This is a genomic window from Burkholderia puraquae, from assembly GCF_002099195.1.
GTDB classification, from domain to species: Bacteria; Pseudomonadota; Gammaproteobacteria; order Burkholderiales; family Burkholderiaceae; genus Burkholderia; species Burkholderia puraquae.
This window is the reverse complement of record NZ_NBYX01000034.1, coordinates 1-56,889: the sequence shown is the minus strand read 5'-3', so window position 1 is coordinate 56,889 and position 56,889 is coordinate 1. Positions and strand designations below refer to the sequence as shown.

Annotated in this window: 51 protein-coding genes (1 of these 51 only partly in view); 17 read left to right on the top strand and 34 right to left on the bottom strand. The window is 66.9% G+C overall.

Features of this window, described 5'->3' with window-relative positions:
* Positions 1-149, top strand: partial view of a glycoside hydrolase family 3 protein gene (locus tag B7G54_RS35550; RefSeq protein WP_106409070.1) — the end only. 1,867 nt of this gene lie to the left of the window's left edge; only the last 149 of its 2,016 coding nucleotides appear in the window; its start codon lies beyond the left edge, outside the window; it ends in the stop codon at positions 147-149.
* A 254-nt stretch (positions 150-403) separates the two neighbouring features.
* Here B7G54_RS35550 and B7G54_RS35545 read toward each other — a convergent pair whose 3' ends face one another.
* The 5 genes from B7G54_RS35545 to B7G54_RS38870 form a co-directional block, all read right to left on the bottom strand.
* Positions 404-1,519 carry a Rieske 2Fe-2S domain-containing protein gene (locus tag B7G54_RS35545; RefSeq protein ID WP_085043356.1) on the bottom strand — a complete coding sequence of 372 codons (1,116 nt, stop codon included), beginning with the start codon at positions 1,517-1,519 and terminating at the stop codon, positions 404-406.
* Positions 1,520-1,542: 23 nt separating this feature from the next.
* Entirely contained in the window at positions 1,543-3,243 is a 1,701-nt protein-coding gene (locus B7G54_RS35540; RefSeq protein ID WP_085043355.1) for an NAD(P)/FAD-dependent oxidoreductase, read from the bottom strand.
* Between the two features lie 44 nt (positions 3,244-3,287).
* Positions 3,288-4,373, bottom strand: a complete 1,086-nt coding sequence (locus B7G54_RS35535) for a monodechloroaminopyrrolnitrin synthase PrnB family protein (RefSeq protein WP_085043354.1) — start codon at positions 4,371-4,373, stop codon at positions 3,288-3,290.
* Complete coding sequence (locus B7G54_RS35530; RefSeq protein WP_085043353.1) at positions 4,373-5,989, bottom strand: tryptophan halogenase family protein; 1,617 nt, start codon at positions 5,987-5,989, stop codon at positions 4,373-4,375. Before B7G54_RS35530 ends, B7G54_RS35535 begins: the two co-directional genes overlap by 1 nt.
* 530 nt (positions 5,990-6,519) lie before the next feature.
* Positions 6,520-6,807 carry a hypothetical protein gene (locus B7G54_RS38870; RefSeq protein WP_133059258.1) on the bottom strand — a complete coding sequence of 96 codons (288 nt, stop codon included), beginning with the start codon at positions 6,805-6,807 and terminating at the stop codon, positions 6,520-6,522.
* A 32-nt stretch (positions 6,808-6,839) separates the two neighbouring features.
* Between B7G54_RS38870 and B7G54_RS35525 the strand changes: the two genes are divergently transcribed.
* The gene (locus B7G54_RS35525; RefSeq protein ID WP_085043352.1) at positions 6,840-7,442 is read left to right on the top strand and encodes a LysE family translocator; all 603 of its coding nucleotides are present in this window, start codon (positions 6,840-6,842) and stop codon (positions 7,440-7,442) included.
* Here the strand turns inward: B7G54_RS35525 and B7G54_RS39910 are convergent.
* Together B7G54_RS39910 and B7G54_RS35515 are read right to left on the bottom strand one after the other, a co-directional pair.
* Entirely contained in the window at positions 7,432-7,929 is a 498-nt protein-coding gene (locus B7G54_RS39910) for a cupin domain-containing protein (protein ID WP_244289479.1), read from the bottom strand. The two genes, B7G54_RS35525 and B7G54_RS39910, sit on opposite strands and share 11 nt — an antisense overlap.
* Positions 7,907-8,671, bottom strand: coding sequence for an SDR family NAD(P)-dependent oxidoreductase (locus B7G54_RS35515; RefSeq protein ID WP_085043350.1), 765 nt, complete (start codon positions 8,669-8,671; stop codon positions 7,907-7,909). The genes B7G54_RS39910 and B7G54_RS35515 overlap by 23 nt, the downstream gene beginning before the upstream one ends.
* Before the next feature lie 155 nt (positions 8,672-8,826).
* Here B7G54_RS35515 and B7G54_RS35510 point away from each other — a divergent pair, with 155 nt between their 5' ends.
* A complete protein-coding gene (locus tag B7G54_RS35510; protein ID WP_085043349.1) occupies positions 8,827-9,744 on the top strand; it encodes a LysR family transcriptional regulator in 918 nt (305 codons plus the stop codon).
* Between the two features lie 544 nt (positions 9,745-10,288).
* Here B7G54_RS35510 and arsN2 read toward each other — a convergent pair.
* From arsN2 to B7G54_RS35485, 5 genes are all read right to left on the bottom strand, one after another.
* Positions 10,289-10,717: an arsenic resistance N-acetyltransferase ArsN2 gene (gene arsN2, locus B7G54_RS35505; RefSeq protein ID WP_085043348.1), complete on the bottom strand. Its 429-nt coding sequence runs from the start codon at positions 10,715-10,717 to the stop codon at positions 10,289-10,291.
* Between the two features lie 468 nt (positions 10,718-11,185).
* Complete coding sequence (locus B7G54_RS35500) at positions 11,186-12,376, bottom strand: M20 aminoacylase family protein (protein WP_085043347.1); 1,191 nt, start codon at positions 12,374-12,376, stop codon at positions 11,186-11,188.
* A 79-nt stretch (positions 12,377-12,455) separates the two neighbouring features.
* Entirely contained in the window at positions 12,456-13,790 is a 1,335-nt protein-coding gene (locus B7G54_RS35495; protein ID WP_085043346.1) for a DUF3100 domain-containing protein, read from the bottom strand.
* Positions 13,791-13,838: 48 nt separating this feature from the next.
* Positions 13,839-15,356, bottom strand: a complete 1,518-nt coding sequence (locus B7G54_RS35490; protein WP_085043345.1) for an aldehyde dehydrogenase family protein — start codon at positions 15,354-15,356, stop codon at positions 13,839-13,841.
* A gap of 54 nt (positions 15,357-15,410) precedes the next feature.
* Complete coding sequence (locus B7G54_RS35485) at positions 15,411-16,298, bottom strand: NAD(P)-dependent oxidoreductase (protein WP_279628101.1); 888 nt, start codon at positions 16,296-16,298, stop codon at positions 15,411-15,413.
* 128 nt (positions 16,299-16,426) lie between these two features.
* Between B7G54_RS35485 and B7G54_RS35480 the strand changes: the two genes are divergently transcribed.
* Positions 16,427-17,335, top strand: a complete 909-nt coding sequence (locus B7G54_RS35480; RefSeq protein ID WP_085043343.1) for a LysR family transcriptional regulator — start codon at positions 16,427-16,429, stop codon at positions 17,333-17,335.
* Positions 17,336-17,744: 409 nt separating this feature from the next.
* Here B7G54_RS35480 and B7G54_RS35475 read toward each other — a convergent pair whose 3' ends face one another.
* From B7G54_RS35475 to B7G54_RS35465, 3 genes are read right to left on the bottom strand one after another with little or no spacing between them, the layout of a single operon-like run.
* Positions 17,745-18,716 (bottom strand): PDR/VanB family oxidoreductase, encoded by a 972-nt coding sequence (locus B7G54_RS35475; protein WP_006750736.1) that lies wholly within the window; start codon positions 18,714-18,716, stop codon positions 17,745-17,747.
* Positions 18,717-18,738: 22 nt separating this feature from the next.
* Complete coding sequence (locus tag B7G54_RS35470; protein WP_085043342.1) at positions 18,739-20,136, bottom strand: SLC13 family permease; 1,398 nt, start codon at positions 20,134-20,136, stop codon at positions 18,739-18,741.
* Positions 20,133-21,359, bottom strand: coding sequence for an aromatic ring-hydroxylating dioxygenase subunit alpha (locus tag B7G54_RS35465; RefSeq protein WP_085043341.1), 1,227 nt, complete (start codon positions 21,357-21,359; stop codon positions 20,133-20,135). The genes B7G54_RS35470 and B7G54_RS35465 overlap by 4 nt, the downstream gene beginning before the upstream one ends.
* A gap of 274 nt (positions 21,360-21,633) precedes the next feature.
* On the opposite strand from B7G54_RS35465, the gene B7G54_RS35460 reads away from it, so the two are divergent.
* Entirely contained in the window at positions 21,634-22,194 is a 561-nt protein-coding gene (locus tag B7G54_RS35460; protein ID WP_085043340.1) for an SLOG cluster 4 domain-containing protein, read from the top strand.
* Between the two features lie 57 nt (positions 22,195-22,251).
* On the opposite strand, the gene B7G54_RS35455 is transcribed toward B7G54_RS35460, so the two are convergent.
* The 6 genes from B7G54_RS35455 to B7G54_RS35430 form a co-directional block, all read right to left on the bottom strand.
* Positions 22,252-23,568 (bottom strand): Zn-dependent hydrolase, encoded by a 1,317-nt coding sequence (locus B7G54_RS35455; protein ID WP_085043361.1) that lies wholly within the window; start codon positions 23,566-23,568, stop codon positions 22,252-22,254.
* Positions 23,568-24,545: a dihydroorotate dehydrogenase gene (locus B7G54_RS35450; protein WP_085043339.1), complete on the bottom strand. Its 978-nt coding sequence runs from the start codon at positions 24,543-24,545 to the stop codon at positions 23,568-23,570. Before B7G54_RS35450 ends, B7G54_RS35455 begins: the two co-directional genes overlap by 1 nt.
* A complete protein-coding gene (locus B7G54_RS35445) occupies positions 24,538-25,404 on the bottom strand; it encodes a dihydroorotate dehydrogenase electron transfer subunit (protein WP_085043338.1) in 867 nt (288 codons plus the stop codon). Before B7G54_RS35445 ends, B7G54_RS35450 begins: the two co-directional genes overlap by 8 nt.
* A 39-nt stretch (positions 25,405-25,443) precedes the next feature.
* Positions 25,444-26,691: an MFS transporter gene (locus B7G54_RS35440; protein ID WP_085043337.1), complete on the bottom strand. Its 1,248-nt coding sequence runs from the start codon at positions 26,689-26,691 to the stop codon at positions 25,444-25,446.
* A gap of 151 nt (positions 26,692-26,842) precedes the next feature.
* Positions 26,843-27,166 (bottom strand): hypothetical protein, encoded by a 324-nt coding sequence (locus B7G54_RS35435; protein WP_085043336.1) that lies wholly within the window; start codon positions 27,164-27,166, stop codon positions 26,843-26,845.
* A 104-nt stretch (positions 27,167-27,270) separates the two neighbouring features.
* A complete protein-coding gene (locus B7G54_RS35430) occupies positions 27,271-28,344 on the bottom strand; it encodes a porin (protein ID WP_085043335.1) in 1,074 nt (357 codons plus the stop codon).
* A 332-nt stretch (positions 28,345-28,676) separates the two neighbouring features.
* On the opposite strand from B7G54_RS35430, the gene B7G54_RS35425 reads away from it, so the two are divergent.
* From B7G54_RS35425 to B7G54_RS35405, 5 genes are all read left to right on the top strand, one after another.
* Complete coding sequence (locus B7G54_RS35425; protein ID WP_085043334.1) at positions 28,677-29,591, top strand: helix-turn-helix domain-containing protein; 915 nt, start codon at positions 28,677-28,679, stop codon at positions 29,589-29,591.
* 368 nt (positions 29,592-29,959) lie between these two features.
* Positions 29,960-30,490 carry a peptide-methionine (R)-S-oxide reductase MsrB gene (gene msrB / locus B7G54_RS35420; protein WP_085043333.1) on the top strand — a complete coding sequence of 177 codons (531 nt, stop codon included), beginning with the start codon at positions 29,960-29,962 and terminating at the stop codon, positions 30,488-30,490.
* 35 nt (positions 30,491-30,525) lie between these two features.
* Positions 30,526-32,388: a cytochrome c biogenesis protein DipZ gene (locus tag B7G54_RS35415; RefSeq protein WP_085043332.1), complete on the top strand. Its 1,863-nt coding sequence runs from the start codon at positions 30,526-30,528 to the stop codon at positions 32,386-32,388.
* Between the two features lie 75 nt (positions 32,389-32,463).
* Entirely contained in the window at positions 32,464-33,207 is a 744-nt protein-coding gene (gene msrA, locus B7G54_RS35410; protein WP_425266536.1) for a peptide-methionine (S)-S-oxide reductase MsrA, read from the top strand.
* Positions 33,208-33,447: 240 nt separating this feature from the next.
* Entirely contained in the window at positions 33,448-34,563 is a 1,116-nt protein-coding gene (locus B7G54_RS35405) for an aromatic ring-hydroxylating oxygenase subunit alpha (RefSeq protein WP_085043330.1), read from the top strand.
* Between the two features lie 28 nt (positions 34,564-34,591).
* Here B7G54_RS35405 and B7G54_RS35400 read toward each other — a convergent pair whose 3' ends face one another.
* The 8 genes from B7G54_RS35400 to B7G54_RS35365 all read right to left on the bottom strand — a co-directional run bounded on the left by B7G54_RS35400 (position 34,592) and on the right by B7G54_RS35365 (position 45,338).
* Positions 34,592-34,981, bottom strand: a complete 390-nt coding sequence (locus B7G54_RS35400) for a cytidine deaminase (RefSeq protein ID WP_085043329.1) — start codon at positions 34,979-34,981, stop codon at positions 34,592-34,594.
* A gap of 110 nt (positions 34,982-35,091) precedes the next feature.
* Complete coding sequence (gene deoA / locus B7G54_RS35395; RefSeq protein WP_085043360.1) at positions 35,092-36,408, bottom strand: thymidine phosphorylase; 1,317 nt, start codon at positions 36,406-36,408, stop codon at positions 35,092-35,094.
* A gap of 38 nt (positions 36,409-36,446) precedes the next feature.
* Entirely contained in the window at positions 36,447-37,721 is a 1,275-nt protein-coding gene (locus B7G54_RS35390; RefSeq protein WP_085043328.1) for a NupC/NupG family nucleoside CNT transporter, read from the bottom strand.
* Positions 37,722-38,069: 348 nt separating this feature from the next.
* Complete coding sequence (gene hydA / locus B7G54_RS35385) at positions 38,070-39,527, bottom strand: dihydropyrimidinase (protein ID WP_085043327.1); 1,458 nt, start codon at positions 39,525-39,527, stop codon at positions 38,070-38,072.
* 61 nt (positions 39,528-39,588) lie between these two features.
* Positions 39,589-41,097, bottom strand: coding sequence for an NCS1 family nucleobase:cation symporter-1 (locus tag B7G54_RS35380; protein WP_085043359.1), 1,509 nt, complete (start codon positions 41,095-41,097; stop codon positions 39,589-39,591).
* A 102-nt stretch (positions 41,098-41,199) separates the two neighbouring features.
* A complete protein-coding gene (gene preA, locus B7G54_RS35375) occupies positions 41,200-42,519 on the bottom strand; it encodes an NAD-dependent dihydropyrimidine dehydrogenase subunit PreA (RefSeq protein WP_085043358.1) in 1,320 nt (439 codons plus the stop codon).
* A gap of 64 nt (positions 42,520-42,583) precedes the next feature.
* Complete coding sequence (locus B7G54_RS35370; protein ID WP_085043326.1) at positions 42,584-43,921, bottom strand: NAD(P)-dependent oxidoreductase; 1,338 nt, start codon at positions 43,919-43,921, stop codon at positions 42,584-42,586.
* Positions 43,922-44,057: 136 nt separating this feature from the next.
* On the bottom strand, positions 44,058-45,338 hold the full coding sequence (locus B7G54_RS35365) for a Zn-dependent hydrolase (RefSeq protein ID WP_085043325.1): 1,281 nt from the start codon (positions 45,336-45,338) through the stop codon (positions 44,058-44,060).
* A 356-nt stretch (positions 45,339-45,694) separates the two neighbouring features.
* On the opposite strand from B7G54_RS35365, the gene B7G54_RS35360 reads away from it, so the two are divergent.
* Positions 45,695-46,387 carry a TetR/AcrR family transcriptional regulator gene (locus tag B7G54_RS35360; RefSeq protein ID WP_085043324.1) on the top strand — a complete coding sequence of 231 codons (693 nt, stop codon included), beginning with the start codon at positions 45,695-45,697 and terminating at the stop codon, positions 46,385-46,387.
* Positions 46,388-46,495: 108 nt separating this feature from the next.
* Here the strand turns inward: B7G54_RS35360 and B7G54_RS35355 are convergent, their stop codons facing one another.
* From B7G54_RS35355 to B7G54_RS35345, 3 genes are read right to left on the bottom strand one after another with little or no spacing between them, the layout of a single operon-like run.
* Entirely contained in the window at positions 46,496-47,686 is a 1,191-nt protein-coding gene (locus tag B7G54_RS35355; RefSeq protein WP_085043323.1) for an acetyl-CoA C-acyltransferase, read from the bottom strand.
* An 18-nt stretch (positions 47,687-47,704) separates the two neighbouring features.
* Complete coding sequence (locus B7G54_RS35350; RefSeq protein ID WP_085043322.1) at positions 47,705-48,472, bottom strand: 3-hydroxyacyl-CoA dehydrogenase; 768 nt, start codon at positions 48,470-48,472, stop codon at positions 47,705-47,707.
* Positions 48,473-48,494: 22 nt separating this feature from the next.
* Positions 48,495-50,162 (bottom strand): acyl-CoA synthetase, encoded by a 1,668-nt coding sequence (locus B7G54_RS35345; RefSeq protein WP_085043321.1) that lies wholly within the window; start codon positions 50,160-50,162, stop codon positions 48,495-48,497.
* A 144-nt stretch (positions 50,163-50,306) separates the two neighbouring features.
* Between B7G54_RS35345 and B7G54_RS35335 the strand changes: the two genes are divergently transcribed.
* A complete protein-coding gene (locus tag B7G54_RS35335) occupies positions 50,307-51,326 on the top strand; it encodes an AraC family transcriptional regulator (RefSeq protein WP_085043320.1) in 1,020 nt (339 codons plus the stop codon).
* 66 nt (positions 51,327-51,392) lie between these two features.
* Positions 51,393-52,094 carry a hypothetical protein gene (locus tag B7G54_RS39440; RefSeq protein WP_175130530.1) on the top strand — a complete coding sequence of 234 codons (702 nt, stop codon included), beginning with the start codon at positions 51,393-51,395 and terminating at the stop codon, positions 52,092-52,094.
* Here B7G54_RS39440 and B7G54_RS35325 read toward each other — a convergent pair.
* Together B7G54_RS35325 and B7G54_RS35320 are read right to left on the bottom strand one after the other, a co-directional pair.
* Positions 52,010-53,401, bottom strand: a complete 1,392-nt coding sequence (locus B7G54_RS35325; protein WP_085043319.1) for an aspartate aminotransferase family protein — start codon at positions 53,399-53,401, stop codon at positions 52,010-52,012. The genes B7G54_RS39440 and B7G54_RS35325 overlap by 85 nt on opposite strands.
* Before the next feature lie 80 nt (positions 53,402-53,481).
* The gene (locus B7G54_RS35320; protein ID WP_085043318.1) at positions 53,482-54,987 is read right to left on the bottom strand and encodes an aldehyde dehydrogenase; all 1,506 of its coding nucleotides are present in this window, start codon (positions 54,985-54,987) and stop codon (positions 53,482-53,484) included.
* A gap of 383 nt (positions 54,988-55,370) precedes the next feature.
* On the opposite strand from B7G54_RS35320, the gene B7G54_RS35315 reads away from it, so the two are divergent.
* The 4 genes from B7G54_RS35315 to B7G54_RS35300 form a co-directional block, all read left to right on the top strand.
* Positions 55,371-55,970 carry a hypothetical protein gene (locus B7G54_RS35315; RefSeq protein WP_085043317.1) on the top strand — a complete coding sequence of 200 codons (600 nt, stop codon included), beginning with the start codon at positions 55,371-55,373 and terminating at the stop codon, positions 55,968-55,970.
* Positions 55,971-56,059: 89 nt separating this feature from the next.
* Positions 56,060-56,431: a nuclear transport factor 2 family protein gene (locus B7G54_RS35310; RefSeq protein WP_085043316.1), complete on the top strand. Its 372-nt coding sequence runs from the start codon at positions 56,060-56,062 to the stop codon at positions 56,429-56,431.
* A 109-nt stretch (positions 56,432-56,540) separates the two neighbouring features.
* On the top strand, positions 56,541-56,690 hold the full coding sequence (locus B7G54_RS35305) for a hypothetical protein (protein WP_425266534.1): 150 nt from the start codon (positions 56,541-56,543) through the stop codon (positions 56,688-56,690).
* Between the two features lie 48 nt (positions 56,691-56,738).
* A partial coding sequence (locus tag B7G54_RS35300) for a transposase (protein WP_133059229.1) occupies positions 56,739-56,889 on the top strand: 151 nt, incomplete at its 3' end.

Sequence of the window (56,889 nt, the reverse complement as noted above, 5' to 3'; positions counted from 1 at the left end):
TCGACGTGCTGACAGGGAAGGGGCAACCGCAAGGGAAGCTGCCGTTCGAGTTGCCGTCGTCGATGGCGGAAGTCGCGGCACAGCGGGAAGACGTGCCGCACGACACCGCGCATCCGTTGTATCCGTTCGGATATGGCCTGACGTATTGACGCGTTGCCGATGCCGGCTCGCTGATCGCAGCCGGCATCGGCACGGTGTTCCCGTGCTCGTCCGCATTGCCGCACCTGGCTTTCGATCGTTCGCTCGTCGTCGCGCGCGTGACGCGCGCGCAAGCATGACGCCGGCAACGGCCCGACAACCTGTTGCACGATGGCGGCATCGCGTCCGGCGATGCAGACGACCGCCCGTTCAGCGTCAATGTTCGCGAGCGCCGGACGGAACGACGCCGCCGGGACCGGCTCGGCTAGGGCCGCCGACTCACGGATTGCCGCTCACTTGCGGCGACGCGGTCGACCCAGCTCCGATAGAACGCGCGGTACTTGAGCACGAGCTTGTCGTACTTGCTGTACGCGCCGCCGCCGTCCGGCTTCATCCCGTTCCAGATTTTGACGTCATACCCCGCGGCCTGCCTGGTCTGGAGCCCGAACAGCACGAAGTCGGTCGCGCGGCGCAGGGCGCCGCCCACCTTCTTGATCGAGATGAGCATGTGCATCACGTTCTTGCCGTCGCTCACCGGCGTCACACACTGGAGCAGCTTGTATTTGACGTCTCCGTCCAGGGCGACGGTCATGACGCACCCGCCGGGGTAGCCGTCGAAGTGCAGGTTCATCTGCGACATGTCCATGCCGAGCGCGCGCGACAGCATGCCGAGGGGCCCGAAGTACCGGTTCACGGTGAAGTCGATCCCGGCACCGAACCACGCACCCGCCCGGGCCAGCGGCTCGACCTCCGGCCACGGGCGCCAATCGTCGAACAGCTTGAGCTCGAAGGCCGAGATCGGGAGCGCGTGCACGGGCGTCGCGTGCTGCGCGTCGTAGAAGTTCTCGACGATCCGCAAGACCGCCGTCGTCGTCTCGAACGCGAAGTGCAGGTGCATGAAGTCGCCGTTGTCGACGTCGGCCGCGGCGATGTCGGGCAGCGGGTGCAACGGCTGCGGCGAGCCGTACCAGACCCACACGTAGCCGTATCGCTCGGCGGTGACCAACGTCGGCTGGCGCGCCCCGCGCGGGACGGGCTCCAGCCGGCTCACCGCCTGGCTGTGGCCGGGGATGTGAACACACTGGCCCTGCTCGTCGTACCGCCAGTGGTGAAACGGGCACTGGATGCACCCGTCCTTGATCTGCCCGTCGGCCAGGTTCGCGCCGAGGTGCGCGCAGTGGCGGTCCATCACCACGGCCCGCCCCGTCGTGCCGCGCCACGCCACGCACGGACGGCCGAAGAGCGTCAACTCCGCCGGCTTGTCCTTGAGGTCGTCCGAGCGCATCGCGACGTACCAGCTCGCCGCCACGCGCGTGGTCGCGTCGTACGCCGCCTGCGGAGGCTCCTTGACGCTCGCTTGATCGAATTGAATGTCGTCCATCGTCTTGTGTCGTCGTCGGCCGACTACTTCAGCGCCAGGCCGATGCGGGTCGTGATGTACGCCCTGAGCAGCGCGAACATCGGGTTGTAGTCGAAGTACTTTTTCACCTCTGCCGGTGCGCTGGTTTGCGTCCAGTACATCAGCTTCATCGCCGGCAGCAGGCTGTACTTCGAGTTGTTGAGCTGCGGTTTTTCCCCCGTGATGCAGTACCCGAAGCCGAACATCGGCTTGGCGAAGTCTCGTTCGTCGATGAGGGCGTGAATCCGCGCCGCGGCCTCCCCGGCCGGCTTGCGCCCGGCGCTCACGGCCTCGACCTCGGCTTTGGCGTCGTTGAACAACTGGTAGTACTCCTCCATGTCGGCGCACAGGTACCCGAGGTACGGCGGGTCGTTGTCGAGGTGATCGAGGTCGCCCTCGTCGCGCGACGCGCGGAACCTCGCGTGGGCTTGCACGAGCCGGAACTGCCCGAGAATCGTGCCGACCGCCCATAGCCTGTGGAATGCGTCCCACAGCCGGAAGTCCTTGAATGCCGTGTAGCAGCAGCTGACGAAGTCGTCGTTGTGGTCCAGAAGCTTCTGCTGCAGGCGCTCGATGTACTCGAAGCGCTCGGGGGAGAAGTCGTCGTCGCGCAGCGCCTTGATGAGGCGCGCCGCGAGCGCGTGGATGGTCACCGCGGTGTTCTCGAGCCCCCGGGAGAAGAGCGGATCGATGAACCCGTTCGCGTGCAGCATCAGGCAGTAGCGGTCGCCAACGCACGCGCTCGACGAGAACTGCAGGCGGTCGGTCTTGACCCAGTCGCGCACCGGCACGGCGTCCCGGAACTGCGCGCCGATGCTCGGGAACCGCGCGAGGAACTCGTCGAATTCCTGCTGCGCGGAGATGTCCGTTTTCGGGTAGATACGCGGGTCGAGCTGCAGGCCGACGCTCACCAGGTTGTTGGTCGACCGCGGGTGGTTGTTGAACGGAATCACCCAGAGCCAGCCGCCCTCGAACATGTGGTGCAAGGTCCCCTCGTGCCAGCGCCAGCGCTGCCCCTTGACCTTGAAGATGTCGTCGAACGGCTTCACCCCGAGCATGTGCGTGTAGAGGCTGCGCGAGTGCGTCTTGAAGCGACACGGCTCTTCGCGGAGCCCGAACTTGGTCGCGAGCGGCGCGCGGGGGCCTCCGCAGTCGATCATGTAGCGGCCGGTGAACCGATCGCCCTGGGCGGTGGTCACCGCGACGCCGTCCTTGTCGGCGTGGTATTCGGTCACGCTCGTCCGCTGGCGGACCGTGCAGCCGTATTTGATGGCGGCTTGCAACAGGTAGGCGTCGACGTCCTGCCGGTAATAATGGCTTTCCGGCCCCCACGGCAGCTCGGGAATGACGCACTGCGTGAACTCCTTCGGGTCGTGCTCCTGGCCGGGCTTGTGGAACACGAAGCCGAAGTTGCGCTTGATGCCCGTGCTCGACGCGACGTAACGCTGCGTCGCATAGAACGACGTGATGTGGTCGAGCTCCGGAATGCCGTAACGATCGGCGATGATGCGGTTCATGAGAGACGTCTCGGGGATCGACGATTCGCCGATCGTGAACCGCGGGTGCGACGACTCCTCGATGATCAGCACGCGAAACCGTTGTTTGGCCAGGATGGCCCCCATCTGGGTGCCGGACATGCCCGAGCCGAGGATGATCACGTCGAAGTGGTTGCTATCGCGCCCGTTCGCGGGGCTCTGCTGAGTCATGGGGGCTAGCTCTCCTGGTGAGATGGAACACGTGGTTGTGCGCGTCAGGATTCGTCGAGCGCGGCGCGGAGGCGGGACCGCGCGGCGCGCGTGAGCGTGAGTAGATCGCCGAGCATGCTGGGCGCATACCCCCCGCTGCCGATTGTCGGGCCGCTTCGCCCGACTTCGTACGCCCGCTCCGCCAATTTGAGGTGCGGCGCCCGGAAACGCAGCAGGATCTCGAAGACCCGGTCGAGGGCCGCCAACCCGGCCCCGACGGGCTCGCCCCGCGCGCGGGCCGCTTGCGCCTCGCCGAGCGCGCGGTCGACGAGCGCCGGCTCCCCGGCGAACCGGGCGTAGACCGCCCGGAACGCGGGAAGCACGTAGGGCAGGTACGTCTCCTTGAATTCTCGATACGCCTGGTGGTCCGATTGCGAGCCCCACAGGACGTGCTCCAGCACGAAGAGGGGCATTTCCACGGCACCGGGGCCGAGGTAGCTCTGGCCCCCGACTCGAATCGGTTCGTAGAAGGGGCGGAGTTCGTCGTAGAAGACCTGCAGCGAAATGAAGCGGTAGGCGTAAACGATCGATTCGACCATTTTCTGCAGATAGGCCGCCAGCTCGTCGCACCCTTGCGCGAACGCGGGCGACTGCAGGGGCACGTCGGACAGCTCGACGGTCAGCGCGATGGCCGCCTCGAGGGCCGCCATCGAGATGCGCACGCTCTCGAGCAGGTGCGCTTCGTCGGGGAGCCCTGTGTAGCTCCGCTGCGCGTCGGCCGCCGCGGGGTTCCAGACCGTCACATGCAGGAGCGTTTCGCGCGGCGGCAGGCCGGTCGCACGCGCCAGGTCGAGCAGCACCGGCTCGAGCCCGGGCACCACGTCCGTGGGCTCGTGTCCGTGCCGCTTGAGCGAGCCCAGGAAGAACCCGATGTCCCGCATCGCGGCGGCGGCCTCGACGAAGCCCCAGCCGGAGGGCACGCCGCGCGCCGGGAGAAACTCGCGCAACAGGCCGACGATGCCGGGCACATCCTTTTCACGGTTCAGGCCCGGCAGTTGCAGAACGAGCGAGCGGGCCTGCAGCGGATCGCAGGCCGCCACTGCAGCGTGCGTGGCCGCGAATGCACATTCCCGGCCCAGGGTGCGCTCCACTACAGGATCTCCGGCACCGCGAGCGTCTGCCCGGGCTGGCTGCGAGACAGCCCCGCGTCGCCCTCGCGCAGCGATCGCAGGTAATCGTAGTTCGTCGGCAGGCTCGTTCGCAGACGCTCGGCCTCGCGCCGGATGCGGGCGAACATCGCCTCGGCCTTGTCGATCGACTCCGGCCGGTGCTGCAAGAGCGGCAGCGACCGTTCGGGCAGCATGCCCAAGCCGGCAAAGACGCAGTAGTAGTTTCCGTTCAACCAGAAGTTCTTGAATTCGTAGTCGAAGGTTTCGTAGTACGTAGAATCGTCGAATGACGTGGTGGTCAGCGGCAGCCCCGCCTTGTAACGTTCAACCTTGTCCTTGATGGCGTCCGAGAGCCGCAGGTCGTGCCGGTTCGCGCGCCAGAACGGCGTGTCTTCGCGCGACGTCGTGAAATAGTGCGCCTGGACGAAATCTCGGCAGTCGTCGAACATGTAGACGATCTCGGCGTTGAATGCGTCGGACAAGCGCGGATCGAACGAGGTGTCGGGGAAATGCTTCACGAGCTGGTAAAGCGCCGCGTAGATGAAGTAGATCCCGGTCGATTCCAGGGGCTCCAAAAAGCACGACGACAACCCGATAGCGACGCAGTTGTTGACCCACGCCCGCCCGTTGCGCCCGACCCGGAACTTGATCTGGTTGAGCGGCTGCTTGTCCGAGAGGCCCCAGAGGTCGAGGAAGTCGGCGGTGGCCTGGTCGCGCGAGGTGAACTTGCTCGAGAAGACGTAGCCGCTGCCGAACCGGCCCAGCATCGGAATCTTCCAGGTCCACCCCGAGTTCATGGCGATCGCGGAGGTGTACGGCTCGATCCCCTCGCGCGCGTCGTCGTGGGGCACGGCGCTGGCGACCGCGCTATCGCACAGCAGGTAGTCGGACATGTCAATGAAGGGCTCTTTCAGGGCCTGGTTGATCAAGAGCCCCCGCATGCCGGAGCAGTCGATGAACAGGTCCGCCTCCAGCGTCCGCCCCTCCTTGGTGGACAGGCTGGAGATGTAGCCGCGCTCGTCCAGGTGAACCTGCACGACCTCGTCGACCACGCGGTTCACCCCGCGCTCGACGGCCCAGCGCTTCAAGAAATCGGCCACCAGGTGCGCATCGAAGTGCCACGCGTGAGGCATCTGGCGGGTGCCGTCGGGCAGGCACGGCGCCAGCTTGCCGTCGAGCGCCGCGGGCTGCGGGTAGCAGGCGTACGCCATCGGCTCCTGGAAGCCCTGTTCGCGCTTGCGCAGCCAGTAATGGGTAAGCGGCACGCCGTCGCAGTTCGGCACGCTGCCGAACAAATGGTAGAAGTAATCGTCGCGCGAGCGGTCGGGAGACTTCCTCCAGTTCACGAACTTGATGGCGGCCTTGAACGCGCCGTTCACCTGGGGCATCCATTCCCGCTCCGGTATCCCGAGGAAGTCGAAGAACACCTTCTGCAAATTCGGGATGGTCGCCTCGCCCACGCCGATCCGGGGGATCGCCTCGGACTCGATGAGCGTAATGTTCGCCTGCTGCTGGAGTGCCCGGACGAGGTACGAGGCGGACATCCAGCCCGCGGTGCCGCCGCCCACGATGACGATATTCCTGATCGGATTGCTCATGACACGCTTCCCATAGGATTTAAAACCCGAATGGACTTCTACGAGGGTGCTCAATTGATCCGGGCCCAGAATAGACCGGCGATTACTTAAATTAAACTGATATATTTGACAGGATTTTTATTTATTTATCGCCAGATTTCATTACACCATCCCAACACGGAACACCATGCGCGCCGAAAATGAATAATTTCACGTTGAAGTTTATATTCGTGCGCAATTTGATGGTTAGTGCATGATTATTAAATGATCCCTATCCGGCACTACTGCCAGATGTTTCAATTGGATTTCAGTCGGCACTGTCGCGTTGCCGAACGTGACCGCGTAAAAATGCACGATGAAGAAATCGAAATCAACCTATTACGGTAATTTCGACCGGGAACTTTCAAGTTTCCAAATCAATTGCAATTACTATTGCAGGTTCGCTGGTCTAAATTGGGGGCCGGAGAAGCCACATCCTGATCTCGTATGTCACGATGACGATCCGGCCGGGACCGACTTCGTCGTTGGCATCGTCCAACGCGATCGCGAAGTCAAAGACGGAAGTTTTTCTTTTGTGCCCTCGCCGCCGCGCTGTCGGATATGGCGATCATCGGGCTGGTGGCACTCGGTTGGGGTTGGCAATCAAGCGGGCTGGAAGCGGCGTGGCCCCAGGATCCCGGCTGGCCGGCTCGTCGCTCGAGGACACAAACAGATCGAGCTCGATCGCCATCTTTCCCGTCGTCGAAAAATAAAGTTATCGTGCGTGCATCGAAATTCCGATAACTAATGATAGATTCACGCTTCGCCACTCGCAGCCATACCGCAATCGGTAATTTCACGAAGCAAATCGTTAGAAAGACGAGGTTAGTCCATGTTGACATTGAGTCCCATGCTAAAAATGTCGTTCTACGTCGCACTTGTGCTGCTGGTACCCGGGCCGACAAACACGCTGCTGCTTTCCGCCGGGCTCAAGCTGAATCTGCGTGGTGCGTGCAGGCTGGTCGCGGCGGAAGCGTCAGGCTATGTGATAGCAATCGCGGTATGGGGATTTTTTCTCTGGTCTTTGGCGGCGCACTATCCATGGATTGTCAACTGCGTAAAGTTGATCAGTTCCGTGTTCATATTCTATCTTGCGGTGAATATGTGGTTCAAAGGCGCCGACTTTGGTGCCACTGACGCGGCGCCACTGGGGTTCCGGGCGCTTTTCCTTGCGACCTTGATGAATCCGAAGGCCTTGTTATTTTCAAGCGCAATTTTCCCGGAGTCGGCATTCAGATCGCTCGGGATTTTCTTGTTGTCGACGGGCGTATTTCTGATCACCCTGATTCCGATCGGACTGATATGGTCCCGGTCGGGGCGGCTTCTGCTCATGAATCGTGCGGAGGGTCGACTGGCTTCTATCGTGTTACGGTGCTCCTCGCTTGTGTTGCTCATGTTCGCAGCAACGCTGGCCAGTTCCGTGCTCAATCGATGAGGCGGTCATAGTGAGACTGACCCTGAACCGGAATCAGTCTCGATCGGAAGTGGAGATTTCCGGCTTGGTTGAGTTGTCGGGCGAAGCGGACGCCTGATCCCGGCAACACGTGATGCACCGTCGTGCCTTGGCGTAACGTCCCGATGCGCGCGCGTGCGTCGGCGCGGATGGACAGTGCGCTCGCGCACACGTCATCGGGATCGCCGCTCGCCAGCGTGACGAAGCGGCCTTCGCGACCTTCACGCAAACAGATTCGCGTCGTCCAGCGCGGCGTGCCGCCCGGCGTACGCGGATGCAGCCAGATCTGGAATGGTCGCGCAGATTCGTTCTCCTCATTGCGCTCGGCATGATGGATAGCGGCGCCCGCGCGCACCGCCTTCATGATGTGTCCGGGTTCAAACGCGCGCACGCGCCGGGCGCTGGCTGGATCGTCGAAGATCGCATCCGTGCGCCCGGCGCCACGCTTAGATCTGCTGCTGACCGCCATCGACGAACAACTCGACGCCGTTCACGAAGCTTGCGTCGTCCGAGGCGAGGAACAGCGCGGCACTCGCGATTTCGCCGGGCTCACCGAGGCGCCCCATCGGGATCTGGGCAGCCAGGTAGTCGGCAAGGCCCTGACGCTGCGCGGCATCGTCACCGGCGAGGTCGAGCAGGCCGGGCGTGCGGGTTGCCCCGGGGCTGATCGTGTTCACGCGGATGCGGCGGTCCTTCAGATCGAGAATCCAGCTGCGTGCGAATGCGCGCACCGCGGCCTTCGAAGCCGAATACACGCTGAAGGAGGCCGTGCCGGCGCTGCCTGCCGTCGATCCGGCGAGGATCACCGATGCACCTTCAGCGAGCAGCGGCAACGCTTTTTGCACCGTGAACAGCACGCCCTTCACGTTGCGGTCGAATGTGTCGTCGTAGTGTGCTTCGGTGATGCCGCCAAGCGGCAGCATCGAACCGCCACCGGCGTTCGCGAACAGCACGTCGAGCCGACCCTGTTCTTCCTTGATCTGTGCATACAACGCGTCGAGTTCACCGAGCTTCGTGGAATCGACGCGTACGCCGGTCGCGCTGCCGCCAGCTTCCTGGATGCCCTTCACGGCGGAATCGAGTTCAGCCTGACGGCGACCGGTGAGATAGACGTGCGCGCCTTCTGCCGCGAAGCGTTGGGCGGTGGCAAGGCCGATGCCGCTGGTTGCGCCGGTAACGAGTGCGATCTTGCTGTCGAGTTTGCGTGCCATTTTGCTTCTCCTTCCGTTCGATAAGTGGGTGACTGCGTTCGGTGTTGCGTGTTGCGTGTTCCGTGTTGCGATGTGAGGAGAATATCGACGCCCAGATCATTTCGAAATAGAATTGATTGCAATCCAACATTGCATAAATGAAAAGATGAGGGGCAATGGCAAAGCTGCCTGATTTCGAAGGACTCGCGATGTTCGCGAAGGTCGCCGAGGAAGGATCGTTCGCGGCGGCGGCGCGTGCGATGGGGGTGTCCGTCGCAACAGTCTCTCGCGGCGTCGCCCGCCTGGAAGACCGGCTGGGTGCGCGACTTTTCAATCGCACGTCGCGCCAGCTCTCGCTGACCGAATTCGGCCGGACCATTTGCGAGGCAGCCGGAGAGATCTATCGCCGGGCCGAGGAGGTGGAATGTGCCGCGCGCGAGATGTCGTTGCAGCCGCGCGGACTGGTGCGTCTCGCCGTGCCGATGTCGTTCGGGCTGCGTTGGGTTGCCCCGCTGTTACCCGGCTTCTTTCGCGCGTACCCCGAGGTGTCGATCGACTTGCATCTTTCCGATGCGTCGGTCGATCTGGTCGCCGACGGTTTTGACGCCGCGCTGCGCATCGCCGCGCTGCCGGATTCGTCGCTCGTCGCGCGACGGCTGTGCTCGGTCACTCAATTCGTGGTGGCGTCGCCGGCGTATCTGAAGCGCGAAGGACGGCCCGCGCATCCGCGCGAACTGGCGGATCGGTCGTGCCTTTCATATGCGTATCGTGCACGCGGCGATGTGTGGCGCTTCACAAACGGAGCGGGTGAGGAGGAACCGGTCATGCCGACCGGACCACTGCGTGTGACGAATGCCGATGCGCTGCTGCCCACGCTGCTCGATGGTCTCGCGATTGCCGAGCTGCCCGAATTCATCGCCGGCGAATATCTGGCCGATGGCCGCCTCGAAGCGCTCCTTACCGACTGGTCGTTGACGAAGGGCGGCCTTTACTTCGTCACACCGTCAGCGCGCGCCCGTCCCGCCAAGGTGGCTGCGCTGTCCGATTACTTTGCGGAACACCTATCCGATCCGTCGTGGCGGTGGCCAACCTGACGCGCTGACGCCACTGAAACCGCCGCCTCGACGGTCAACCCGTTTGATGCGGACGTAGGCGAGTCGGCGACATTGATTCGAGGGGACCGTCAATAAAGTCGCCAACTCGCGGGCCGGAAGCCTTGATCCACGAGGATTCTGGAGTGACGGAATTACTTTGCTCTACGGCAATCGCGTCCGGCTCCGGGATTTGCATTGCCGGAACAATCTTGCGTAACGTCCAATCTGGCTACCGCTCGCGGTTCAACGGCAAGGCGAGCGTGTTGCGCGGCGTCCATGAAAGTGATGCCGCCATTGCCCGACGGCGGGTTAGCCAGGCTGCCACCAGCCGAGGCCGGCGAGATACTTGTTTTATCACTACACAGTCGGTTCGTTCGATATCTACGCTTGCGCGAATCATCGTCGAACTGGCGATCCGGGGACCAGCGCGGTTTTGCAATCCGTGGCGTTGGAGCAATTCACGCGTTACCCGGCCCCGGTTACTTGCGGGTGCCAACGACGCCTCTCGATCACTTGGCACAGGTTGAGGTGCTTGTCCCAGCGCCTACAGAACTCGCACCATCGAAACGGCCGACCCGGGACATACGCCTTGGAATTGGCTAGACGCCAACACCAGGGGCGGTACTTGGTCACGCGCGACGCGTATGAAACCGTGACGGGTGAAATAGTGCTCTGCAGTCGTGGTGAGGAGCACCAGCGACCGGATTTGTATCGAGCGACACGTGGCGACTAACCGCGACACGATACGCTGCCCCAAACCAAAATCGCGGGCATGTTCCGCCACCGCAATGGACCGCAAAAGCGCAGCGTCCCCGTAGCGCTCAATGCCGCCGCATCCGCACATCGTCGAACCTTCCATCGCAACCACAAAATCCTGCAAATGATCGCTCACACCGACGACGGGCAGACCACATCGATGCAGCAGGGCTTCAATCGACGCCAGGTCGTTGACAGTGGCGGGACGAATCTCCATGTGCGACTCCTTGGATTGGGCAACGGGCACTGAGGGCCTTGCAAGCGCACTCGCGACCCGCTCTCACCTCGGGCAGCCAAGACGCTCTGCCCACGAGCGGGCGCGGTTCATCGGCCCCGGCGACGATACCCGTCGGCCAACGTGGGGAACGGTGGAGTCGCTGGAGATCGACACAATTCTAGTTGAAACATGGCCACAACTTTAGTTGTGTGAGCGGCGGTTGGCCTAGCCAGTTTGCCTGTCCCGAGCGCCTTGGCAACGACCGCCGGCGCAGCGCGCAGTTGATCGTCGTGCCATCCGATTAGTACGACGACGAATTCGTCCGTCTCTAGTCTCCACTTCCCCCGAGTCTTGCCCTGCCCATACCGCTTCCCGGCAAGCGACTGAAAGCACTTAACCCACGAGCGCCGCCGATACCGAGATCACCCCGGCGGCGCTCGCTAGTCCCGAAAATTCAGCACCGCCTCCCTACCGCCCCAAAACCCGCTCCACCAACTTCACGAAATAGCTCGCCCCCACCGGCAGCAACGCATCGTTGAAGTCGTAACTGGCGTTATGCAGCAGGCAAGGCCCGCCGCCATGCCCATGCACGCGATGATCGCCCACCCCGTTCCCGAGAAACGCATAACAACCCGGCTTCTCGCGCAGCATGAACGAGAAATCCTCCGCCGCCATGGTCGGATCGACGGCGGCGTTCACATGCGCGTCGCCCACCAGCTCGCGCATCACCGCCACCGCCACCGCGGTCTGCTCGGCGTCGTTCACGGTAGCCGGATACTGGCGCTGGAAATCCACCTCGCTCTCGCAATCGAAGGCCATGGCCGTCGCGGCCACCACGGCACGCATGCGCGTCTCGATCAGGTCGAGCGTCGCATCGGAGAAAGTCCGCACGGTGCCGCCGAGCCACGCATCGGTCGGCACCACGTTCATCGCCTCGCCCGCATGCACCTGCGTGACCGACAGCACCGCGCCGTCGATCGGATTTCGGTTGCGCGTGACGATCCCCTGCAGAGCGCTCAGCACCTGCCCCGCCGCGAACACCGGATCGCGGCCCAGGTGCGGCATGGCCGCGTGGCAGCCGGCACCGCGCAAGTTGATCCGGAACAGGCTGGTCGAGGCCATCAGCGGCCCCGGCCGCACCGCGAAATCGCCGGCCGCGATGCCGGGCCAGTTGTGCAGCCCGAACACGGCATCCACCGGGAAACGCTCGAACAGGCCGTCCTCGATCATCGCGCGCGCGCCGCCGCCCGACTCCTCGGCCGGCTGGAAGAACAGCTGCACGGTGCCGTCGAACTCGCCATGCCGCGCCAGATGGCGCGCGGCTCCCAGCAGCATGGCGGTGTGCCCGTCGTGGCCGCACGCATGCATCGCGCCGGGCACCGTCGAACGATGCGCGAAGGTGTTGGCCTCCTGCACGGGCAGCGCATCCATGTCGGCGCGCAGGCCGATCGCACGCGCGCTGCCGCCGCGCTTCAAGGTGCCGACCACGCCGGTGCGGCCGACGCCGCGCGTGACGGCATAACCCCATTGCTCGAGCCGCTCGGCGACGAGTTCGGCGGTGCGGAACACGTCGTAGCCCACCTCGGGATGGGCATGGATATCGCGGCGTAGCGCCGTCAGTTCGTCGGCGTGCGCGACGATGGAATCGATCAGTTTCATGCGGATGAAAGCGCTTTTGTCGGTCGTCGCGGCGCGGCGGCGGGCCAGCCCATGCCGCCCGCCGCCGTGCCGCGAGGCATCAGATATGGAACAGCTGCGCCACCAGGGTCGCGCCGATGAAGGTACCGGCATTGGCCACGAAGGACACCAGCACGATGCGCCAGCCGAGCCGGCGGAAGGCCGGAATGTCCTTGGCGATCGACAGCCCCGCGAACACCAGCATCGGCGTGGTCACCCCGAGGAAATCGTTGTGCGAGCTGAGCGCGGCGATCTGCGAAGCCCATGGGCACCACGGCGAGGTCAGGAACATCGCCACCACCGATACCCAGCAGACCGCCGGAATCCGCCGCCCCGTCACGCGCGCCAGCGCATCGCCGACGATCGTCGCGCATACCATGATCGCGATTCCCGGCAGTCCCGCCAGCGGTGTGGTGCCGTGGGCGATCCAGTCGCACACCAGCGCCATCGCGGCCGTCACGATCCAGGCCAGCAGCTTGCCGCCGTAGCCGAGCGCCGGCGCCTCGGTCCGCACGTCGCCCAGCGACGGGCTGGCCGCCTCGGGCTGCGCCGATGCCTTGGTGGTGCGGCCGATCAGCGGCTCCAGCACGCGATAGCCCCAGACCGCGAGCGGCAGCGAGATGAACAGCGTGAAGTAGGTACCGATGGTGGTGGTGATCAGGTTGCTGGCCGCGGCGAACGCGAGCACCGATTTCGCCGTCTCCGGGTCCTGCTGCGCGGCGATCGCGCCCGAGGCGGCCGCCATCATGCTGCCCGAGCCGACGCCCGAGCCCATCGCCAGCGCGAGCGGATCGAAGATGCCGAGGCTGCTCACGAAACCCGCGAACACGGCGATGAACACCGCACCGAACACGGTGCCGGTCAGGTACTCGGCCAGCACGCCGCGGCCCTCGGCCGAATCCATGCCGTACTTCTCGCCGATGATCGCCAGGCTCGGCTCGCGGCCCACCGAGAAGGTCGCGCCGATCGCCTCGCGCTTGATGCCGAGCAGCAACGCGAGCGGCAGGCCGAGCAGGATGGTGCCGACGAAGTGGCCGAATTCCTGGAAGGCCAGCGCCCAGCCCGCCGACGCCAGCTTGGGCAGCGCGCTGCCCACCATCAGCCCGAGCTTGGAGACGAACAGTAGCAGCGCGGGCTGCAGGATCGCGGCCGCGAAGAACTGGTCGGGCACGCTCAGGCGCGCGCTGCTGTTCCAGCGCGCGCTGGCCAGCCCCACCGCCGCGCCGAGCAGCAGCGCCCAGATCATCGGCAGCAGCACGACCTTGCCCGGCCCGAGCTTGAACGTGAACGAGCCGATCCATTCGGCGACCAGCAGGATGCCGGCCGCATAAAGCAGGACCTTGGCGGTGGCCGCGCCGCCCAGCTCGCGGCGCTCGATACCCAGTGCGTGTTCCATGACGAATCTCCCCTTGAAGCCCGGCTGCCGTCGAATGCGGGCCGGTGGTTACAGATAACCGAACGCGGTGGGCGGCGCTTCGGCCGTCTCGACCCACACGCTCTTGGTCTGCGTGTATTCGTACAGCGCCTCGACCCCGCTCGAGCGGCCGTAGCCGCTCATGCCGTAGCCGCCGAACGGGGAAGCCACGTTGATGGTCTTGTAGCCGTTGACCCAGAAGGTGCCGGCATTCACCTGCGCGGCCACGCGATGCGCGCGCGCCACGTCGGTGGTCCAGGCCGCGCCGGCCAGGCCAAAGTCGGTGTCGTTGGCGATCGCGATCGCCTCCTCCTCGGTGTCGAACGGGATGGCGGCCACCACCGGCCCGAAGATCTCGGTGCGCGCCACCTCCATCGCGTTCGACACGCCGGCCAGCACGGTGGGCGCCACGAAGTAGCCGCCGCGGCCCTCCCCGACGCGCTCGGCCGAGCCGCAGGCGAGCGTAGCGCCAGCCGCCACGCCGCGCGCGATCATCGACATCACGTGGTCGTACTGCTTGCGATTGTTGATCGGGCCCACCTCGGTCGCATCGTCGAGCGGCGCACCGACACGGATCTTCTTCGCCCCGGCAACCACCATCGCGACGAATTCGTCGTAGACGGCACGCTGCACCAGCAGACGCGAGCCGGCCACGCAGCTCTGGCCCGCGCCGGCGAAGATCGCCGCCTGGGCGGTCAGCGCGGCGCGCTTGAGGTCGGCGTCGGCGAACACGATATTGGCCGACTTGCCGCCCAGCTCCAGCACGCAGGGCAGCACGCGGCGCGCGGCGGCCTCGGCAATGCGCGCGCCGGTGGCCGGCGAGCCGACGAATACCACCTTGCTCACCACGCGATGCGCGATCGCGGCCTGCCCGGCGGTGTGACCGAAGCCGGCCAGCACGTTGACCAGGCCGCGCGGCAATCCGGCCCGCTCGCCGAGTCGGGCGACCGCCAGCGAGGTGAAGGGCGTCAGCTCCGAGGGCTTGAGCAGCACGCCGTTGCCCATCGCCACCGCGGGCGCCACCTGCCAGCCGCAGGTGAACACCGGCGCGTTCCAGGGTGTGATCTGCAGCACCACGCCGGCCGGCTCGCGGCGCGTGTAGTTGAGGTGCGAGGTCGGCACCGGGATCACGCTGCCGTAGAACTTGTCGGTCCAGCCCGCGTAGTACTCGAACATCTCGGCGACCTTGCCCACCTCGCCCCGGCAGTCGCGGATCGGCTTGCCCGAGCCCAGTGCCTCAAGCCGCGCGATCGCCTCGGCCTCGGCGCGGATCGCGCGCGCCACCTCCTGCATCACGCGGCCGCGCGCGGCATGCGTGAGCGCCCACCATTCGCGCTGCGCGCGGCGTGCGCTTTCGGCGGCATGGTCGATCACTGCTGCGCCGGCGTCGCGATAGGCGAGCGTGGCCTCGCCCGTCGCCGCGTCGTAAAGCTGGATCGTGTCGCCCTGGCCGGCGACAAGCTCGCCGTCGATATACGAACCGATCGTGGCGGCGCCGGGGAAGAAATGCGCGAAGGCGGCGAGCAACTGGTCTGCGTGCTGGGTCATGTCAGGTTTCCGTATCAGTGGGTCGAGCGGGATCGTGGCGCGGGCTGCCTGGCCTCAGGCAGGGTCGAGAAAGTCGACGATGCGGTTGAAGTCCTCGCCGTCGGCGACGGATACCGCGCTGGCGGCCCACACGCGCGCCGCCTCGCGCGCCACCGGTGCGACGCTGTCGAATTGGTCCAGCAGGCCCAGCGCGAGCCGCACGTCCTTGCGCATCAGCTTCATGGTGAAACCGGAATCGAACTTGCCGTTGAAGATCCAGGTCGGGTAGTTGGTCAGCGTCGCGCTGTTGCGGCCGGAGCCGCCATTGAGCGCCTCGACCAGCTTTTCCGGATCGACGCCGGCCGCGCGCGCGGTGCGCACCGCCTCGCTGGCGGCCAGCAGGTGCACGCCGGTCAGCAAGTTGTTGAGCAGCTTGGTGACGTGGCCGGCGCCCACCGGGCCCACATGCACGCGCTTGGCGCTGATCACCGCGAGGATCGGCTCGATGGCCGCGATATCGCTGTCCGAGCCGCCCAGCACCATGGTCATGGTGGCGGTGGCCGCGCCCTTCGGGCCACCGCTCACCGGGCCGTCGACGAAGCCGATGCCGCGCTCGGCCAGGGCCGCCGCCACGCGCCGCGTGCTGTCCGGATCGGCCGTGGTGGTGTCGATCACGATGCTGCCCGGCTTCGCGTTCTCGAGCACGCCGCCCGCGCCCAGCACCACCGCCTCGACCACCGCCGAAGTCGGCAACGACAGCAGCAGCACGTCGGCGTCGCGTGCGATCTCGGCCACCGAATCGCGCGCCGACAGCACCGCCTGCTCGGCCAGCGCGAGTGCCACGCCGGGCGCTGCGTCGTAACCAAGCACCGTGTAGTCGCCGCGCCGCAGCGAACCCGCCATGCCGCGCCCCATGTTGCCCAGACCGATCACGCCCACCGTTTTCATCCGACGACTCCTGATAGCTGTTGGCTCGAGGCCGGCGCGCCAGCTTGCGCCCGCCTTGCATGGCTACGATGTTCGGTCCGGCGATCCGTATAATCAATCAACGCCAATATTGAGATTGTTCTCTTTTTTAGAACACCGGGATCATGAGCGACACCCTTACCGACAGCCGGATCGTCTATTTCTACGAGGCCGTGCGCTGCGGCACGATCCGCGCCGCGGCCGACTGGCTCGACGTGGCGCCCTCGGCCGTGAGCCGCCAGATCGGGCTGCTGGAGAAGGAGCTCGACGCCACCCTGGTGGAGCGCCACGCGCGCGGCGTGACGCCCACCGACGCTGGACGCTGCGTGATCGAGTATTTCCGCGAGCAGCTCGCGCATCGCGACGACCTGATCTCGCGCCTGCAGGAGCTGCGCGGGCTCAAGACCGGCCAGGTCAGCCTGGTGCTCGGCGAGGGCTTCGTCTCGGATCTGCTGGCCGGGCCGATGCAGCAGTTCTGCCGGCAGTTCCCCGGGATCCGTGTCAACCTCGACGTGGGCAGCACCAACGACGTGATCCGCAAAATCTCGAACGACGAGGGCGAGATCGGCCTGGTCTACAACCCGCCCGCCGAACCCAAGCTGGTGTCGCGCGCGTCGAAGCGGCAGCCGATGATGGCAATCGTCGGCCCCGACTTCCCGCGCCGCAGCCACAAGGTGCTGACGGTGCAGCAGCTCGCCACCTACCCGCTCGCGGCCACCCACCCGTCCTACGGCACGCGGCAGATGATGGAGGCCGTGGAATACGCCGAGCGCGTACGGCTCGCGCCGATCGTCACCACCAATTCCTTCGCGATCCTGAAGGAGTTCGTGAGATCGGGGCTCGGCATTGCGGTGATGCCGGCTTTCGCGGTGGCGGCCGAACTGCAGGCCAAGGAGCTGTTCGCGATCGAAATCGCGCATCCGATCCTCGAGAACGCCGAGGCGCACATGGTCACGCGCGTGGGCCGCAAGCTCTCGGTGGCCGCCAACAAGATGCTGCAGATGATGACGGGGCAGATGCGGGCGTTCCGCTAACGGCTCCTGCTCCTGCCAGCGACGCGAGGCCGGGCCAGGAGGTCTTAACAAAATGAGTTTTTCAGGTGTCGCCAGCCGTAGACAAAAATAAACGTGTCACGGTTTGCGAAGGATAAATGTGCCGTCGCCCAGCGGCGCTAACCGCCAGAGGGAGATTCACGAAGAATCATCGAGTTGCTTGCTGCGCATTCAAGTCGCACCGAGCGCGGCGTCGCGAAGCTCGGTGTCAACTCTCTCGCGACATCGTTACGGGGCTGGCAGCTTCGACCACGCGTTGTGCGGCATCAAAGCTTGAGCCGGCACTCGTGCCGTCGTGATAGCTCGATTCATCCATGCCCCCGTTTCTCGAATTTACGAAACGTCGGCTTCCATTTTTCCCGACCGGCCTCACTCGGCCCCCCGTGAGGGCTCAGAGATCCAGCACCAGCCGTTCGCCGCGGCATCGCGACACGCACGGCATCATGCAATCGTTGCGGGCCTTTTCCGCCGCACTCAGGAACGCGTCCCGATGATCGGGCGTGCCCTCGAGCACGGTCGTCCGGCATGCGCCGCACACGCCCGCCTCGCACGACGTGGCGACCGCGATGCCGTGCTCGTACAGCACATCGGTGATCGACTGCCCCGGCGGCACGAGCAGCGCGCGCTGCGAGCGCGCGAGCTCGATCCGGAACGCGTCGGCCTCGCCGTCGGCAGGCTCCGCGGCTGGCGCGGAAAAATACTCGTGATGAAGCCGCGCATCGCCGAGCGCCGGGCGCGCGATCGCGTCGACGGCCGCCATGAACGGCGCCGGTCCGCAGAAATACAGATGCGAGCGCGAATCCATCGCGCCGACGATCGTCGTGATCGCGTCGCGGGTCGCGTCGGGCGTCAGCCCCGTGTGCACCGTCGCGACGTCCGCGAGCCGCGACGCGAGCGTCGCCCCGTACGCGGCCGCGTCGGCCGAACGCACGAAGTAGTGGAACGCGAGCGGCCGCCCCGCGCGCACCAGGCTATGCGCCATCGCGAGCAACGGCGTCACGCCGATCCCGGCGGCGAGCAGCACGGCCGGGCTGTCGTCTGGCGCGAGCGGGAAGTAGTTCAGCGGCGCGCCGATCCGCAGCACGTCGCCTACGCGGATCGCATCGTGCACGTGCGCGGAGCCGCCGCTCGACGCCGGCTCGCGCTTGATCGCGATCTCGTACACGCCGCGCTCGACCGGATCGTTGCACAGCGAATACTTGCGCGTGAGCCCGTCGCGCAGATGCAGGTCGATATGCGCGCCGGCTTCGAACGCCGGCAGGGCGAGCCCCGGCGCGTCGCTGACGAGCCTCAGCGAAATCACGTCGCACGCGACGCGCTCGCGCGCAATCACGCGCGCGGCAAGCAGATCGTTTTCGATCATTGGATTCACCGTTCAGGAAAACTCACAGCAGCCCGATCAGCCGCCACCACAACGCATTGACCGGGATCACGAACACCACGCCCAGCAGCGCCGTCGCGATGCAGTACCGGAGCACCGCACCCCGGTCCAGCTGCGCGAGCGCGTTGCCGAACACGATCGGCGGCGACTGGTACGGCAGGACCGTGGTCGCATAGCCCATCACCTGCGCGAGCAGGCCGGCCTTCAGGTGCAGCCCCTGCGCGAGCAGGCGCGACACGATCGGCACGTATAGCGCCGGTTCCGCATTCGACGTGACCGCGAAGCAAACGACGATCGACAGCGCGGTCAGCGCGAAGTACATGAGCATCGGGCTGTCGCGCAGCGCGTCGAGCGCGAGCGTGTCCGGCACGCGCATGTCGAGATGGTTGACGAGCGCGGTCAGCCCGATGATCGCCGCGATGAACCACAGCAGGTCCATCTTCAGCGTCGCGGTGAAGCGCTCGAGCTGCGCGGGCGGCGACGTGCCGAAGTAGACGAGCGCGAAGCCGAGCCCGACCCAGCCGGGCGCGATGCGATGCACGGCGTCGGTGAACCAGAGCACGAGCGTGATCGCCAGCAGCACGATCGCGTGCCATTCGCGGCGGCCGAGCGCGACGCGCGCCGCCGGTATCTCGACTTCGCCGACCGTATCCGCGAACAGCCACCAGGACGCGAGCACCAGCACCGCGCCACGCACGATCACGCCGGCCGGAAAGAACAGCAGCAGATACTCGGAGAAGCGCAGATGCATCCCGTGCGACTGCTCGAGAATCCCCGCCATGATCACGTTCGGCAGGTTCGCGGGCAGCACCGCGGCAGCCAGCTCGTACGAGCCGACGATCACGAGCAGCAGGATCCCGCGCCGCCCGTTCGCGTGCACGCCGAGCTTCACGACGTCGCAGTAGCCGATCGCGATCGGAACCAGGATCGCGATCCGCCCGAACGTCGACGGCATCACGAGCGACAGCAGGAAGCTCAGGATCGCGAATGCGAGCAGCGCCTTCAGATACGAGCCGCCGATCCGGCGCGCGAGCGCGATGCCGATCCGTTCGCTCAGGCCGCTCTCCTTCAGCGCGAAGCCGATCGCCGCGCCGCTGAACACGAGCCAGAACGCGCTCGACCCGAAGCCGGAGAAGATCTCGGCGGTGGGCACCGGCGTGCAGGTCGCCGCGAGGAAGAAAAACAGCAGCGACACCCACAGGCTCGCGACCGCGCCCGTCGCCCACAGCACGATGCAGGTGAACACAATCGCGACGATGCGTGCGTCGCCGGCCGACAGCGTGCCGCGCGCGCCGAGCGCGGCGATGCTCGCGAGCCCCACCGCGAGCAGCGCGGCCGTGACGCGGCCGCCCGTCAGCATGCCGGCGCCGCGGCCCGGCCCGCCGAGCGTACCGCCGCTCAAGCGCGCATCACCGGCGAGTTCGCCGGGATCTCGTATTCGACGTGCGACTCGTCGAAGATGTCGCCGAATTCGCGCTGCTGGCGGAACGTCGGGTCCGGCGCGCAGCTCATCGGCAGATAGCCGCCCATCCATGCGCGCAGGTCGGTCACGTCCGGCGCGCCGCCGTACACGTTCGCGACCGGCCGCTCGCCGCGCGCGACCGCATCGATCTGCTCCTGCAGCATCTGGCGGAACATCACGATCCCGCGATCGGACGCGCCGAGGTTCTCGCGCGAACGATCGAAGATCGGGCCCTGCGTCTCGACCGCCATCGCATCCTGGCTCATGAACGTGTCCATCAGGTAGCGGCCCGCCGCGTCGGTGCGCGCCGGCTGCCGGACGATCTTCGGCGCCTCGTCCGCGGGCGGCTGCGCGCCGTCCGAGTTCGGCGTGAACGACACCCAGACGATCCGCGTCGTCGTATCGTCGACCGGCACGCGCCAGTGCATCTCGGTCATGATCCGCAGCATGTTCGGGAACACCATCAGGTTGCCCCAGCCACGGCCCTCGCCTTCGTATTCCCAGCTCTTCACGATGCCCCAGTCGAAGCGCTGGAAGCCGAACCGCTTGAACGGCTTGCCGAACCCGGACGCGTCGCGCATGCCGAGATGCTCGAAGTATTTCGAGTGCGTATAGAAGGTGTGCGTGACGTCGACAGCGTTTTCCTGCACCTGGAACCAGTTGCACGCGAGATCGTCCTGCACCTCGAAATGGCGGACGCCGTCGTTGCGCACGAGGATGTCCCAGTTCGGAAACGCGGGCTTCTGCTCCGCCGGCCCCATGTAAGCGAAGATCAGCCCGCCGCATTCGTGCGTCGCATAGCTGTCGATCAGCTTCTTGCAGACACGGCTCGCCTTCGCCGATTCGAACGGCCGCTCCACGCATTCGCCGGCCGCGTTGTACTGCCAGCCGTGATACGCGCAGCGGATCGTGGTTTCCTCGACGAAGCCGTACAGCAGCGATGCACCGCGATGCGGGCAACGCTCCTGCACGAGCAGCACGCCGCCGTTGCCGGTGCGCGCGAGCACCAGATCCTCGCCGAGAATCCGCACGCGTTTCGTCTGGCCGGCTTCGGCCAGCTCCGACGAATAACCGACCGGATGCCAGTAGCGACGCAGCAACTCGCCGCACGGCGTGCCGGGCCCCACGCGGGTCAGCAATTCGTTGGTGGCGTGGTCAAGCATGAATACACCTCTCTCTCAGGTTGTAGCGGGCTGTATCGCCCCGGAGACGTCTGCGTACCGGCGAACCCTCGAGTCGCGATACGTCCGTCGATAAATCTATTTTTTTAGACTAAATAAAGTGAAGGAAAAATGCAAGGCGGGAAAAACCACAATTTTCAGCCCGTCATCGCCGTCGCATCGCCATAAATCGGCCGATGTGTATAATTAAAAAGACGACCGGCACGCGCGATCGCTGAGATCGACGCGCCGCGCGTCGGCCAACCAGGAGGACAAGATGGCGATCATTGGCGTGATGGGCTCGGGCAAGAACGAATGGCCGGAATTGGCGACGCCGCTCGGAACGTGGATCGCCGCACAAGGATTCGACCTGCTGACCGGCGCCGGCCGCGGCGTGATGCTGTCGATCGCGCGCGCCTATGCGACGACGCCGGGGCGCCGCGGCCGCTCGATCGGCATCGTGCCGAGCGAAGCGCACCCGCTGTTCGGCTTCGTGCCGATCGCCGGCTATCCGAATCCGTTCATCGACCTGCCTATCGTCACGCCACTGCCGCGCAAGGAAGCGGACGCGCCGGACGACGCATTGAGCCGCAACTACGTGAACGTGCTGACGAGCGACGTCGTCGTCGCGCTGCCGGGGAGCAAGGGCACGCTCGACGAGATCCGCCTCGCGACGCGCTTCGCGAAGCCGTTGATCTGCACCGGGCCCGCGAGCGCGTTCGATGGCGTCGCGGCCGGCACGCGCATCGTGTCGGCGCTCGATGACGTCTATGCATTCGTGCTCGCGCAGGTGAACCGCGCGGAAGGCGGCGCGGGCGCACACGTTCCGTCGGCGTGAACCGCACGCCTTCCGGATCCACGGCGCGTCGGCCGCCATCGCTTCCCGTGTCGCCGGTCACAGCCGCGCAATCGTGTCGGCGAGCACGCGCACGCCCTGCATGAAATCATCGATCGACATCGCCTCGTGCGGGTTGTGCGACCCGTGATCGTTGCGCACGAACAGCATCCCGCTTGGCACGCCCGCGTTCGCGAACAGCGCCGCGTCGTGGCCCGCGCCGCTCGGCAGCGTCGCATACGGCACGTCGAGCCGCGTGCACGCGTCGGCAAGCGCGGCGCGCAGGGTGGCATCCATCCGCGCCGGCGCGCTCGCCAACCGCCGGTCGAAATCGAATCGCACGCCACGCTCGCGCGCGATCGAATTGCATTCGGCGATCAGCAGCTCATGGAAGACGTCGAGCGTCTCCGTGCTCTCGCTGCGCGCCTCGAAGCTGAAATGCACCTGGCCGGGAATCCGCGAAATCGAATGCTCGTCCTGGTCGGTCGACACGATGCCGGTCGTCACGACGAGATCGATGTTGCGTTCGAGCAGCCGGCGCCAGTGTTCGTCGAGCCGCGTGATCAGCTCGGCGACCGCGAAGATCGCGTCGTGCCGCAGGTCGCGCGGCACCGCGCCGGAGTGGCCGGCCTCGCCGATGCAGCTGATGGAGTTGTGCCGCACGTTGCCGCGAATGCCGGACACGACCGCGACCGGCAGCCCGCGCGCGACCATCACGGGCCCCTGCTCGATGTGGAGCTCCAGATACGCATGCGCGCGCCGCACGTCGAACAGCGGCTTGCGCGAGCGCACCGCGTCGATGTCGACGCCCGCCGCCGCCATGCAGTCGGCCAGCGGGCGGCCGGTGCTGCGATGCTTCATCGCGAGATCGTCCGGCGTCAGCCGGCCGAACAGTGCGCTCGATCCCATGTAGGCCTTGCCGAACCAGGCGCTCTCTTCGCCGCGCAGCGCGATCACGTTCAACGGGTGCGGCGACGCGAGGCCGCTGCGCCGTTGCGCGACGAGGCACAGCAGCCCCGCGACGATGCCCGCGAGCCCGTCGTAGTTGCCGCCATGCGGCACCGAGTCGAGATGCGAGCCGACCCAGATCGCACGCGCATGCGGGTCCGCGTCGGGCAGGCTGAAGACTAGGTTGGCCGCGCGGTCGGCGCGCACCGCGATGCCCTCGCGTTCGGCGTGCGCCGCCAGCCGCTGCGCGGCCGCCGTTTCGCTGTCGCCGTAGCTCTCGCGCGTGACGCCCACGCCGTCGGCCGACAGCACGCGGATCTCGTCGAACCACTGCTCGGCGAGCGCCGTCAGTTCCACATGCGGCAGCGCCGCCGCGTCATGCACTTCGATGTCCGCCGGCGCGTCCGGCCTGTCGGTATGCGCGTTCATCACGCCCCCGCCGTCGTGCCGAGCGCGCGCGCCGGCGCCGCGCAAAAGCGCTGCCAGCGCTCGCTCAGCTCCGCGTCGAGCCTGACCTGCCCGGTCAGCGACGCGATCGCGCCGATGCCCTCGTCCGCGCAAAACTGCTCGAGCCCGTCGATGATCGTGCGCATCACGCCCGGATCGCGGAACGACGCAGTGCCCACCTGCACCGCGCTCGCGCCGGCGAGCAGGAACTCGATGGCGTCGGCGGCGCTCCGGATGCCGCCGCAGCCGATCACCGGAATCGACACGGCGCGGTAGCACTGGTGGACGAGCCGCAGCGCGATCGGCTTGATCGACGGCCCGGACAGGCCGCCCATCACGTTGCCGAGCGACGGCCGGCGCGTGCGCACGTCGATCGACATGCCGAGCACCGTGTTGCCCATCACGATCGCATCGGCGCCCGCGTCCTGCGCCGCTTGCGCGATCTTCGCGATGTTGCCCGCGTTCGGCGTCAGCTTCACCCACAGCGGATGCCCGGTGCGCGTGCGGATCGCGTCGACGACCTGCCGGGTCATGCCCGCGTCCATCCCGAACGCCATGCCGTCCGCCTCGAGATTCGGGCACGAGATGTTCGCCTCGATCGCCGCGACGTCCGGCCGCGACAGCGCCTCGCACGCGCGCGCGAACGCGTCCGCCGTATCGGCGGACACCGACGCGACGACCGGCGTGCCGTGGCCCGTGTACGCGGGCAGCACGTGTTCGAGATAGTCGTCGATGCCGCGGCTCGGAATGCCGATCGAATTCAGCATGCCGTCACCCGCGTCGGCGACACGCGGCGTCGGGTTGCCCGGGCGGCTGACGGGCGACACGCTCTTGATCACGAGCGCGCCGAGCCCGCTCAGGTCGAGCGCATCGCGATACTCGATCGCGAAACAGCCGGATGCCGGCATCACGGGATTGCGCAGGCGCAGTTCGCCCACGCGTACGCTCAGGTCAGCCAACTTCCACCTCCACCTCCGTCACCACGTCGCGAATCGCGAACACCGGGCCCTCGCGGCACACGCGCCGGAATGCGCGGGTCGCGCCGTCGTCGAACATCCGCACGCACGACAGGCAGACGCCCATCCCGCATGCCATCCGCTGCTCGAGCGCGACCTCGCCGCGCATCGACGGATGGCCGGCGAGCACGCGCTGCAGCAGCGCGAGCAACCGTTGCGAGCCGCACGTGTAGACCGCGTCCGGCCGATCGCGCGCGATCGCGGCGCGCAGCAGCGCGTCCACGTTCGAGACCGCCGACGAGCCGTCGCTGTCGAACACCGCATGCACGTCGGCCGGCGCGCCGCGCAGGAATTCCGCGGTCATCAGGTCGTCCGGCGTGCGCGCCGACATCACGACCGTCAGCGCGATGCCCGCCCGCGCCGCGCGCTGCACGAGCGGCGCCATCGTCGCGAGACCGACGCCGCGCGCGACGAGCAGCAGCCGTCGCGCACCGGCGTCGAGCGTGAACGGGCGGCCGAGCGGCCCGACGATCGACAGCCGCGCGCCGACGCCGAGCTGCGCGAGCGCACGCGTGCCTTCGCCGGTCACGTTGTACAGGAACTCGATTTCGCCGGCGCCGGGGCCGACGCCGTACACGCTCATCGGGCGCGGCAGGAATGGCCGGTGCAGATCGCTGACGGGGCAGACGAGCTGATAGAACTGGCCGGCCTGCGTGACACTCTCGAGCGGCGCGTCGGCGCGCACGCGCAGATAGCGATAGCGCCGGTTCACCGCGCGATGGGCGACCACGTCGCACGCGTGCGTGGCGACCGTGGCCGCCCACGGCTGCGCGCAGGCGCGCGCCCCGTCGATCACGTCCATCGTTCTCTCCTCGTTACGGTTGGGCGGGAGGCACGCGCGTCAGTCGAGCGCGCGGTCCTTCAGTTCCGGAATCAGCGTGACCGTGACGATCATGTCGAGCACGTACAGCGCGGCCAGCATCGCGATCGCGATCTGAAACGAATAGCGCGCGGCGAGCGCGCCGACGACGAGCGGCCCGAGGCCGCCGATCGCACGGCCGACGTTCCACAGCACGTTCTGCGCGGTCGCCCGCACCGCGGTCGGGTACGCTTCGGACATCAGCGTGCCGTAGCCGCCGACCATGCCGTTCACGAACATACCCATCAGCGCGCCGGCCCACAGCATCGTGGCCGGGTCCGTCAGCCGCGAATACGTGAACACCATCGCCACCGCGCCGAGCTGGTACAGCAGGAACGTCGGCTTGCGGCCGATCCGGTCGGCCAGGTGTCCGAACAACCAGACGCCGGCCATCATCCCGAGCACGGTCACGGCGGTCCACAATCCGGATTTCGTCAGCGAGAAGCCGAGCTGCTTCGACAGGAACGTCGGCATCCAGATCATGATCCCGTAGTAGCCGAAGTTCTGCACCGCGCACAGCACGACGATGCCGATGCTCGTGCGGGTCGTGCGCGCGTCGGCGAACAGCAGCCGGAAGCGCGCGCCCGTGCGCGCCGGTTGCGGGCTCCGGACGAACACTTCCGGCTCGTGCAGCTTGTTGCGCAGCACCCAGGCGACGATCGCGGGCAGCACGCCGATCGCGAACATGCCGCGCCAGCCGACGCTCTGCAGCAGCAGCGGCGTCAGGAGCGACGCCGCGAGCACGCCGCTCTGCCAGCCGAGCGCCACGTACGACGACACGCGGGCGCGCTTGGCTGCAGGCCATGCTTCGGCCGCGAGCGCCATGCCGATGCCGAATTCGCCGCCGAGGCCGATGCCGGCGATGGTCCGGTACGCGAGCAGATCCCAGAAGCCCTGTGCGAACGCGCACAGCCCGGTGAACACCGCGAAAAGCAGGATCGTCCAGGTCAGCACGCGCACGCGGCCGTAGCGATCGCTGAGCGCGCCGAAAATCACGCCGCCCGCGACCGCGCCGACCAGCGTCCACGTGACGAGCGCCCCCGCCTGCTGCGCGCCGAGGTGCAGCGACGCCGCAATTGCCGGCAGCATGAAGCCGAGGATCAGCAGGTCGAAGCCGTCCATCGCATAGCCGATGGCCGAGCCGGCCAGCACTTTCCATGCGTAGCGCGACACCCGCTCGGGCGGTGCGCCGGCGGGCGCGGCCGCGGAGGATCGAAGGTTCGCTTCCATGATTGTCCGTATCGTGAGGAGGGGATATCGATGCCGGCGGTCCGCCTCGCGGTCGTTTGTCGTTTTTTTTAGACAGACGGACCACAACCCGATCGTCGGCATCGCACAGCTTAAGGGCGTGGCCCGGGCGGATTCGCGCCGGCGTCGCGCATCAGACGACCAGTTCCTTCGACACCTGCGCGGCGAAGCCGTTGAGCGCCGCGAGCAGCGCATCGTCCGAGCACCCGCTCGCATCGCTCAGCCGCCGCGCGTGCTCGCGCAGTTCGGCGAGAAACGCCTGCACGGTCTCCGTGCAGACCGCCACACCCTCCTGCCGTTCGGCGAACGTCGCGGCCGCCTGTGCGAGCAGCACCAGCGCTGCCGATTCCCGCCCGTGCGGCGCCGCCGCGTCCCGGCAGCGTGTCGCGAACCGGTGAATGTCGGAAAAGCCGACGATGTCCTGTGCCAGCCACTGCGTGGCGTCCATAAGGTTCATGCTTTCCTCCTCGTCTAAATATTTAGACTACCCGCATCAAAAACGGAATGCAAGCGTCCGATGTATCGGGGTAAACCGGGAAGCCTCGCATCGCGATGCCTGCGTCAGAAACGCGTGCGCAGGCCCGCGCCGTACGTGATCCCGGTCGACATCCCGCCGACGTGATCGACCTTGATCGCCGAATAGAGGTCGGTGCGCTTCGACAGCAGATAGTCGTAGCCGAGCGCGGCGGTGCTGCGATGCGCGCCGTCGGCGAGCGCCCCGCTCGAATGCGTATACGCGTAGCTCGCCAGCAGCGAACCCACGCCGATCGGCACGCTGACGCCGGCCTGCAGCGTATCGCCGTGGAAGTTGCCGCGCTGCGCGCGGTTCGCGACGTTCATGTACTGCGCGAACAGCTTCACGACACGCCAGTCGTACAACGCGCCGACCTGCACCGTGCGCTGGCTCGACAGGCCCGGCGCCGCGGCGAGCGCGCCGTCGAGATCGCCAGGCGTCGCGCTGAAATTCACGTACTGGAAGACCACGGCGGCCGCGAACGCGCCGCGCGCGTAGTTCGCGTTGACGCTCCATTTCTTCGCGCCGTTCCGGCCGGCCGTATTGCCGAGTGCATACAGCCCCCCCGCATTGAATCCGCCGAACGTCGGGCTCGTATAGGCGAGCGCGTTGTTCCACGCCGAATCGCCGACCACGCCCTCGGCGCCCACGCCCTTGAACGTGTGGAAGATCATCGGCGAGAACGTGTACGAATTGAACAGCGGGTTGAACTGGATCGTCGCGAGATACAGCGGCGTCGTGATCCGGCCAAGACGAAGCTGGCCGAGCCGCGACTGCAATCCCGCGTACGCATTGCGCGAAAACAGGCTGTCCCCGGCGTAGCGGCCGTACGCGCCGCTTTGCGGTTGAAAGTAGCTTTCGAGCACGAAGAACGCCTTGTTGCCGTTGCCGAGATCCTCGCTGCCGCCGAGCCCCCAGAACGACGTCGTCATCCCGCCGCCCGACTGCACGAGCGCCGTACGCCCGCCGGGTTGCTTCACCGAACCGACGAAAGCGTCGGCGACGCCGTACAGCGTCACGCTCGACTGCGCGTGCGCGAGCGGCGCGATGCCAATGGCGCCTGCCGCGCCAGCCATCAGGAATCCTGCCCGAAATCGGGCGCACGGGGTGCGCAACGTCATGCTTTTCTCCTCCCGGCGCAATGGGCCGGCACGTGGGAATGTCTGGAAGGTGCGATGCCTCTATCGCCGACAGCGTCTGCGCGCTCGCCGTTCGTCCAAATATTTAGACGATGTGCACGCGCACGGACACGGTCCGGTCGCAGGCCGTTACCGCACACAAGACGAGCGCAAGCCGCAGGTGTGCGAGCATCCGTTGTCGGCTACGTTAAAATACCCGATACAAAAAAATAGACAAACATCGATCTTCGCGATGCCTCCGGCAGGATGGCCGCACGGCGCGGTCGCGCAACCCGGTGTCTGTCGATTTTTCACCCGCCACCAAGAGGTACTTCATGTCCACCGCCGGTTCCCGAAAAACGCGTCTGCGCGGCGCGCGCTTCGACTTCGACAGCATTGGCGAGCGCTTGCGCGCGTACCGGATGGCTGCCGAGTTGCGCAGCGAGGATGTCGCCGAGCGCCTGAACATCTCGCGCGCGGCGGTCTACAAGCTCGAACGTGGCGAGATTGTAAAGATCGATACGCTCGAGCGGCTCGCCGCGCTGTTCGGCGTGTCGCTCGCGAACCTGATGGGCGTCGAGGTCGAGTATCACGATTCGGCGATCAGCTATTTCGAGCGCATGCGGCAGATCGAGAGCCGCTCGCAGCGGATCTTCGCGCATTTCGATCCGTTCTCGTTCCTGCTGACTTCCGACGATTACGAAGGCTGGCTGCGCCAGATGCTCGAGGAAAGCATCCCGCCGTCGCTGACCGATGCCGCGTGGCGGCAGACGCTGTCGAAAGTGATGGCGATCCTCGCGGATCGGAAAGCCGCGTTCCGGCGCGCACCGCTGAACGTGACGAGCCTGATCGGGCTGCGCCAGATCGAGCAGTTCCTGCACCACGGCCTGGTCGGCCGCCTCGGGTTGCCGCCGGGCGTGCAGCTCGAGCGCAAGCTCGCCGCGCGCCGGGAAGTGATGCGGATCGTCGGGATGCTCGAGGACGATGCGAAAGGCGTGCGGATCGGCATCGTCAGCGACAACCTGCCGAACGAGACCTTCCAGATCTTCGAGGACGACGACAGCGCGCATATCGCGGTATCGCCGTTCCGGCTCGGCGAGCTGCCGAACATTCGTACCGGCATCGCGACGATCACCACGTCGGCGGATGCCGTCGCGATGTACCGGAAGATGATCGACCGGCTGTGGACCGATTCCACGAAGGGGGCCGACGGGGCCAGGCTGCTCGTCGACCTGCTCGACCGGGCCTAGTGCGGCGTCGCTAGCTTGCAAATTCATCCGTCTATCAACACACATCAGACGCTCGGGTGATGCGCGACCGCAGTCAAACAACGCTCGTGTCCCAGTCCGATTCAATCGGCAAGCCAAAGTCCGGAATCTCCGCGCCGCTCGACGAACACTAAAAAGACGCTAAAAATCGCGGCACGAACAGCTGCCCTGCAAACATCGGCGGCTTACTCGCTCGAAGGCCCTTGCCAGTTGGGGCTTCGACAGGCTCCTGCGCGCCCCAACGGAACACTCCAACCATCACAATTCATTTAACTTTCCGTGAGGACTTCGACACCGGCTGCTGACTACGATGGGCGCATGTTTTCAGGACCTGCTGCCAGGAGCCCATCATGCCCACCCGCAGACATCTGCTGTTCGCCGGCGCCACCGGCCTCGCCGTGCTCGCGACCCTGTCGTCCATCGGTCGCCGCGCGCTGGTCGGCCGCGCGTTCGCCGCATCGCCGGCCACCCCGCAGACGGCCGCCCCTTTCGAAATCACCCTCAGCGACGCCGAATGGCATCGCCGGCTCACCCCCGCCCAGTACACGATCCTGCGCGAAGCCGGCACCGAGCGGCCGTACACGAGCCCGCTGAACGACGAGCACCGGCACGGCACGTTCGCGTGCGCCGGCTGCGACCTCGCGCTGTTCTCGTCGGCCACCAAGTTCGACAGCCATACGGGCTGGCCGAGCTTCTGGAAGCCGCTCGACCACGCGGTCGCCACCCACACCGACGCATCGTTCGGGATGATCCGCACCGAAGTGCACTGCCGCCGCTGCGGCGGCCATCTCGGCCACGTGTTCGACGACGGCCCGCAGCCAACCGGCCTGCGCTACTGCATGAACGGCCTCGCGCTCGCCTTCCACCCTGCCGTCGCCTGATCCGGCCCCACTCCCGACCGACTGGAGAACGCACCATGCTGCTCATCGTCCTTGCCTACCTCGGCGGCGTACTCACGATCCTGAGCCCGTGCATCCTGCCCGTGCTGCCGTTCGTGTTCGCGCGCGCCGACCAGCCGTTCGTGCGCACCGGCCTGCCGCTGCTCGCCGGCATGGCGCTCACGTTCGCCGTCGTCGCGACGCTCGCCGCCGTCGGCGGCGGCTGGGTCGCGCAGGCCAACCAGGCGGGCCGCTGGGTCGCCATCGTGCTGCTCGCGGTATTCGGCCTGACGCTGCTGATGCCGCGCCTCGCGGAGCACCTGACGCGCCCGCTCGTCGCCGCCGGCAACCGGCTCACCGGCTTCGCGCAGCGCGACGGCCGCCCCGCCGGCCCGGCGTCGTCGCTGCTGCTCGGCGTCGCGACCGGCCTGCTGTGGGCGCCGTGCGCGGGCCCGATCCTCGGGCTCGTGCTGACCGGTGCCGCGCTGCGCGGCGCAAGCGTCGGCACGACGCTGCTGCTGGTCGCGTATGCGGCCGGCGCGGCGACGTCGCTCGGCGTTGCGCTCGTGATCGGCGGCAAGGTATTCGCCGCGATGAAGCGCTCGCTCGGCGCCGGTGAATGGATCAAGCGCGGGATCGGCGCGGCACTGCTGGCCGGGGTCGGCGCGATCGCGCTCGGCCTCGACACGGGCGCGCTCGCCCAACTGTCGACCGTCACGACGGGCGGGCTCGAGACGAAGCTCGTCGACCGGCTCGGCGGGCGCTCGAATAGCGCGTCGGCCGAGATGGCCGCGACCGGCAACGCCACCGACAACACGAGCGGCGGCGCGATGATGGCCGCGGTTGCAGACGGTGCGCAGGCCGGCGGCGGAGCGATGGCCGGCAGCGCGATGATGCGCGCGGCCGACGCGACGCTTGCCGCGCTGCCGGTCGAAGGCACGCTGCCGTCGCTCGACGGCGCAGTGCAGTGGCTGAACTCGCCGCCGCTGACGGCGGCCGGCCTGCGCGGCAAGGTCGTGCTGGTCGATTTCTGGACGTATTCGTGCATCAACTGCCTGCGCACGTTGCCGTACACGACCGCATGGGCACGCAAGTACGCGCCGTACGGGCTCGTGGTGATCGGTGTGCACGCACCCGAGTTCGCGTTCGAGCGCGATATCGGCAACGTGAAGAAGGCCGTGCACGACCTCGGCATCGACTTCCCGGTCGCAATCGACAACGGCTATTCGATCTGGCGCGCGTTCGGCAACGAATACTGGCCCGCACACTACTTCATCGACGCGCAAGGGCGCATCCGCCATCACCACTTCGGCGAAGGCGAGTACGCGCAGTCGGAGCGCGCGATCCAGTCGCTGCTCGCCGAGGCCGGCCATCCGGAAGCGCTGAACGTGCCGATCGGGCTCACCGGCGCACCGGCGAAGGGTGCGCTCGCAGCGGCGGACACAGCGGACGTCCGTTCACCCGAAACCTATGTCGGCTATGCGCGCGCGGAGAGCTTCACGTCACCGGGCGGTGTCGCGCGCGATGCGGCGCACCGCTACGACGCGCCGGCGCACCCCGATCTCAACGACTGGGGCCTCGCCGGCACGTGGCAGGTCGGCGCCGAACGCGCGTCGCTCGCCGCGCCGTCGGGACGGATCGTCTACCGCTTCCACGCCCGCGACCTGCACCTCGTGCTCGGCCCGGCGGCGAACGGCCAGCCCGTGCGCTTTCGCGTGACGCTCGACGGCGCGGCGCCCGGCAGCGCGCACGGCAGCGACGTCGATGCGCAAGGCTACGGCGCCGTAACCGGGCAGCGTCTGTACCAGCTGGTCCGGCAGTCCGGCGCGATCGCCGACCGCACGTTCGCAATCGAGTTTCTCGATCCCGGCGTGAATGCGTATGCGTTCACGTTCGGCTGATCCCGGCCGGAGGCGGCGCACCGGCACCGCCTCCGGGCCACCCGCTTTCCATTCCGTCTTCCGAAGGAGCACACCGTGAACACCACCTCCCCCCGCGGCCCCACGTCGCACCGGCGCACGGCGATGCTGCGCCGCATCGGCGCCATCGCCGTCGCGGCCGCGGCCGTGTTCGGCTACCAGCGCATCGTCAACTCCGCCGAGCCGATGCGCACCGTGCCCGCACCGACGCTCGACGAAACGCCCGGCGCGTCGCACGACGAGACGGCCGTGCTTGCCGGCGGCTGCTTCTGGGGCGTGCAGGGCGTATTCGAGCACGTGAAGGGCGTGAAGCAGGTCACGGCCGGCTACGCGGGCGGCGCGTCCGAAACCGCGCACTACGCGCTCGTCGGCTCGGGGCTGACCGGGCACGCGGAATCGGTTCGCATCGTCTACGATCCGACCCAGATCACGTACGGCCGGCTGCTGCAAGTGTTCTTCTCGGTCGCGCACGATCCGACCGAGCTCAACCGGCAGGGCCCCGACGAAGGGTCGCAATACCGGTCGGCGATCTTCCCGATCACCGCGCAACAACGCGCGGTCGCGACCGCGTACATCGCGCAGCTCGGCACCGCGCACGTGTTTCCGGCGCCCGTCGTCACGCGCGTCGAGGACTACAAGGGGTTCTACCCGGCCGAGGCCTACCACCAGAATTACCTCGAACTGCATCCCGACGCGCCGTACATCGCGTACAACGACATGCCGAAGATCGCCGGGCTGAAGCAGCGCTTCCCGGCGCTGTACCGCACCGACGCGGTCCTGTGGCACGATGCGCGCTCGTGACCGGCAAGCAGCCGCGTGACGGGGTGACGCCCGCCGCGCGGCCGGGGCCCGTGCGGCCACGCACCGCCAGCGCGCGCCGCCATCGATCCGGTTTGCGCTGCATCAACGAAACCGCGGCCGCCGTGCGGGGGCAAACCCGCATCGCTTCCGCCGCGACGGGCAACTTCGCGTAGACTTCTCCAGATCCCCGCCGCGTCATGCGGCGTACGGAATCCCAGTCCATCCCGGAGGCGTCCCCGCATGCGTGCAGTGCCCTTTCCTGACAGCGGCACCCTTGGAGAATCCTCTTCCGGCGCGGTCGTGCGCGACCTGCGCCGCGTGCCGATTCATCCCGATCACTGGTACCCGCTCGCGTGGTCGCGCGAGCTGAAACGCGGCAAGACGCTCGGTGTGCGTTTCGCCGGCGATCCGATCGTGCTCGTGCGCACCGAATCCGGCGCCGTGTACGCGCTCGAAGATCGTTGCGCGCACCGCCAGGTGCCGTTGCACGCGGGCGTCGTGAGCGGCGAGACGCTGCGCTGCTGCTATCACGGCTGGACCTACGCGTGCGACAGCGGCCGCTGCGTCGACGTGCCGTATCTCGGCCGCGAGCGCTTGCCCAACGGCGTGCGCGCGTATCCGTGCCGCGAAGCACACGGGCTGATCTTCGTGTTCCCGGGCGACGCGACGCTCGCCGACACACGGCCGTTCCCCGCGCTCGAATCGGCGGACGACCGCGCATACAAGACGCGCCGCTTCGGCCGCGAGGTCAAGTGCCACTACTCGTTCATGCACGAGAACCTGATGGACATGAACCATCAGTTCCTGCATCGCAAGCAGATGGGGCAGATGCGGGCGCGCTCGGTCGGCCGGCGCCGAGGCGACGACTGGGTCGAGGTCGACTACACGTTTGCGCGGATGGAAGGCAAGCAGCCGGTCGGCGAGGCGCTCGTGTTCGGCGCGAGCAAGAAGCCGGCCGATCAGGCCGACAAGAGCGTGATGACGGTGCGCACCGGCTATCCGTACCAGACACTGCAGATCCGCTCGAGCGAAGGCACGCTCGTGATGGACCTGTGGATCGTCTACGTGCCGCTCGACGCCGAGCAGCGCACCAACCGCACGTTCGGACTGCTGTCGATCCACAAGCCCGGCATACCGTTCGCGCTCGATCTCGCATGGCCGCTGCTCGTCTGGTTCACCGAGCGCATCTTCCGCGAGGATCGATGGATCGTCGAGCGCGAGCAGGAAGCGCACGATCGCCAGGGCGCCGACTGGAACCACGAGGTGTTCCCGGTCATCAACGAGCTGCGCGACCTGCTGCGCCAGTGCGGCGCGCGCACGGTGATCCCGATCCGCGAAGCGCGCGACGGCGCCTAATGCACGTGGCGCGCCGTCGCGCGCGCCGTTACAACCGGAACGCGCCCGGCAGCAATGCGTGGGCCGTCGTCACGTCGATGGCCCCTTTCAGGTTGGCCAGGATCACTTCGAGGTCGGGCGTGCCGATCTCGATGATCACCTGTCGGCACGCGCCGCACGGCGCGATCGGGCCGTCCGTGTCGCCAACGACCACGAGCCGCGTGAAATCCCCCGGACGATAACCCGCGGCGATGGCTGAAAATATCGCCGTGCGCTCCGCGCAGTTGCAGAGTCCGTAGGATGCGTTCTCGACATTGCAGCCGTGGAAAATCGTCCCGTCGCGCGCCTGCAGCGCGGCGCCGACCTTGAAGCGCGAATACGGCGCATACGCGCGTTCGCGCGCCGCCTTCGCCGCTTCGATCAGTTCGTGTCGTTCCATCTCGTCATGCCTCCGATTGCGTATCGGGATGCATCGGTGCGGCCGCACCCCGGCCGTCACGATACGCCCGCGACGTGAAGCGATCGCCTGTGTCCGCACCGGGCGATCGGTCAGCCAATCTGCTGATAAAGGGTCGGCGGCGCGTCGCCCGTCTCGCCCAGCACGTAGCTGCGCTGGATCGTATCCACCGCGTGCGCCGCGGCGGCGGCGTCGCGAGCATGCACGTAGCCGAGCGGCTGGCCGGCTTCGACACGCTGCCCGATCTCCGCGAGCGCCGTCAGGCCGACACTGTAATCGATCGCATCCGCCGCGCGCGTGCGGCCGCCGCCGAGCGCGACGACCGCCAGCCCGAGCGCGCGGCAATCGACCCGCTGCACCACGCCGCTCGCGCGCGACGGAACCGGCACGATCACATTCGCCCGAGCGAGATGACGCGCAGGCGCATCGATCAGGTCCGCGGGGCCGCCGAGCGCCGTGACCATCCTCGCGAAGCGTTCCGCCGCCGCGCCCGAATCGAGCGCGTGCTGCAACTTCGCGCGCGCGTCTGCGACGTCACGTGCCAGCCCGCCGGTGACGAGCAACGCGGCGGAAAGCGCCATCGTGACGTCGTGCAGGCGCACCGGCCGCGACTTGCCCGTCAGGTAGTCGATCGCGCACGCCACTTCGAGCGCATTGCCCGCGCACGGCGCGAGCGACTGGTTCATGTCGGTGAGGATCGCGGTCGTCTTCATGCCGGCGCCGTTGCCGACGTCGACGATGCTGCGAGCCAGTTCCGCCGACTGCTCGGCGGTCGGCATGAATGCGCCGGAGCCGACCTTGACGTCCATCACGAGCCCGTCGAGCCCGGCCGCGAGCTTCTTCGACAGGATCGACGCGGTGATCATCGCGACCGACTCGACGGTCGCCGTCACGTCGCGAATCGCATAGATGCGCATGTCGGCCGGCGCCAGCCGTGCGGTCTGCCCGATGATCGCCACGCCGACGTCGCGCACCGTGCGGCGAAACGCGTCCGTATCCGGCGTGACGTCGTAGCCGGGAATCGCGCTCAGCTTGTCGAGCGTGCCGCCGGTATGGCCGAGCCCGCGCCCCGAGATCATCGGCACGTAGCCGCCGCACGCGGCCACCATCGGCCCGAGCATCAGCGACACGACATCGCCGACGCCGCCGGTCGAATGCTTGTCGATCACCGGTCCGTCGAGATCGAGCGCGCGCCAGTCGAGCACGTCGCCCGAGTCGCGCTGCGCGAGCGTCAGCGCGACGCGCTCGTCGGTGCTCAGGTCGTTGAAATACACGGCCATCGCGAACGCGGCCACCTGGCCCTCGGTCACGCTGCCATCGGTCACGCCGCGCACGAAAGCGGCGATCTCGTCGCGATCGAGCGGCTGCCCGTCGCGCTTCCTGCGAATGAATTCCTGCGGTAAAAACATCATTGCTTCCCTCGATCGGTCGGAGTCTGCTGCGCGGTTCAATGCAGCGAGAAGAACAGGCCGGCAATCGCCGCGCTCATCAGGTTCGACAGCGTCGCGGCCGTCAGCGCGCGCAGGCCGTGCCGCGCGACTTCCGAGCGGCGCTCGGGCGCGACCGCGCTGAAGCCGCCCGCGAGAATCGCGATCGAAGAGAAATTCGCGAAGCCGCACAGCGCGAACGACACGATCGCGAGCGTCTTCGGGTCGAGCACCTGCAGGCCGGCCGCCGCAACATGCTCGCCGCCCTTCAGGTACGGCGACAGGTCGCCATACGCGACGAACTCGTTGAAGATCAGCTTCTCGCCGATGAAGTTGCCGGCCAGCGTCGCGTCGTGCCACGGCACGCCGATGATCCACGCGAGCGGCGCGAACAGGTGGCCGATGATACCCACCAGCGTGATCTGCGGAAAGCCTGCGAACGCGGCCACGCCGCCGACGATGAGGTTCATCAGCGCGATGAGCCCCACGAACGCGATCAGCATCGCGCCGACGTTGATCGCGATCCGCAGCCCGACCGACGCACCCGATGCCGCCGCCTCGATCACGTTGGCGGCCCGCTTGTCGTCGAAGTCGAGCCCGTCGACCACGACGCGGCTCGGCTCGACCGTCGGAAACAGCAGCTTGCCGAACAGCAGCCCGCCGGGCACCGCCATGAACGAAGCGGCGAGCAGGTATTCCATCTTCACGCCGAGGCCGGCGTAGCCGACCAGCACCGAGCCCGCGACCGACGCCATGCCGCTCGCCATCACCGTGAAGATCTCGGCACTCGTCATGTTCCGCACGAACGGCTTCACGAGCGCGGGCATTTCGCTCTGCCCGAGAAAGATCGTCGCGACGGCCGAGCACGCCTCGATGCGGCTCACGCCGAGCACTTTCGCCAGCGCCGCGCCGAGGATCGCAACGATCCACTTCATCACGCCGATGTAGTACAGCACCGCGATCAGCGCGGTCACGAAGATGATCATCGGCAGCACACGCAGGCCGAACACGAACCCGCCGTCGCCGAACAGCTGGAACATCCGGCTGTCGACCAGCCCGCCGAACACGAACGCGATGCCGTGATTGCCCATGTCGAGCACGCGATTGACGCCGTTCGCGGCCGCCGCCAGCACCGCGCGACCCGACGGCACGAACAGCACCAGCGCGCCGATCGCAAGCTGCGTACACAGCGCGGCGATCATGGTCCGGCCGCTCACCGCGCGCCGGTTGTTGGACAGCAGATAGGCAACCAGCAGCAGGAACAGCATACCCAGGAGACTGCGCAGAATATCCACCTCGTACTCCTTGCTCTCAATGTTATTGGACTGTTCGGCGCGCGGCCCGGCACGCCTGCGCAACGCCGTCGGTGGATATTACTCGCCGCGATGCATGCCGACAACGCAAACAAAATGGCCGCGCTTGATCGCCGTCGCGTGTTTCGTCAAATTGCTCAGTTCTTCTACGTATCAGGAAATCGGAAAGACGAGATCACGCTCAATCCGTCCCATATATTGAGAGAATCGACGGAATGACGGGAGGAGACAGGAGCGGGCCGAAGCGGAGCCCGCATGAACGGGAAAGGAGGCACAAGCGGGCGCGGGGCGTGTCGTTCGAACCGACCCCCCCCGCGCGATACGCCCCGCTCAGCCGGCGCGCTCGACCGGATGCGGTTCGCGCAGCCGGTTCGCGATCCGCGCGGCCTCGTAGTAGCCGGCTGCCGGCGGGCGCTTCAGGTAGCGGCCCGCACCGCGCACCGCGCGCAAATCGCCGTCGGCCCACGCGAGTGCGCCGCGCGTGAGCGTGTGCGTCGCGACGCCTTGCACCGTCATCCCCTCGAACACGTTGAAGTCGACCTGCTGATGATGGGTCTTCACCGAGATCGTCTTCGTCGCGGCCGGGTCCCACACGACGAGGTCGGCATCGGCGCCCACCTGCACGGCACCCTTGCGCGGATACAGGTTGAAGATCTGCGCGGCGTTCGTCGACGTGATCCGCACGAACTCGTTCGGCGTGATGCGGCCGTGATTCACGCCGTGATGCCACAGCACCGACATGCGATCCTCGACACCGCCGCAGCCGTTCGGAATCTTCGTGAAATCGTCGCGTCCCATCGCCTTCTGCGATGCGCAGAATACGCAGTGGTCGGTCGCCGTCGTATGCAGCTGCCCGGCCTGCAGCCCGCGCCACAGCGCCTCGCGATGCTCGGCCGAGCGGAACGGCGGGCTCATCACGTGCGCGGCCGCACGCGTCCAGTCCGGATCGCGATAGACGGCCTCGTCGATCACCAGGTGGCCCGGCAGCACCTCGCCGAACACGCGCAGCCCTTCGCTGCGCGCACGCGTGATCGCATCGACCGCATCCTTTGCCGACACGTGCACGATGTACACGGGCACGCCGAGCACCTGCGCGATGCGGATCGCGCGGTTCGCGGCCTCGCCCTCGACCTCCGGCGGCCGCGACAGCGGATGCGCCTCCGGCCCCGTCATCCCGCGCGCGAGCAGCGCCTTCTGCAGCTGGAACACGAGTTCGCCGTTCTCCGCGTGCACGGTCGGCAGCGCACCGAGTTCGAGTGAACGCGAGAAGCTGTTCACGAGCACCTCGTCATCGGCCATGATCGCGTTTTTGTACGCCATGAAGTGCTTGAAGCTCGACACGCCATGCTCGCGCACGAGCGTGCCCATGTCGCGATGCACGCTCTCGTCCCACCACGTCACGGCCACGTGGAAGCCGTAGTCGGCCGCCGCCTTCTCGGCCCAGCCGCGCCATTCGCGGAACGCGTCCATCAGCGGCTGCTTCGGGCTCGGGATCACGAAGTCGATGATGCTCGTCGTGCCGCCCGCGAGCCCGGCGGCCGTACCCGAGTAAAAGTCATCGCTCGCGGTCGTGCCCATGAACGGCAGCTCCATGTGCGTATGCGGGTCGATGCCGCCCGGCATCACGTACTGGTCGTGCGCATCGACGACGGTCGCGCCGGCCGGCGCGTCGATCTGCTCGGCGATCTGCAGGATCGTGCCGCCGTCTTCCGGGGCTGCGCAGAGCACGTCGGCGCGATAGGAGCGGTCCGCATCGACCACGGTGCCGCCGCGAATCAGGATTGCCATTTGGTTGCCTCCTCGTTGACTGTCGGGTGCCGTATCGCACACATCGCGGGCATCGTGCCTATCATGCGCTCGCGACCTGCGCGCGCTGTCCGGCGCGCCACTTCATCCAGGTGCCGTACACGCATGACGCGAGCACGAGGCCGACGAACCACGCGTACGTATAAAGCGTGTTGAAGAACGCCGGCACGTTCGGAAACGACGCCGGAAACGCCGTGTGCAGGAATCCGGGCAGGTTAGGCAACACGCCGGCCGCGAGCGCGGCCAGCGCGGCCGGATTCCAGCCGCGCGCGTAGCTGAAGCCGCCGCGCTCGTCGAACAGCGCGCGCGTGTCGAGCCGCGTGCCGCGAATCAGGAAGTAGTCGACCATCAGGATCCCCGCCACGGGCCCGAGCAGCGCCGAATAGCCGACGAGCCAGGTGAAGATGTAGCCGTCCGTCGTCGCGAGGATCTTCCACGGCATCATCACGATCGCGATCGTCGCGGTGATCATTCCGCCCGTGCGGTACGAAATCGCCTTCGGCCACAGGCTCGAGAAGTCGTACGCGGGGCCGACGAGATTTGCGGCGAGGTTGCAGCACATCGTGTCGAGCGTGAGGATCACGAGCGCGATGCCCACGCCGATGCCCGTCATCCGGCTCGTCAGGTCGATCGGGTCCCAGATCGCGTTGCCGTAGATCACGACGGTGGCCGACGTCACGACGACCGACACCACCGACAGCAGCGCCATCGGCAACGGCAGCCCGATCGACTGCCCGATCATCTGGTCGCGCTGCGAACGCGCGAAGCGCGTGAAGTCGGGAATGTTCAGTGCGAGCGTCGCCCAGAAGCCGACCATCGCGGTCAGGCCCGGCCAGAAGGTCGCCCAGAACAGCCCGGCCTTCTTGCCGCCCGCCGCGAACTGCGACGGTGCCGACAGCATCGTGCCGAAGCCGCCCGCCTTCGACGTCGCCCACCATACGAGCGCCACGCACATCACGACCTTGATCGGCGCGGACCAGCTCTCGAGCCAGCGAATCGAATCGGTGCCGTGCCAGATGAAGTAGAGCTGCAGCGCCCAGAACACGAGGAAGCACGCGAGCTGCCCGAACCCGATGCCGACGACCGGCAGCGCCGCACCGTGCAGCGCGTTGCCGGTCAGGATGTTCAGCAGCGTATAGATCGCACTGCCGCCGAGCCAGGTCTGGATCCCGTACCAGCCGCATGCGACGATCGCGCGCAGCAGCGCCGGCAGCTTCGCGCCCTGCGTGCCGAACGACGCACGCACGAGCACTGCGTACGGAATCCCGTGCTTCGCGCCCGCATGGCCGATCAGCAGCATCGGCACGAGCACGATCAGGTTGCCGAGCAGCACCGTCGTCACCGCCTGCCACGGCGACATGCCTTCCTGGATCAGCCCGGCCGCAAGCATGTACGACGCGATGTTCATCACCATCCCGACCCACAGCGCCGCGAAGTGATACCACTTCCACGTGCGCTGCGCCGGCGTCGTCGGCGCGAGGTCGTCGTTGTACAGGCTGCCGCCCGGCGCCGCGGCGCTGTCGGGATTGGCGGGATTCGCTGCGTGATTCATCGAACGCACTCCACGAGAAACGTCAGCGCCGGCATCGTGCGATGCCGGCCCGGGTGGAACGAAAAGCGGCGGCACAGGATGGCCCGCGCCGCCGGACGCCGGTCAGGCAGCCTTCTTCGCGTGCTTCTCGGGTGCTGCCGCCGCGCCTGCACTCGCACCCGCCTCCGCGCTCGCCGGATTGTTCGGATGCGTGGTCCAGTTCGCGTAGTCGCCCGAATCGACACGCTCCATCGTGATGCATTGCTCGACCGGACACACATGCATGCAAAGATTGCACCCGACGCATTCGGAATCCACCACTTCGAAGTGGCGCACGCCGTCCTTCGTCGCCGTGATCGCCTGGTGCGACGTGTCCTCGCACGCAATATGGCACAGCCCGCACTGGATGCAGCGATCCTGGTCGATGCGCGCCTTGATGTCGTACTTCAGGTTCAGGTATTTCCAGTCGGTCACGTTCGGCACCGCGCGGCCGCGGATGTCGTCGAGCGTCGCGTAGCCCTTCTCGTCCATCCAGTTCGACAGCCCGTCGGCGAGATCCGACACGATCCGGAAGCCGTAATGCATCGCGGCGGTGCACACCTGCACGCTGCCGGCGCCGAGCACCATGAACTCGGCCGCGTCGCGCCACGTCGAGATGCCGCCGATGCCCGAGATCGGCAGGTTCGGCGTTTCCGGATCGCGCGCGATCTCCGCGACCATGTTCAATGCGATCGGCTTGACCGCCGGGCCGCAATAGCCGCCGTGCGTGCCCTTGCCGTCGACGGTCGGCATCGGCGCCATGTGGTCGAGATCGACCGCGACGATCGAGTTGATCGTGTTGATCAGCGATACACCATCCGCACCGCCCTTGTACGCGGCGCGCGACCCCATCCGGATGTCGCTGATGTTCGGCGTGAGCTTCACGAGGCACGGTAGCTTCGTGCCTTCCTTCACCCAGCGCGTGACCATCTCCACATACTCGGGTACCTGCCCGACCGCCGCGCCCATCCCGCGCTCGCTCATCCCGTGCGGGCAGCCGAAGTTCAGCTCGACCGCGTCGGCGCCCGTGTCCTCGACGAGCGGCAGGATCCATTTCCAGTCGCGCTCGTTGCACGGCACCATCAGCGACACGATCAGCGCGCGATCCGGCCAGTCGCGCTTCACCTGCGCGATCTCTCTCAGGTTCACGTCGAGCGGACGGTCGGTGATCAGCTCGATGTTGTTCAGCCCGGCGATGCGCTGACCGTTCCACTGCACGGCGCCGTAGCGCGAACTGACGTTGACGACGTGCGGATCGAGCCCGAGCGTCTTCCAGACGACACCGCCCCAGCCCGCCTCGAACGCGCGGTTCACGTTGTAGGCCTTGTCGGTCGGCGGCGCGGACGCGAGCCAGAAGGGATTCGGCGATGTGATGCCCGCGATGGTGCAGCGAAGGTCGGCCATGTTCGGCTCCGTGAGAGTGAGGTCGTGTTCGTTGTGCTCGTGGTGCGTTTCGCGCGTGATGCGGTCACGCAGCCTTCGCGTCGCGCTGCGCGAGCGCCGCGTCGATCGACGCGGCCGCACGCTTGCCGTCCTGGACGGCCTGCACCGTGAGGTCGATGCCATCCGTCGCCGCGCAGTCGCCGCCGGCCCACACGTCGGGCCATGCGGTGCGCCCGCCCGCGTCCACCGCGATGCGCGCGCCGTCCGCCGTCAGCAGCGCGGCGTCAACGCCGTCCTGCACCAGCGTCTGGCCGATCGCCTTCAGCACCATGTCCGCATCGACGGTGAAGCGCTCGCCCGATACCGCCTCGAACTCGACCCCCGTCACCTGCCCGTTCGCGCCCGCCATACGCACGGGCTTCGCGTGCGTGACGAGCGTCACGCCGCACTTCTGCGCGAACTCGCGCTCGGCCCATGTCGCGCTCATCGCGTCCACCCCGCGCCGGTACACCATCGTCACGCGCTCGGCACCGAGCTTGCGGCTCTGCACCGCAGCATCGATGGCCGTATTGCCGCCGCCGATCACGACCACGCGCCGCCCGACCGGCACGTTCTCGAGCACATCGGCCTGCCGCACCTGCTCGATGAAGTCGACGGCATTCATCACGCCGGCCAGTTGCTCGCCGTCGATCGCGAGCGCGCGCACGCCGCCGAGGCCCATCGCGAGAAACACCGCGTCGTGCTGCTCGCGCAGCGCGTCGAGCGTGATATCGCGGCCAAGCGTGACGCCGGTGTTCAGCGTGATGCCGCCCACCGACAGCAGCCACTCGACTTCACGCTGAGCGAAGTCGTCGACGGTCTTGTACGCGGCGATCCCGTATTCGTTGAGGCCACCGGCCTTCTGGCGCGCGTCGAACAGCGTGACACGGTGCCCGGCGAGCGCGAGCCGGTGCGCACACGCGAGCCCGGCCGGCCCCGCGCCGACCACCGCGACGTGGCGGCCCGTGTCCGGCGCGCGCGTGAAGCGCACCGCGCCGGTCTCCATCGCCCAGTCGGTCGCATGCCGCTGCAGCGCGCCGATCGCAACGGGCTGCGCATCCTGGTGGTTGCGCACGCATGCGCCTTCGCACAGGATCTCGGTCGGGCACACGCGTGCGCACATCCCGCCGAGCGGATTCGCCGACAGGATGTCGGTCGCGGCGCCTTTCAGGTTGCCGTTGCCGATCTTGCGGATGAAGCTCGGGATGTCGATCTGCGTCGGGCAGGCCTGCACGCACGGCGCGTCGTAGCAGTAGTGGCAGCGGCTGGCGGCGGCCGCTGCGGCAGTCGGATCGAGCAGCGGCGCGATATCGGCGAATTCGCACGAGAGTTGCGTGGACGACAGGCGATGCGCGGCGATATCGCCGGTTGGCTTGGTGGTCATACGCGTTCCTTCGACTGGGTGGAGACAAAGCCGTCCCCGCCGGCTGCGAATGCACAGTCGGGGCGGTCGTTCTTGGGAATCCTACGGTCAGGCTGTCCAGGCATTGAGCAGCCTGCCGGCCGCTACGGTCTCTGCGTCATGAAGCCGGCTCGCATGCGCGCGACAGCATCGCGTGCAGCAGCACGTTCGCGCCGGCCTCGATCCAAGCGGGCGTCGCATCCTCGATCTCGTTGTGGCTGATGCCGTCGACACACGGCACGAACACCATCGACGTCGGCGCGACCTGCGCGAGGTAGCACGCGTCGTGGCCGGCGCCCGACACGATGTCGCGATGCGAGTAGCCGAAGCGGTCGGCCGCGCCGCGCACGGCCTCCACACATGCAGAATCGAACGCAACCGGCTTGTAATAGAAAATCTGCTCGAGTTCGGTCTCGAGCCCGATATCGGCCGCGATGCGTGCCACGCCGTCGCGCAGCGCGGCATCCATCTTCGCGAGCACGGCGTCGTCCGGATGACGGAAATCGACGGTGAAGAACACGCGGCCGGGAATCACGTTGCGCGAGTTCGGATGAACCTGCATCATGCCGACCGTCGCGCAGCCGAACGGCGCATGATCGAGGCCGATCCGGTTGACGAGATCGACCACGCGCGACGCACCGAGCAGCGCGTCGCGCCGGCGCGGCATCGGCGTCGGCCCCGCGTGTGCTTCCTGCCCGGTGAACGTGATCTCGTACCAGCGCTGCCCTTGCGCATCGGTCACGACGCCGATCGTCTTGCATTCCGCCTCGAGAATCGGCCCCTGCTCGATATGCAGCTCGAACGCCGCGTGCAGCTTGCGCCCGCCGCACGGCACGTCACCTGCGTAGCCGATGCGTGCCAGCTCCTCGCCGATCGTCTTGCCGTCCACATCCTTGCGCGACAACCCGTATTCGAGCGGGAATACGCCGGCGAACACGCCCGATGCGACCATCGCGGGCGCAAAGCGCGAGCCTTCTTCATTGGTCCAGATCACGACCTCGACCGGATGCTCGGTCTCGATGCCGCGATCGTTGAGACTGCGAATCACCTCGAGGCCGCCGAGCACGCCGTAGATGCCGTCGAAGCGGCCGCCCGTCGGCTGCGAATCCGCGTGCGAGCCCGTGACGACCGGCGCCGCATCGGCCACCCGGCCCGCGCGGCGCATGAACACGTTGCCCATCGTATCGACCGTCACCGTGCAGCCGGCGGCCTTCGCCCAGCCGACGATCAGGTCGCGGCCGGCCTTGTCGAGATCGGTCAGCGCGAGGCGGCATACGCCGCCCTTCGGCGTCGCGCCGATCTTCGCGACTTCCATCAGGCTGTCCCACAACCGCTTGCCGTCGACCTTGATCGACGTGTCGAAAGGTGCCCGTTTCACTGTTTCCGATACCGCGTCCATTCGTATCGCTCCTGTGGGGTCGGTGATGTCGTCAGCCCGGTCTGTGCCGGTGCGTGTCATGCCTGTTTCGGGGCAACGCCGCCCAAGTGCGGTGCATGCTCCGGTCGTTCATGAAGATCGTCCGACGAATCGGGTTGAAGGGTTTCCGCCGCTCGTCGAATCCTGTCCGATTGGACAGGTTTTAGACGATCAAAATGACCAAATCAATGTCTTTCTTGCGTGAATGAATAGAGCGAGAAACGTGCCATCGCAACGCAGCATCGCGGCGGATGCGCGATGTCCGCACACGTGCGTTCGATGCGGATCAGCGGCTAGAATGAAGCCCAACGCGGCACACCCGCCGCGCGAGGGCAACGATGAGACATGACGAGGCGGCAACCAAAGCCACCGACAGCGACGAAGCGCCCGTGCCTTTGCGGCGACGCAAGGCGCACATCCGCGAGTCCAACGAAGCGCATCTGCTCGCCTGTGCGGAGGCCGTGTTTGCGGAACGCGGGCTCGACGGCGCGAGCACCGCGATGATCGCGGAGCGCGCCGGCCTGCCGAAAGCCAACCTGCATTACTACTTCCCGACAAAGCTTGCGTTGTACCGCCGCGTGCTCGACGACCTGTTCGAGGACTGGCATCGCGCCGCCGGCACATTCGAGGCCGACGACGATCCGGTGGCAGCGATCGGCGGCTACGTGCGCGCGAAGATGGCACTGTCGCGGCGGCGGCCGCTCGGCTCGAAGGTCTGGGCCAACGAGATCATCCAGGGCGCGGAGCACATGCAGGACATCCTGGCGGGACGCGTGAAGCCGTGGTTCGACACGCGCGTGAAAGTGATCGACGGCTGGATCGCGCGCGGGCTGCTCGCGCCGATCGACGCGCACGCGCTGATGTACCTGATCTGGGCGACCACGCAGCACTACGCAGATTTCGATGCGCAGATCCGCGCGCTGAGCGGCAAGCGTGCGTTCACGCAGAAGGCATTCGACGAGCGGACCGAGCAGGTCGTGCAGCTCGTGATTCGCGCGTGCGGTGCGGTGTCGCCGCACGCGAAGGCGTAGCGCGACAACGCGATCCGGCAAAAGCAAGACAGGTATCGCACCGGTGTTTCCCGTGCGATACCCGTCGCCTGCGTCGCAGCGTGCGTACTCTGCGTGATGCGTGATGCGTTATGCGATGCGCTCGATCGCGATCGCCGTCGCCTCGCCGCCGCCGATGCACAGCGACGCGATGCCGCGCTTCATGCCATACGTTTCGAGCGCGGCCAGCAGCGTCACCATCACGCGTGCACCCGACGCACCGATCGGATGGCCGAGCGCGCACGCGCCGCCGTGCACGTTGACCTTCTCGTGCGGCAAGTCGAGATCGCGCATCGCGGCCATCGGCACCACCGCGAATGCTTCGTTGATCTCGAACAGGTCGACGTCGCGCAGGTTCCAGCCGGTTTTCTCCGACAGCTTGCGCAGCGCGCCAATCGGCGCGGTCGCGAACAGGCCCGGCTTGTCCGCGTAGGTCGAATGCCCGACGATCACGGCCTTCGGCGTGAGACCGAGGCGCTCGGCTTCCGAGCGGCGCATCATCACGAGCGCGGCCGCGCCGTCCGAAATCGACGACGCGTTGGCGGCCGTCACCGTGCCGCCGTCGCGGAAGGCCGGCTTCAGCGTCGGGATCTTGTCGAGCTTCGCCTTGCCCGGCTGTTCGTCGATCGACACGACGGTGTCGGTCTTGCCCGCCTTCACGGTCACCGGTGCGATCTCCGACACGAAATGCCCTTCGGCGATCGCGCGTTGCGCGCGCGTCAGCGACGCGATCGCGAACGCATCCTGTGCCTCGCGCGTGAACTGGTATGCCTGCGCGCAATCCTCGGCAAACGTGCCCATCAGGCGGCCCTTCTCGTACGCGTCCTCGAGCCCGTCGAGGAACATGTGGTCGAGCACCTGCCCGTGACCCATGCGCATCCCCGCGCGCGCCTTCGGCAGCAGGTACGGCGCGTTCGTCATGCTCTCCATCCCGCCCGCGACGGCCGCGCCCGCCGAACCCGCCAGCAGCAGGTCATGTACAAACATCGCGGCCTTCATCCCCGAGCCGCACATCTTGTTGACCGTGGTCGCGCCCGCCGCGAGCGGCAGCCCGGCCTTCAACGCGGCCTGCCGCGCCGGTGCCTGGCCCTGGCCCGCCGGCAGCACGCAGCCGAACACGATTTCATCGATACGCTCTGCCGGCACGTTCGCGCGCTCGAGCGCCGCGCGAATCGCTACCGCGCCAAGGTCGCTCGCGCTGGCCGCCGCCAGATCGCCCTGAAAACCACCCATCGGCGTACGCGCCGTGCCAACGATTACGATCGGATCCTGAGTCGTCATGATTCGCTTCCTCCAGTGTCAGCGCGGTGCCATGCGCAACGCGCCATCGAGACGGATGACTTCGCCGTTCAACATCGTGTTCTCGGCGATGTGGCGCACCAGCGCCGCAAATTCTTCCGGGCGGCCGAGCCGCGGCGGGAACGGCACGCTCTTGCCGAGCGCGTCCTGCACGTCCTGCGGCATGCCGGCCATCATCGGCGTCGCGAAGATGCCCGGCGCGACCGTCACGACCCGAATGCCGAACCGCGCGAGCTCGCGCGCGATCGGCAGCGTCATGCCCACCACGCCGCTCTTCGACGCCGCATACGCGGCCTGCCCGATCTGCCCGTCGAACGCCGCGACCGACGCGGTGTTGACGATCACGCCACGCTCGCCTTCCGCATTGGCGTCCTGCTTCGACATCGCTTCCGCGGCCAGCCGGATCATGTTGAACGTGCCGACCAGATTGATCGACACCGCGCGCGCGAAACGGTCGAGCGAATGCGGGCCGTCGCGGCCGACCACCTTCTCGCCCGGCGCGACGCCCGCGCAGTTGACGAGCGCGTCGATGCGGCCGAATGCGTCACGCGCGGCGGCGACGGCCGCTTGGCCGTCGGCTTCGCTCGTCACGTCGGTCTTCACGAAACGCGCAGCCGCGCCGAGTTCGTGCGCGAGGCCCGCGCCGGCCTCTTCGTTGACGTCCAGCAGCACGGTCTTGCCGCCTTCCGCGACCACCATGCGCGCCACCGCGGCGCCAAGGCCCGAACCGGCGCCCGTGATCAGAAAAACGCGATCCTTGATGTCCATTCGTAGTCCGTATAGTGTGTGTTCAGGGTTGAGCGGCCTTCTCGGCTTCCATCTTGCGCAGCACGAAGCGCTGGATCTTGCCGCTCGGGGTTTTCGGCAACGCGTCGACGAAGTCGATCGCGCGCGGATAGGCGTGAGCGGACAGCCGCCGCTTCACGTGCAGGCTCAGTTCCTCGGCCAGCGCCGGCGTGCCGTCGAAGTCCTTCGACAGCACGACGAACGCCTTGACGATCTCCGTGCGCTCCGCGTCCGGCACGCCGATGACGGCAGCCTCGCTCACGGCCGGATGCTCGATCAGCGCGCTTTCCACGTCGAACGGGCCGATCCGGTAACCGGACGACGTGATCACGTCGTCCGCGCGGCCGATGAAGCTCACCGTGCCGTCCGGCTCCAGCTCGACGTTGTCGCCGGTCCGGTAATAACCGCCCGCGATCGCGGGCGTGTCCTGCTGCCAGTAGCCGTGGAACCACAGTAGCGGCGAGCGCGCGATGTCGATCGCGAGGTTGCCGGGCTCGCCGGGGCCGAGCTCGCGGCTCGCTTCGTCGAGCACCGCGACGCGGTAACCGGGCATCGCGAAGCCGGCCGAACCCGCGTGGACCGCATGCGCGAGACCGTGGTGATTGTTCACGACCATCCCGAGTTCGGTCTGGCCGTAGTGATCGTAGATCGGCGCGCCGAGCGCCGCGTCGAACCACCGCACGACTTCCGGATTCAGCGGTTCGCCTGCGCTGCTGACCACGCGCAGCTTGCCCTTCAGCCGCGCCGCCGCTTCCGTCCCGGCCGCCATCAGCATCCGGTAGGCAGTCGGCGAGCCGGCGAGGCTCGTGATCCCGAGCCGTTCGATCACGTCGTACGTGCTGTCGACCGTGAAGCTGCCCTCGTAGAGCGTCGTCGCGTGGCCGAGCAGCAGCGGGCCGGTGATCGCGTAATAGAGGCCGTACGCCCAGCCCGGATCGGCGATGTTCCAGAACCGGTCGCCGGCGCGCAGGTCCACCGCTTCGCGCATGTATGCGCCGAACGCGAGCAGTGCACGTAGCGGCACCGGCACGCCCTTCGGCAAGCCCGTCGTGCCCGACGTCGACATCATCATGAACAGGTCCGTGCCCTTGCGCAGCACCGGTTCGAACGTGTCGGACTGCGCATCGAGCGCCGCACGAAAATCGACGTCGCGCTCCGGCAGCGTCTCGCCCGGCTCGCGCACCGTCGCAACGGGCGGGCAATCGGCGATCTCGTCGAGCTTCGCGCGATTCGCGACGTTGGTCACGACCAGGCGTGCGTCGCTCATGCGCAGCCGGTGCTCGATCGCTTTCGGGCCGAATGCGGTGAACAGCGGCTGATAGACAGCGCCCGCGCGCCACGTGCCGAGGATCGTCGCGACGAGTTCGGGCGTACGCGGCAACAGGCCCGCCACCACGTCGCCCGGCTTCACGCCCTGCGCGACCAGCAGGTTCGCGACGCGTGCCGACAGCGCCTTCATCTGCGCAAACGTGTAGCTGTGGTGCTGCCCGCCTGCGTCGATCCAGTCGAGCGCGATCGCGTCCGCCGATGCGTGCCGGTCGCAGCATTCCACGCACGCGTTCAGGCCGCGCTCCAGGTCGCCGTGCAATTGCTGCGCGGCGGTCTCGATACTGAACCGGGCCACGGCGTCGGCGTAGGCCGGCACCGCCCGGGCGGTAGCTCCATCAGGCATGCGTGTCTCCTGTGCGTTATGGCCGCCGGCGAGCCAGGGGCGCGACGGGGATAGTTCGATAGTAGACAGCCCGCACATTGCAATCAATGACAAACAGAATCTAGAATCGTGATCGCTTTTGCCATGTCGGGAGGATGCAGGAAAATGGGGCCACAGATGATTTCGCCGGATTTCGTCGACGACGCGCTCGCGTGCCTGCGCCGGCAACGCATCCCGACGGAGCCCGTGCTGCGCGCCGCCGGCTTGCCGGCCGCCGTGCGCGAGCCCGTCACGCCGCAGCAGTACGGCCGGCTGTGGCTCGCGATCGCCGGCACCCTCGACGACGAATTCTTCGGGCTCGCCGCGCGCCCGATGCGGCAGGGCAGCTTCACGCTGCTGTGCCATGCGGTGCTGCACGCCGGCACCCTCGAGAAGGCACTGCGGCGCGCGCTGCAGTTCCTGCGCGTGGTGCTGGACGAGCCGCACGGCGAGCTCGTCGTGGCCGACGGGCAGGCGCAGATCGTGCTGACGCAGACGGGCGCGCCCTACCCGGCATTCGCGTACCGGACGTTCTGGCTGATCCTGCTTGGTGTCGCGTGCTGGTTGATCGGCCGCCGCATCCCGCTGCAACGCATCGACTTCGCGTGCCCGAGCCCCGACCAGCGCAGCGACTATCACCAGTTCTTCGGCGTGCCGGTGCATTTCGACCGGCCCGACAGCCGGCTCGCGTTCAACGCCGCGTACCTCGCACTGCCGACGATCCGCTCCGAGCAGGCGCTGAAGACCTTCCTGCGCGGCGCGCCCGGCAACCTGCTCGTCCGCTACCGGCACGATACGGGCTGGGTCACGAAAACGCGCGCGCAGCTGAAAACACTGCCGGCTGCCGAGTGGCCCGACTTCGATACGCTGGCCGTGCGCCTCGGCACGACGCCCGCGACGCTGCGGCGGCGTCTGCGCAGCGAAGGGCAAAGCTTCGCGGCAATCAAGGACGAGTTGCGCGGCGCGCTGGCTCAGTCACTGCTGCGCGGGCACGCGCTCAGCGTTGCAGAGATCGCGGTCGAGCTCGGTTTCACCGAACCGAGCGCATTTCATCGCGCGTTCCGGAAATGGACGGGCACGAGCCCCGGCGCGTTCCGGCGGGACGTGCATGCGGCGGAGATGGAGCCGGGAATCCCGAGCGGATAATGTGTCGGGTTGTCGTCGAGATACGTGTACGACGATGCAGCAACCCCGTCACGCGACGCTGCTACGATGCGACCTACCGACTACCATCCGTCATCGATGAACGACGGGAATCGCCCGCCCCGTCACCACCGCTCCCGCTCCGATGCAAGCGCCCTCTTAACGCTGGCGGACAAACTGATCGCGTTCTATCGTGAAGCCGTGATCGACTGGCGCACGCCGCTCGCCGACGGCACGCTCGCCGCGCAGCCGATGCTCGCACGTCACGCACTGCAACACGCGATCGACCGCGACGACGCGGGTCTCACCGAACAACTCGCACCGATCTTCGCGGATCTTGGCGCCGCGCTCGCCGGCAGCGCGATTCCGACCGACTATGCGCTGCGACGTCAGAAGTTTGCGGCGGCGGCCGCGTTGCTCGAATCAGGCGCACCGGTCGCGCCCGATTCGCTGGTGTCCGTATCCGGCGATATGCCGCCCGCGCATACTATTTGCATTCCTTCTCAATCAACGGTCGGCAGCACATCGCCTGATCGCGACCGCCGCCCTCGACGCCCAACTTTCAACCTGCCGGATCGCCGCTCCTGGGGCTGCACGCCGCAGGCCCGTCGCCGAAGCGAAACCCGTGGTCCGGTGCACGCCCGCCCGTCTGGCTGCCGCCGGACGGAAGCGCGTCGCTCGACCGGTCAGCAGTCGATCCCGAGCACTTCGCGCGCGGTGGCGTCCACAGCCTTGCGCATCGTGCCGACTAGTTCGTCGATTTGCGCGTGATCGATCACCAGCGGCGGCGCAACGATCAGGCGGCCATTCGTCGAGCGTACGATCGCACCGAGTTCGAACCCGACCGTCCGGCTGTGCCAGGTCAGGTCGGCCTCGTTCGCGAAGCGCTCGCGCGTCGCCTTGTTCTTTGCGAACTGGATCGCGCCGACTGCGCCCACGCCCTGGATCTCGCCGACGAGCGGATGGCCGTCGAACGCATCGCGCAGCGCCTTTTGCAAGTACGGCCCCGTATCCGTCTTCGTGCGCTCGACGAGGCCTTCGCGCTCGAGCACGTCGAGGTTGGCCAGCGCGACGGCGGCCGCGACCGGGTGCCCCGAATAGGTCAGCCCGTGCGCATAGACGCCGCCCTTGTCGACCAGCGCCTCGCCGACGCGCCGGCTCATGATCAGCCCGCCCATCGGCACGTAGCCCGAGGTCAGCCCCTTGGCCATGCAGATCAGGTCCGGCTCGAAGCCGAAGTGGCGGTGCGCGAACCACTCGCCGGTACGGCCGAAGCCGCCGATCACTTCGTCCGCGCAGAGCAGCACGTCGTACTGGCGGCAGATGCGCTCGATCTCCTGCCAGTAGCCGTCCGGCGGAAAGATCATCCCGCCTGCGCCCTGGAACGGCTCCGCGACGAACGCGGCGACGCGGTCGGCGCCGATCTCGAGGATCTTGCGCTCGAGCGACAGTGCCGCCTGTTTGCCGAATGCCTCGGGGCTCAGGTCACCGCCGTTCGCGTACCAGTACGGTTCATCCACGTGCGTGATGTTCGGAATCGGCAGGTCGCCCATTTCGTGCATGAACGCCATGCCGCCCAGCGACGCGCTGCCCACCGTCGACCCGTGATAGCCGTTCACGCGGCCGATCAGCACTTTCTTCTCCGGCTTGCCCATCACGTCCCAGAACCGTCGCACGGTGCGAATCAGTACTTCATTCGATTCGGATCCCGAATTGGTATACACCACGTGGCTGAAGCGATTGCCGAGCAGCGCGAACAGACGCTCCGACAGTTCGATCACCGACGGGTGCGTCGTATGAAAGAACATGTTGTAGTAGGACAGTTCCTTCATCTGCCGCGCGGCGGCGTCGACCAGCTCCGGCCGGCCATAGCCGACGTTGGTGCACCACAGCCCGGACATACCGTCCAGGTAGCGGTTGCCGTCGTTATCCCATAGATGGACACCTTCGCCGCGCACCATCACGCGAGCGCCTTCCTCGTTCAGCGCCTTCTGATCGACGAACGCATGCAAGTGATGCGCGGCGTCGCTGCGTTGATAGTCCAGCGTCGTACGATGCGGAAAGTTGGGCGCATTCATGGGCGAGTCTCCGGTTCGTTTCGTGGATAAAAGCGTTGTCGTGTTGCGCGGCACAACCGCTAGCGGCCCACCGCGTCGAATCAGTAACTGATCCAGGTCGTCTTGAGGCCCGTGTACTTGTCGATCGCATGCAGCGAAAGATCGCGGCCGAAGCCCGACTGGCGGAACCCGCCGAACGGCGTCTGCGCGCTCAGCGCATCGACCGTGTTGACGGACACCGTGCCGGCGCGCAACCGGCCCGACACACGGTGCGCGCGCGACAGGCTGCCGGTCCAGACCGACGCGGCAAGGCCATAGATCGAGTCGTTCGCGAGCCGTACGGCCTCGTCCTCGGTGTCGAAAGCCATCACCGACAGCACCGGCCCGAAGATCTCCTCACGTGCGATGGCGTCGTCATGCTTTACATCGATGAAGATCGTCGGCTCGATGAAGTAACCCTTGCCGTCGATGCGCGGCGCGCCTCCGCCGATCGCGAGCGTTGCGCTATCGCGGCCGCGTGCGATCCACTCGCGCACGCGCCGATGCTGCTGCTCGTCGACGATGGCGCCCATCCCGCTCGACGGATCGAGCGGATCGCCTGGCATGAACGCGGCGGCATGCACAATCAGCCGGTCGACGAACGCATCGTGAATCGAACGCTGAACCAGCAGCCGCGAGTTGGCGGAACACACCTCGCCCTGGTTGAAGAAAATGCCGAAGCACGCCTTGCGTGCGGCCAGGTCGAGATCGTCCGCATCGTCGAAGATCAGGTTCGGGCTCTTGCCGCCGCACTCGAGCCACACCTGCTTCATGTTCGACTGCGCGGCGTACTCGAGGAATTTCTTGCCGATGGCCGTCGAGCCCGTGAATGCGAGCACGTCCACGTCGGGATGCAGCCCGAGCGCGCGTCCCGCAGTCTCGCCGTAGCCCGGCACGACGTTCAGCACGCCCGGCGGCAGGCCGGCCTCGAGCGCCAGCTCCGCGAGACGCAATGCGGACAGCGGCGATTGTTCAGCCGGCTTCAGCACGACGCTGTTGCCGGCCGCCAGCGCCGGCGCCACCTTCCACGCGACCATGTCGAGCGGGAAATTCCACGGCACCACGGCGCCGACGACACCCAGCGGTTCGCGCGTGACGACCGCGAGGTTGCCGGGGTCGGTCGACGCGACTTCGCCATGCAACTTGTCGACGGCTTCGCCGTACCAGCTGAACAGGCCACCCGCGGCCGGCACGTCGATGCTGAACGCGTCCGCCACGCGCTTGCCCATGTTGAGCGAGTCGAGCAGCGCGAGCTCCGCATCGTGCGATGCGATGAGTTCGCCAAGCCGGCAAAGCACACGCTTGCGCTCCGCCGGTGCGCAGCGCGACCAAACGCCGGATTCGAACGCGTGACGCGCGGCACGCACCGCATCGTCGACGTCCGCTGCATCGCACGACGCGACTTCCGCGATGACAGCCTCGGTGGCCGGATTGATCGCGGCAAACGTCCGGCCGCTTTGGGCCGGCACGCTGCGGCCGCCAATATGCGCAAGCGTTCTCGGGACAACTTGTGCCGCGAGACGTCTCCAGTCCGCGTGCTGAAGATTTTCTGCTGAAGTTGGGTTCATTCAAGGCTCCGTTTTGGCGACCAGGCGCTTGTGCGTCGTTCCCCGCCTGAACTCGACCCGACGAAAGACGCCAGCAGGCACGACCGAGGGCCGTGACCGCCGTGAATCGCCGCAGTCGTCCGGTCGGCAAAATGTCGATCATCAAAAAGAGATTTGAAAGAACAGTTTTTCTTCTCATTGAAGAGGTTATTTCTATTCATCCTGCGGTCGTGCAGTGGGTTTTCCTGCCACGTCACGATCCCGGTGCCGTTTGTTTGCGTGCGATCTCGTCGGCTTTCCGGTGCGATGCGACGGGATGCCCGTTCCGACACCTGGCTGGCACGACATTGCGCCCCGGCCCGCCCGACCACATACTGGTCGCCTGTGCGAACAAGGATGCGTGGATGGTGAATGTCGATCAGGGCGCCGCTTCGATCTTCGGCATGATCGGAACGGTCGTGTCTTTGCTGGCGGCGATTCCGTACGCGCTCGCGATCTACCGACGCACCGTTCGTCCGCATCTGTTCACGTGGCTCGTGTGGTCGGTCGTCACGGCGATCGCGGCTGCCGGCCAGTTCGTCGCGGGTGCAGGGCCATCTGCGTGGTGCACGGCAGCGATTGCCGTTACATGCTTTCTGACGCTGGTGGCCAGCATGTTTCGCGGCGAACGCGGCTGGACGCGCATCGACTGGTTTTTCCTGGTCGCGGCCCTGTCGTCCATTCCGCTGTGGATGCTGACTAACGATCCGACGATCTCGATCTGTCTGGTCACGCTGATCGAGCTTGCCGGCCTCGGCCCGACCGTCCGCAAGACGATCCGCGATCCGTGGAGCGAGAGCCTCGCGTATTTTGTACTGTGCGTGTTCAAGTACGCGCTGGCGTTGCTGGCACTGAGCACGTGGAGTGTCGCGGTCGCGTTCTATCCTGCAGTCAACGTCATCGCATCGATCGGCGTCTGCGTGGTGATGCTGGTTCGGCGTCAATCGCTGTCGAACGCGCGGTAGACGGTGGCCGTCGGTGCGGTATCTTGCTTGCTGCTGTTGCTCGCCGGTATGAGCGGAACAAACCTTCAGAGACGACGCGAGGCCCTGAAATGGATGCAATCCGTACAGCTATCGAACCCAGCGAAGCCGCGCTTCGTGCCGCGATGCTGGCCAACGATGTCGATGCGCTCGATGCGTTGCTGGACGACGCTCTGGTGTTCACCGTTCCGACCGGCCAGATCATCACGAAGGAAGACGATCTGGCCGCGCATCGCGCGAAGCTGCTGCGTCTCGCCAGACTCGATGTACAGGAAATGCGCGCATGTGCGATCGGCGAGATGATCCTGACCATGACAAAGGCAATACTCGCCGGCCATTTCGACGGCACGGCGTTCGACGGCGTGTTTGCCTATACTCGGCTGTGGCGTCGATCGCGCGCCGGCTGGCGCGTCGTCGCCGGGCATGCATCGCAGGTCGTTTAGCCGGGTCGAGCGCGACCTTCCTTCGAGTCGGCAAGCCGGGAATCCGAAGTGGCGTCGATGCGAGCCGGACGATACCTCGACGAAGGTGTCGACGATGACAGGAGACGAGATGCATAAACCATTTATCGTCCGCGCTGCCCGAACCGAGGACGCGGACGCACTCACACAACTGGCTCGCATTTCGAAGGCGCACTGGGGCTATCCGAAGGACTGGCTCGAGCTGTGGCAGAGCGATCTTGACCTGAGACGATTCTTGTAGCCATGCGGCAAGTGAGTTCTCTTTTATCCTAGAGACAAGGAGAACTCGATGAAGAAGCGATTTACCGACGAGCAGATCATCCGCATCTTGCGCGAGGCCGAGAGCCGGGATGAACCGGTGAAGGATCTATGCAAGCGCCACAACATCTCGGAACAAACGTTCTATCGTTGGCGCAACAAGTTCGGCGGCATGGATGTGG

Bases quoted from the DNA above. Each gene is read 5' to 3' on its own strand.
- B7G54_RS35480 (WP_085043343.1), top strand. From the start codon at position 16,427: ATGAGCGACACCCTTACCGACAGCCGGATCGTCTATTTCTACGAGGCC.
- B7G54_RS35540 (WP_085043355.1), bottom strand. From the start codon at position 3,243: ATGACTCAGCAGAGCCCCGCGAACGGGCGCGATAGCAACCACTTCGAC.
- B7G54_RS35405 (WP_085043330.1), top strand. From the start codon at position 33,448: ATGCGTGCAGTGCCCTTTCCTGACAGCGGCACCCTTGGAGAATCCTCT.
- B7G54_RS35315 (WP_085043317.1), top strand. From the start codon at position 55,371: ATGGTGAATGTCGATCAGGGCGCCGCTTCGATCTTCGGCATGATCGGA.
- B7G54_RS35345 (WP_085043321.1), bottom strand. From the start codon at position 50,162: ATGCCTGATGGAGCTACCGCCCGGGCGGTGCCGGCCTACGCCGACGCC.
- B7G54_RS35495 (WP_085043346.1), bottom strand. From the start codon at position 13,790: ATGGAACACGCACTGGGTATCGAGCGCCGCGAGCTGGGCGGCGCGGCC.
- B7G54_RS35355 (WP_085043323.1), bottom strand. From the start codon at position 47,686: ATGACGACTCAGGATCCGATCGTAATCGTTGGCACGGCGCGTACGCCG.
- B7G54_RS35325 (WP_085043319.1), bottom strand. From the start codon at position 53,401: ATGAATGCGCCCAACTTTCCGCATCGTACGACGCTGGACTATCAACGC.
- B7G54_RS35400 (WP_085043329.1), bottom strand. From the start codon at position 34,981: ATGGAACGACACGAACTGATCGAAGCGGCGAAGGCGGCGCGCGAACGC.
- B7G54_RS35440 (WP_085043337.1), bottom strand. From the start codon at position 26,691: ATGGAAGCGAACCTTCGATCCTCCGCGGCCGCGCCCGCCGGCGCACCG.
- arsN2 (WP_085043348.1), bottom strand. From the start codon at position 10,717: ATGGAGATTCGTCCCGCCACTGTCAACGACCTGGCGTCGATTGAAGCC.
- B7G54_RS35430 (WP_085043335.1), bottom strand. From the start codon at position 28,344: ATGACGTTGCGCACCCCGTGCGCCCGATTTCGGGCAGGATTCCTGATG.
- deoA (WP_085043360.1), bottom strand. From the start codon at position 36,408: ATGTTTTTACCGCAGGAATTCATTCGCAGGAAGCGCGACGGGCAGCCG.
- B7G54_RS35305 (WP_425266534.1), top strand. From the start codon at position 56,541: ATGCATAAACCATTTATCGTCCGCGCTGCCCGAACCGAGGACGCGGAC.
- preA (WP_085043358.1), bottom strand. From the start codon at position 42,519: ATGGCCGACCTTCGCTGCACCATCGCGGGCATCACATCGCCGAATCCC.
- B7G54_RS35525 (WP_085043352.1), top strand. From the start codon at position 6,840: ATGTTGACATTGAGTCCCATGCTAAAAATGTCGTTCTACGTCGCACTT.
- B7G54_RS35350 (WP_085043322.1), bottom strand. From the start codon at position 48,472: ATGGACATCAAGGATCGCGTTTTTCTGATCACGGGCGCCGGTTCGGGC.
- B7G54_RS35530 (WP_085043353.1), bottom strand. From the start codon at position 5,989: ATGAGCAATCCGATCAGGAATATCGTCATCGTGGGCGGCGGCACCGCG.
- B7G54_RS35500 (WP_085043347.1), bottom strand. From the start codon at position 12,376: ATGAAACTGATCGATTCCATCGTCGCGCACGCCGACGAACTGACGGCG.
- B7G54_RS35365 (WP_085043325.1), bottom strand. From the start codon at position 45,338: ATGGACGCGGTATCGGAAACAGTGAAACGGGCACCTTTCGACACGTCG.
- B7G54_RS35435 (WP_085043336.1), bottom strand. From the start codon at position 27,166: ATGAACCTTATGGACGCCACGCAGTGGCTGGCACAGGACATCGTCGGC.
- B7G54_RS35545 (WP_085043356.1), bottom strand. From the start codon at position 1,519: ATGGACGACATTCAATTCGATCAAGCGAGCGTCAAGGAGCCTCCGCAG.
- hydA (WP_085043327.1), bottom strand. From the start codon at position 39,527: ATGGCAATCCTGATTCGCGGCGGCACCGTGGTCGATGCGGACCGCTCC.
- B7G54_RS35370 (WP_085043326.1), bottom strand. From the start codon at position 43,921: ATGACCACCAAGCCAACCGGCGATATCGCCGCGCATCGCCTGTCGTCC.
- B7G54_RS35310 (WP_085043316.1), top strand. From the start codon at position 56,060: ATGGATGCAATCCGTACAGCTATCGAACCCAGCGAAGCCGCGCTTCGT.
- B7G54_RS35515 (WP_085043350.1), bottom strand. From the start codon at position 8,671: ATGGCACGCAAACTCGACAGCAAGATCGCACTCGTTACCGGCGCAACC.
- B7G54_RS35360 (WP_085043324.1), top strand. From the start codon at position 45,695: ATGAGACATGACGAGGCGGCAACCAAAGCCACCGACAGCGACGAAGCG.
- B7G54_RS35380 (WP_085043359.1), bottom strand. From the start codon at position 41,097: ATGAATCACGCAGCGAATCCCGCCAATCCCGACAGCGCCGCGGCGCCG.
- B7G54_RS35465 (WP_085043341.1), bottom strand. From the start codon at position 21,359: ATGCTTGACCACGCCACCAACGAATTGCTGACCCGCGTGGGGCCCGGC.
- B7G54_RS35460 (WP_085043340.1), top strand. From the start codon at position 21,634: ATGGCGATCATTGGCGTGATGGGCTCGGGCAAGAACGAATGGCCGGAA.
- B7G54_RS35490 (WP_085043345.1), bottom strand. From the start codon at position 15,356: ATGACCCAGCACGCAGACCAGTTGCTCGCCGCCTTCGCGCATTTCTTC.
- B7G54_RS39910 (WP_244289479.1), bottom strand. From the start codon at position 7,929: ATGGCGGTCAGCAGCAGATCTAAGCGTGGCGCCGGGCGCACGGATGCG.
- B7G54_RS35475 (WP_006750736.1), bottom strand. From the start codon at position 18,716: ATGATCGAAAACGATCTGCTTGCCGCGCGCGTGATTGCGCGCGAGCGC.
- B7G54_RS35425 (WP_085043334.1), top strand. From the start codon at position 28,677: ATGTCCACCGCCGGTTCCCGAAAAACGCGTCTGCGCGGCGCGCGCTTC.
- B7G54_RS35455 (WP_085043361.1), bottom strand. From the start codon at position 23,568: ATGAACGCGCATACCGACAGGCCGGACGCGCCGGCGGACATCGAAGTG.
- B7G54_RS35335 (WP_085043320.1), top strand. From the start codon at position 50,307: ATGGGGCCACAGATGATTTCGCCGGATTTCGTCGACGACGCGCTCGCG.
- B7G54_RS35415 (WP_085043332.1), top strand. From the start codon at position 30,526: ATGCTGCTCATCGTCCTTGCCTACCTCGGCGGCGTACTCACGATCCTG.
- B7G54_RS35445 (WP_085043338.1), bottom strand. From the start codon at position 25,404: ATGGACGTGATCGACGGGGCGCGCGCCTGCGCGCAGCCGTGGGCGGCC.
- B7G54_RS39440 (WP_175130530.1), top strand. From the start codon at position 51,393: ATGCGACCTACCGACTACCATCCGTCATCGATGAACGACGGGAATCGC.
- msrB (WP_085043333.1), top strand. From the start codon at position 29,960: ATGCCCACCCGCAGACATCTGCTGTTCGCCGGCGCCACCGGCCTCGCC.
- B7G54_RS35510 (WP_085043349.1), top strand. From the start codon at position 8,827: ATGGCAAAGCTGCCTGATTTCGAAGGACTCGCGATGTTCGCGAAGGTC.
- B7G54_RS35320 (WP_085043318.1), bottom strand. From the start codon at position 54,987: ATGAACCCAACTTCAGCAGAAAATCTTCAGCACGCGGACTGGAGACGT.